Here is a 57,671-nt window from a genome sequence, read left to right as displayed (position 1 = left end):
TTGAGACGGTCATGCGCGGTGCCGAAGCGATGCGTCACTTCCAACCAGATATGATTATCGCCCTCGGCGGTGGATCACCAATGGATGCTGCGAAAGGCATGTGGCTCTTCTACGAACGCCCAGAAGAGAAGTTCTCGAACCTTCGCCAAAAATTCATGGATATCCGCAAGCGGACGTACAAATTCCCGACGCTCGGTAACAAGTCGATGTTCGTCGCCATCCCGACAACATCAGGTACGGGTTCTGAAGTGACACCGTTCACGGTCATCACGGATAAGAAACGCAACGTCAAATACCCGATCGCTGACTATGCGATTACACCGGACGTCGCCATCGTCGACCCTGAGTTCGTCATGACGGTCCCAGCTTCAATCACGGCGGATACAGGAATGGACGTGTTGACACACGCCATCGAAGCGTACGTTTCGGTCATGGCAAACGACTATACGGATGGACTCGCGCTTCGTTCGATGAAGATGATTTTCGATTACCTCCCGAAAGCGTATGAGAACGGCAGTGACGCCGAAGCACGTCAGAAAGTCCACAACGCATCAACAATGGCTGGTATGGCTTTCGCGAACGCGTTCCTCGGTATCAACCACTCGATCGCACACAAAATCGGTGGCGAGTTCCATGTCCCACACGGACGGACGAACGCGATCCTTATGCCGCACGTCATTCGCTATAACGCGACACGCCCATCGAAACTCGCGGCGTTCCCGAAATATGAGTCATTCATCGCCGACGAGCGTTACGCTGAAATCGCGCGCTACCTCGGACTTCCAGCCAGCACGACGGAAGAAGGCGTCGAGTCGCTCATCCAAGCGATCATCGAGCTCGGTCAGCGCTTGAACATCAAACTCTCGTTCAAAGCCCAAGGCATCAAGAAAGCGGACCTCGACGCGAAAGTCGACAAGATGGCAGTCGACGCGTTCGAAGACCAATGTACGACGGCTAACCCGAAAATGCCGCTCGTTGAAGAATTGAAAGAGATCATGTACGCTGCTTACGAAGGCGTATAAGTCTTGCACCAATCAAACGGTTTCCCTCGTTCGGAGGGAGGCCGTTTTTTTGTGAAAAAGAAATATAAAATTGTCAGATCACTTAATATAATAGGATAATACAACCATTTATTGGTGAGTTTTTTTGATGGAGATACGCAGATGACAATTATGTACAGCTTACTGTCGGCACTATTTACCGTTTTTCTTTATTTCAATCCGCTTTCATCAACAAGTCCATATGAAACGGCTGAATATTTTGCGTCACAAGATCGGGATGCAGATAGTTACGATAGTTTTGAGTTTTTTGACACATTTGGTACAGAGCTAGAAGTGAGTGCGAAGCGTGTCGTTCATTACGTGGAGCGCTCTACTTATTGGACGGACATTTATCTAGGCGACGATTATTTTGAAGGATATTCGAGCATGGCGCTCGAACAGGAGATCAAAGGTGAACTTTTACATATGAACTGGGATGACCCCATCGAACAAGTGGAAGGCAAAGTGATTGTGTTACCGATGACAGACACTTCTCTCGAAAAGTCGCATACGGCCTATACGTCAGATTATTACGGGGTCATCGATAATGATGAAGCGGCCAACCGTTACTTAGGTAAACTCGCTGAAGCAGGGGCAGCCGGTTACGTCATTACACCGCATCCGAATGAACCGGATGAGAGCGGCTTCGTGATTGTTTCCTATACATTACCGATTGGGGGTACCGGAGTCGATGGAGAGGCGGCCAAAGCTTTTCGTGATGGCGAAATGATTGTCATCGAACCGTACTGCGAAGAAATACCGTACATAGAGTATGTTCAACAAGGGGAAGGGGATGAAGAAATTGTCATCATGTCTCGCCTTGACGCTTCGTGGAAAGGGGATCATGTCCTCTCAAGCGTTAGTGGGTCTTCCGTCCTTTATCATTTATTAGAAAAGATGGACGGTGTGAAAACCGATGCCACAATCCGCTACGTTTTTTTAAATGGTAGTGGGTTTGGAGAAGAGGCAAGTGATGACTATCTCGCTCGATTGAAAGAGCGTCAACCATCGGTAAAGACGATTCTGCAGTTAGATGCCATGGGAACGGGCGACGACCCACTTTACATTCGAACGATCGGGATGAAACGCCACTCCTTTTTAGAGACAGAACCGTTCGACGCACTTGATGTGACGATATTAGGCAGTTCAAGTCTGGACAGCTACGGAGAAGCTGACTTACCTCTGGCCGTCCTGAGCGATTCGCGGTTGGCAGTTTATGACTTGCATACTGAATACGATAATCTAGATCGTCTATCCAATGAAGTGATGGAAGAGCAAGTTGAATGGCTGAAGCAGTGGCTGATCACTCAATGAAACGATTTTCCCCGAGACGTTCCTAATAAGAACGTCTTTTCTTTACGGATAAACACTCGTCCTCTCTTAAATACTTCGGTATGATGAAAGGGGAGGCGATACGATGGAACGACAACTGAACGTGACAACGAATTATGGACAACTGGCCGGTACGTGGATGACCCACGGCGAACCCCGTAAGACGGTCGTCCTGCTCAGCGGGAGTGGGCCGAGCGACCGGGACGGCAATTTGGGACCATCCCAATTCGGCACGTATAAAAAACTGGCCGAGGCGCTCTTTAAGATGGGTGTCAACGTCTACCGGTATGACAAACAAGGCATCGGTGAATCGGACGGTGATTTCAATAAAGTCGGGCTGCACGACCTGGTGACAGATGCGATCACCGTCGTCAACGTCATCAAACAGGAGCCGGACGCAGGGGACATGTATGTGCTCGGTCACAGCGAAGGGGCCGTCATCGCCCCGGCGGTCCAGCTAGAGACGAACGCGGCCGGACTGATTCTTCTTGCCGGATTCAACGATTCCTCGAAGAAGATGTTCTTGCTGCAAGCCGACGCACTCGCAACTGAAGTCGGTTCGGTGAAAGGACTCAAGGGCGTGTTCTATCGATTGACCGGCGTCCCGAAGAAGATTCGCCAGCGCCAAGACGATTTGCTTGAACGGTCGTTACGGACGAACGTCGCCGCCTTCAAGTACCGCGGCCAAGTCGTCAACGCCAAATGGATTCGCGAGCATGCATCCTATGACGTCCGGGAGCGGCTCGAACATGTGCGTGTTCCCGTGCTCGCCCTGACCGGCGACCGCGACGTCCAAGTCCCACCGGAGCACGTCCATTCGATTCGGACGAAAGGGGACGTCGACAGCCACATCATCCATGACATGAACCACTTGCTCGTCGAACGGACGAGTCCGCACGCGCTCCTCACGTTGCATAAGGAATATCGGGACGCCATTGAGGCGCCGCTTCATCCCGAACTCATCCGCCGATTGAACGATTGGTTGATGAAACGATAATGAACTGTCAAAAACGGTCACTAAGTGACCGTTTTTTATGTTATAATTGTGACAACGTAAAAAAAGATGAATGTTTTTGAATGTTTATGATTGTTTTTTAAATGAAAACGCTTTATATTAGAGCTACGGAGGGAATATGATGTTAACGAAGCAACGACATCAACTGATTTTGCAACGTCTGTCGGAGCAAAAGATTGTCAAATTGAAAGAATTGGTCGAGTTGACGGCATCGTCGGAGTCGACGATTCGCCGGGATTTGACCGACCTCGAAGCAGAAGGTTATCTCGAACGGGTACACGGCGGCGCAACGCTCGTGGCCCGCTACGAAGAAGAGCCGACGTTCGAGGAGAAACGAGATCAACACGTCGATGAAAAAGTCGCGATCGCACGGAAGGCCGCGACATTCATCGAAGACGGGATGTCCGTCTATCTCGATGCCGGGACGACGACGCAAGCGATGGTTCCTTTTTTAGATGGAAAAGACGTCATCGTCGTGACGAACAGTTTACCGATCGCCAACGACTTGTTCGACCTCGATATCAAGACGTTCGTGATCGGCGGTGAGTTGAAACGGTCGACACAGGCACTCGTCGGCTATAACGCTCGGGAGAGCATGATGAACTATCGGGTCGACCTCGCTTTTCTTGGCATCAATGGCGTCGACCTAGAGGCCGGGTACACGACCCCAGACCCGGAAGAGGCACTCGTCAAAAAAACAGCAATCGAACTGGCTCGCGAGGCGTACATTTTGGCGGACGATTCAAAATTCGGGAAACGTTCGTTCAGTCGGGTGGCTCCGCTCGAAGCGGCTACACTCGTCACATGGAGCGACTCGACAAGCGTCAGTTCAATTCAATCAATTACAAAGGTGGTGAACGCCCAATGATTTACACGTTAACACTGAACCCCTCAATCGATTATTACGTGACGCTCCCTGAAGTCGTCCTCGGTGAAGTCAACCGGATTCAAGAGACGACGCAGCGGGCCGGAGGAAAAGGCATCAACGTCGCGTTCGTCTTACGTGAATATGACGTCGAAACAGTCGCGTTAGGATTCGTCGGCGGCACGACGGGAGACTTCATCAAGAAGGCGCTGACCGACAAAGGCGTCCAAACGGATTTCGTCGAAGTCGATGGTCAGACGCGCATCAACGTCAAAATTCGAGCGCAAGAAGAGACGGAATTGAACGCGAGCGGCCCGGTCATCTCGGACACGGAACTTGAACGGTTGACGCGTCAGTTCGATCACGTTCAACCGGGCGACATCGTTGTCCTCGCCGGAAGCATTCCGGGCAATCTGCCGGATACACTCTACCGCACGCTCGCTGAGACGGTGCGGGCAAACGGTGCCGAGTTCGTCGTCGATACGACGAAGGAAGCGATGCTCGAAGTCCTCTCACTCAAACCGCTCATGATTAAACCGAACCACCATGAACTCGGTGAACTGTTCGATACAGACATCGAGACGTTCGAACAGGCGCTCCCATATGCGGAGCAGTTGGTCAAACGCGGTGCCCAAAACGTCATCGTTTCATTCGCCGGTGACGGTGCGATGCTCGTCAACAGTTCAGGCGCCTATACGGCGAACACACCGAGCGGCAAACTTGTCAACTCGGTCGGCGCAGGCGATTCACTCGTCGCAGGATTCGTCGCCAACATTCTCGACCACGACGCAACCGAAGCGTTCCGCTATGCGGTCACGACCGGCAGCGCGTCTGCATATACGTTCGGGCTGTGCACAAAAGAAGACGTGGACCGCTTGGTCGGCGAAGTCAGCGTCACCCCACTATCTCGATTGGAGGAAACAACATGAATATCACGGACCTTCTTAAAAAGGACACGATTCAACTGAATCTCCGCAGCCGTTCGAAAGCCGAAGTCATCGAAGAACTCGTCGACGTGCTCGACCGCGCTGGCAAACTATCGGACCGTAACGGCTACCGCGACGCCATTCTCGCACGTGAAGCACAAAGTACGACCGGACTCGGTGAAGGGATCGCCATCCCGCACGCGAAGACGAAAGCCGTCAAACAACCGGCCATCGCCTTCGGGCGCTCGGAAGGCATCGATTACGAAGCACTCGACGGCCAAGACAGCCGCTTGTTCTTCATGATCGCCGCCGGAGAGCACGCCAATAACGAACACTTGGAAACACTCTCGAAATTATCTGTCTTCCTTATGGATCCAGCGTTCCAAGAACGTCTCTATGCGGCCACATCAGAAGATGATGTCATCCGGGCCATCGAAGAAAAAGAAGCGGCTGAGGCGGCTCCTGTTGCTTCGAAACCGGTTCAAGCGGATGCACCTTACATCCTTGCTGTCACGGCTTGTCCAACGGGTATCGCGCACACGTACATGGCTGCCGATAGCTTGAAGCAAAAAGCAGAGGCGATGGGAGTTGACATCAAAGTCGAGACGAACGGTTCGACCGGTGTCAAAAACGAATTGACAGCGACCGATATCGCGAAAGCAACTGCCATCATCGTCGCGGCCGATAAAGCCGTCGAGATGGACCGGTTCGCCGGAAAACATGTCATCGAAGTCCCGGTCGCCCAAGGCATCCGGAAGCCGGAAGAGTTGATCAACCGGGCCGTCAAACAAGACGCACCGGTGTATCGAGGAACTGGTTCGTCAGGTGGGACGAAAGAACAGCGCACAGGCATCTATAAGCACTTGATGAGCGGTGTATCCGCGATGCTCCCACTCGTCGTCGCTGGTGGTCTCTTGATCGCCATCAGCTTCTTCTGGGGCATCAACTCGGCAAACCCGGATGACCCGTCATTCAATGAATTTGCGGCACAACTCAACACAATCGGTGGGGCAGCCTTTAGCTTCCTCGTCCCGATTCTTGCCGGTTTCATCGCGATGTCAATCGCCGATCGTCCAGGTCTCGCACCAGGTCTTGTCGCTGGTTTATTAGCCAGTCAAGGTGGCGCCGGATTCCTCGGCGGACTCATCGCTGGTTTCCTTGCCGGATATGTCGTCCTCTTCTTGGTTAAAGCACTTTCTAAACTACCGGCCTCGCTTGAAGGAATTAAACCGGTATTACTCTATCCGTTACTTGGGTCATTTATTTCCGGTATGATCATGTTACTCGTTGTCAATAAACCGATCGCAGCCTTCATGACATGGTTGATGGATGTCATGAACAGCCTGAGCGGCGCCAACGCCATCTTGCTCGGTGTTATCGTCGGTGGAATGATGGCCGTCGATATGGGTGGTCCGATCAACAAAACAGCCTACGTCTTTGGTACAGCTGCACTCACTGCCGGTAACCAAGAAATCATGGCAGCTGTCATGGCCGGTGGGATGGTACCACCGCTTCTCGTCGCATTCGCTTCGACTGTGTTCGCCCGTCAAAAGTTCTCGAAACAAGAACGTGAAGCCGGGAAGACAGCGTATATCATGGGTGCCTCGTTCATCACGGAAGCGGCCATCCCTTTTGCAGCGGCCGACCCGATTCGGGTATTGCCGTCAGCGATTCTCGGATCTGCGATTGCAGGTGGATTGTCCGCCTTCTTCGCGATCCAATTGCCAGCGCCACACGGTGGGATCTTCGTCTTCCCACTCCTTGAAGGAGCTGGAAACGTCGTCATGAGCATGGGACTTTACGCCCTCGCGATTCTCGCCGGAGCCTTGATTGGAGCACTCCTCCTCTCGTTCTTGAAAAAACCATTGACGGAGACGCAAGCTACAACAACGCGTAACGTCGCTTGACCAGTACGACCGTAGGATTTCCTACGGTCGTTTTTTGTCAAATGATTGTCAGTCAAATCTGGAAGAAGTCTGATTTCGATTGGGTGATTTGTGGTAAAATACTTGTAAAACTTACGCTAAGGAGGGGGTACGGATGCTCATACGGAAAGCCGAGCCAAAAGACGCTTACGGGATTGCGCGGGTGAGGGTGAACGGATGGCGCACAACCTATCGGGGAATTGTGCCGGCCGACTTTCTCTTGAAGCTCGGTTCGAACGCAATCGAGTGGTCTGAAAAGGTCCGCAGCGCCCTCGCGAAACGAGAAGTCGAAGGGTTTGTCGCCATCGTCGAAGAGGAAATCGTCGGGTTCGTTCTTTACGGGGAAGAACGGACGGGCGAATATCCGGACCATCCGAATGAGATTTATGCGATTTACATTCTAGAGGACCATCAGCGTAACGGGATTGGTTCGCTATTGCTGGAGCAAGCGATTCAAGCGATGTCGAATCACGGGCTCATCATTTGGGCGCTCGAATTGAACCCTTACCGCACGTTCTATGAGCAACGTGACGGGCAAGTCATCGATGCGAAAGAGCGCTTGTTCGGGGAACTTGCCCTCCGTGAAGTCGCCTACGGATGGACGAAAGGGAATCACGACGCGATTGTCGGAGCATGAACGGACGCGGCCTGAGCGGGTCGCGTCCGTTTTTATGGATAAGGGGGATGACCATGCAAGAACAGACAAGTAAGCTGCCTGGGTTTGACGGGATGGAAATCTCGTATACATTGCTGACGCAAGAGAGGCCTTCGCGACAACTCGCGATTCTACTACCAGGATATCGGTATTCGACCGCTGCCCCGATGTTCCATTTTACGACGAGCTTGCTCTTAGAACGTTCAAGCGATGTTTTGGAAATCAACTACCAGTATTACCGTGACGACTATGCGCACATCGATGACATCGACGCGGTCGTCCGTCACGATGTGAGGACGGTCATCGATCATGTCTTGTCGACACATAAATACGAAGCGTTCATCTTCGTCGGGAAGTCGCTCGGTACCGTCGCGTTAGCCCATGAGTTGACTCGTCCCATATTCCACGAGGCACATGTCATTTGGTTGACGCCGCTCCTTGGACGCGAGGATGTGACAGAGACGATGAGGACGACTCGGGCATCTCAACTCGTCGTCATCGGTGACAAGGACCATTGTTATACGGCGAATCGGGTAGACGCGTTAGCGGCCATCACATCGCTCAAGACGCACCTGCTCATGGGAGTGAACCATGGGCTAGAGCGGGATGCCGGTACGTTCGGTACGATTGAGGTTCTACAGGAAGTCATAGAAGCAATTGATGCGTTTTTGCCGTCTAAGCTGACGACAGTGAGGTCTCCGTTTTTCAAGACGGAGTGATCCGTGATGAAGCGGCGTATCGACACGGGTCTGTTTACATGATAGAAAACCATCAACGCAACGGGGTTGGCCCAATCTGCGCGAAGTCGCCTACGGGTGGACGAAAGGGAATCACAACGCCGTCGTCGGCGCATGCTCGGACACGACTCAACCGTTGTGTCCGTTTTTTAGAGTACCAATATCAAAAGAACAGGCCAGGTGACTAGATGAACATCTATAGCGTAACCAAATATCATCCTGGAACGAGAGGTGAGATTGACGAATGGACAGAAATCTCTGACATCAATCGAACGTTTGACGGAGTCGTCTTCACATTGGAGGAATATCTCCGCATGGAATCGAATTACGTCAAAGCGATTGAGCAAATCATGTTCTATTTAGGCGTAAAGACGTTGACCGTCTCCTATCTAGAGCGACGCGACTATGACTATCGACCTTCTTCGAAACACGCGTTCAATACGCTTTATCCGATCCGGATGAGAGAACTTCGTAAAAAAGTGAAGCCAGGAAAGGTCTTGTCCCGAGACCAAGTCCCGAACATGCTTCGCCTTATGTTCCGTAATACGCTTTACGCCGAGTTAGAGTATAAAGAAAATGAGTCAGATAAACAATACACGTTCAAGGTGTTCTTCGGATACGACTATATGATGGGGGTCCATTCGGTAAAAGATTTGTCGCCGCTTCGAGACGAGCTGTTGCATTTAGATATGTATCTCGAACATTAAGTCAACAGTGATTCCTGATTCAATCACAATATTTTATAAAAAGGTGTTGGCTATATGCATAACTACACGCTGTTGGAGAGGTTTCTATTTTTTTCGCCTTCCTTTCATTTCGAAAAAATGAAACAAGAAGTGGATGGGAAGACGGTCTTGATCACTGGAGCGAGTTCAGGAATCGGCAAGGCGTTCGCCTATCTGTTAGCGGATACGACTGCGCACCTGATTCTAGTGGCCCGCAGCGAAGCAAGCATGAACGCTATGAAAGACGACATTGAACAGGTTTCAGCCCGTGTGACGGTATTCCCGGCAGATTTGAGAAACGAAGAGGAACGAATCGAATTGCTGACATTTCTGCATCAATTGACGAACGGATTAGATGTTGTCGTCAGCAATGCCGGCATCTCCATAAACCGTCCAATTGCCCAGTCGCTGGATCGTTACCATGACTTCACACGTACAATGGCACTTAATTATTTTGCCCCGGTCCAGTTATTGCTATCGCTCATTCCGATGCTTGCCAAGAATAATGGGCAAATCATCAATGTTTCCTCTATCAACGTCTTGTTATTCCCCATACCTTATTGGGCTGCCTACCAGGCGTCTAAAACCGCGTTTGATACGTGGTTGCGCTCGGCGGAGCCGGAACTGAAAGTCAAAAACATATACACCACTTCTATTTACCTACCGCTCGTGAGAACACCCATGATTAAACCGACCATTGCTTATCAGAGTACTTCTGCCATGTCACCGGTTCACGTGGCGGAAATGATTGGACACGCCTTGTATACGAAACGAAAAGTTTATAAACCGTGGTGGCTGATTCTAGGTCAATGGGCTTCAGTTGTGTTCAGATCACCGTTATCATTTCTCGTTCTCAAGTTAGTAAAGAAAAAGGAGCGTGACAGAGACCATGTTTAATTTATTGAACATATTGTCGCAGCTCAATTTTCTTTCCCCATCGAACTTAGGACGTCTTTGCTTGGCAATCCGTCAAAACGGTGTAAACCTGATGCTTCTTTTTTCATTGACGGAAAAGACAGGAGGGCAAAAGATTGCTTTGGTGGATCATCGGGGAACACTCAATTATGAGGAGCTCCAAAAACATTGTGAAAATCTCGCTCACCAATTAGTGGAGAGGTACGGGATTTGTAAAGGCCATAAAGTAGCGTTCTTCTGTAAAAACCACGCGTCGTTCGTGCAAGGCATCTTTGCTGTCTCACGGCTCGGCGCAGATATATATTTGCTCAATTGTTCGATGAGTCAACTACAGTTCGATCGCCTCGTGCAAGAACATCGTTTCGACTTCCTAATTTACGACGAAGAATTTAGTGGATTGATTGAAAAATCTTCATATCAACATGCGAAACTCGTCAGTTATCATGAAACACATGAATCCATCAACAGGTTGTCAACGTCGGTTCCACATCGAAAAGACAAACTGACGGCCTCTTCAAGCGGAAAGGTTGTCTTGTTGACCGGTGGTACAACTGGAAAGCCCAAACAAGTGGTTCACCGCCCATCCTTGTTTAATTTTCTAAATCCGTTTGCGGCTTTACTGAACCGATTGCAGCTGCCAACATACAACACGGCCTATATAGCCACGCCGATTTATCATGGCTACGGGATCGCTGTCCTGTTATCATTTCTGGCTTTAGGAAAGAAAGTTGTCATTCAAGAGAACTTTGATGCGAAAAGCGCATGCGCCCTCATTCGGCAACACCAAGTAGAAGTGGTCACGGTCGTTCCGTTGATGGTCCATAAAATGTTGAAGCACGATCAAGAAGCGCTCGGATCCCTGGCTTGCATTGCGTCTGGAGGTGCAAAACTAAATCCGGTTTTAGTGAGTGAAGTAACCCATCATCTGGGGAACGTCTTATACAACCTATATGGAACGTCGGAAGCCGGCTTGAACATCATTGCGACACCAGAAGATTTAAATGATCATCCAGATACGCTCGGAAAAGCAATTCCGGGAAGCCACTTGCAGGTCTTAATGGATGGAAAAGAAGTTGAACCCGGCAGGATTGGGCAATTTTGTATTCGGAATAAATGGTCCATGAAAAACAGCCAAAACCTTTGGATTCAAACTGGCGATATGGGTTACCGGGACGAGAACGGTAATTATTTTCTATGTGGACGAACAGACGATTTGATCATTTCAGCCGGCAACAATATCTATCCGTCGGAAATCGAAGCTGCTTTGTGCAATCATCCGAGTGTCGAAGACGTCGCTGTCATCGGTGTGGACGATGTCTACGCTGGCAACATTCTGAAGGCATTCGTACAGCTATATGCTGATAATAAAATGACGGAGGAAGCACTTTTGAGCTGGTTACGCACGCGAGTGGCTGCATACCAAATCCCCCGAGAAATCACTTTTGTTGAGAAGTTGCCGTATACACCTGTAGGCAAGTTGGATAGAAGACGAGTTCAAACAATGACTCGTACTGAGGGCAAAGTAATTGAGGATTCGAGTGATAAAAATTGAGTGTCAAATCAAGATACGTTTAGAACGCTCACCGTTTTGACAGAAGTGATGGTAACACTACATCAATTCCTAGAAAACAGGATACAGTCGGATAATTCTCAGCATTCGATGAAGGAGTGATCCGAAATGAATCGACGTATCGATACAGCCACGACACGGATTGAGGCAACACCTTTACGGGTCTATCAAGCATTTCTCAACCCTGATGAGCTCGTCGAGTGGCTACCGCCGGAAGGCATGTCGGCTCGCGCCACCGTGTTCGAGCCTTGGATTGGAGGCACGTACCAGCTCGTTCTTAAGTATGAAGAAACTGATTTCGCCTCCGGCAAAACGACGGACCGGACCGACGTGTCGAACGGCCGTTTTTTGGACCTCGTTCCCGGCCTCAAAATCGTTCAAATCGGAACGTTCGAGTCATCCGACCCGGCCTTTGCTGGTGAGATGATTCAGACGTGGTATTTGGAGGCGCTCGATGGAGGGACGCGCATCACGATCGTCTGTGAGAACGTGCCGCCGGGCATTCAGAAACAAGACCATGATGCCGGACTTCGCTCCACACTCGACAATCTGGCCCGCTATTTGACCAACGACTGAGTCCGTTTGTTCGCTTCCTGCGAACAGACGGTCTTTTTGTGTATGAAAAGGGTTTCAATAATGAAAAATAGAAAAAGGTGATGTTTTTTTGTCTAGGGTGTCAACATCCTCCTCCATCTGACCGATACAAAGGTTAACATAACGAGTTTTTCTCGAGAATGGGAGTTGTTTTATGAGACGAATGAACGACCGAACCATCACCATCAAACAAAAATTGATTACGATGTCGTTGGTGCTATTATTGATTCCTTCTTTATTGATTGGGTTTGTCGCCTACAATCAGGCGAAACAGAAAATCACCGAACAAATTATGCAGTCGGCCCACGCGGGAGTGGAGCGGATGAATGATGAAATCACCAACCTGATTGAACCGATTCAACGCGATGTCGCGTTCTTTGCGGGACGGATTGATTCGTCCCTTTACGAGTCGGGGGCAGAGAACCTCGACTTGGAAGAGAAGTTTCTCGAGTATTTGGAGACGCATCCGAACGTGACGAATATTTACTACGCCTCGACTGGTGGCGAGATGACGATTTATCCGGCGCAAGAGTTACCGGATGATTACGACCCGCGCACGCGTCCTTGGTATGAAGCGGCCGAAGCGGCCGGTGGGAACGTCGTCGTGACGGACCCATATGTCGATGCAGCCTCGAACAAGATGATGATCACGCTGTCGCAGACAGGGACGGATGGTCGCGGGGTGATCGCGGTGGACGTCGACGTTGACGATATCGCAGCCGTCGCGGCGAGCATTCAAATCGGGAAAGAAGGCTACGTGACAATTCTTGATGCGTTACAACAGTTCGTCACCCATCCGACGATGGCGCCTGGGGAAAAAGGGGAAGGCGAATGGATTGAACCGCTCTATGCGGAAAATGCGGGCCGCTTTGCCTATGAGTTCGAGAATGAAGGCAAGCAGATAGATTTCATGACGAACGAGTTGACCGGGTGGAAAATTGCCGGGACGCTGTATGATGAAGAAATCACGGATGAGACGTCTGGAATCTTATGGACGACCGTCGGTGTGATCGGATTGATGCTCGTCTTGGCAGCGGGACTGCTCTACGTCATCTTACGCTCGATTTTGCGCCCGTTGAACCGCTTGACGGTCGGGGCCGAACGAATTCAAGCCGGTGACTTGACCGAAGACATCGTCGTCGAGTCGAATGACGAGGTCGGTCGTGTCGCCGCAAGTTTCAACGAGATGACGCGTTCCTTGCGCGCCATCATCCAAAATCTCGATCAATCAATCGGACAAGTCGCCGCCTCGTCACAGGAACTGATGGCCAACTCGGCGCAGAACACGGCCGCCTCGGAACAAATCGCCGGAGCGGTCCAACAGATGGCCGCCGGAGCGGATGACTCGAAACGTCAACTTGACGATAACGCCGTATCGCTCCAAGCCATCACCGGTGGTATCATGCGCATCGCGGAAAGCTCGACCGACGTGTCAGAGCTGTCACGGGAGACGGCGCTCGAGGCCGAGAACGGAACGACTGCTGTCACGGAAAACGTGGCCCAGATGCAAGCGATCGACTCATCGGTCGAGACGTTCGGGAAAGTCATCTACTCGCTTGCCGAACGGTCAAACGAGATCGGCAATATCGTTGATGTCATCAACGGCATCGCGACCCAGACGAACTTGCTCGCTTTGAACGCTGCGATTGAAGCGGCACGGGCTGGTGAGAACGGGAAAGGCTTCGCCGTCGTGGCGAGCGAAGTACGGAAACTCGCCGAACAATCGCAACAGTCGACGAAACAGATTTCCGAGTTGATTGACAATATCAAACAAGAGACGGAACGTTCGGTCCAGTTGATGAAAGAAGTGTCGGCTCATACGAAAGCCGGGCTCGAGACGACGGAAAACACGGCCAAGCGTTTCCAAACGATTATGACCCAGACGCAGGCGATCACGCCGCGAATCGAGGACGTGACGGCGACGGTTGAAGAGATTGCCGCCAACGTCGAAGAAGTCTCGGCCGCAGCGACGCAAATCGCCCATATCGCCGATGAGAACTCGGTCGCCTCGAAGCAAGTGGCGGCGACGACGGAGGACCAACTCGGTTCGATGGAAGAGATTGCGCAATCCGCGAAGTCACTTGCGGATATGGCAGAAGAGTTGCAGGAGCTTGTATCACGCTTCAACGTATAATGAAAAAAGGGATGATGATCTGTTCGAGGCAGATCATCATCCCTTTTTTGTTATTTATACATATGCTTCACTAACGTTTGCTCGACACTTGATTGCGGCCCCGGTTCTTGGCGACGTAAAGTGCCTCGTCCGCGTCTTGGAGCGCCTGTTCGACCGTCTTTCCGCCCTCGAGCGAACTGACGCCGAACGAGCACGTGACGCGCGGGACGGGACCGAACGGCTCGGCGTTAATCTTTTGCCGGAGCTTGTCGGCGAGCTGGACGCCGTCGGCGAGTGTCGACCGGGGGGCGACGATTAAAAACTCTTCACCGCCCCAACGTCCGATAGAGTCCGACTTGCGGATGTTGCGCCTGAGCAATTGGGCGATCGAGCGCAAGACGAGGTCACCGGTCGGGTGCCCGAACGTGTCGTTGACGAGTTTGAAATAGTCGATGTCGAGCATGATGACGGCGGCGGGTGCCCGTTTGTCGACCGTCTCTTGGGCCGTCGTCGAGAGGACGTCTCCGACTTTCTTCCGGTTATACAGCTCTGTCAACGGGTCGAGCGACGACAAGTGCTCCATCCGCTCTTCATAGCGACGTTGTTCCGTCGCGTCTTCTAAAATACCGACACCGCCGTCGAGTTTTCCATCTGCTGAAAAACTCGGGGACATCGTCGTCCGGATGAAGCGAGGTTGCCGCTCCGGCGCCTTATACCAGCCAGCCATGCGAATTGTCTCCCCGTTTAAGACGTTCCGGATGGCGCCCAAGAAGTCGAACGAGGAAGAGCTACATCGCTCGAATATTAGATTCGAGGTTGGAAGTATCCCAAGTAAATGGACAAATGATTCATTGTAGCTCACGATTTGGCCGTGCCGATCGAAGGCGAACAGGCCGATTGGAAGCTGGTCCCATGAGGAAGGATCGGGTTTCGTGGTGTGCGTGTCATGATGAGTCCGTTCTTGATCAGCCATTGTATGACATATGCGTGAACGCATACTTCCTCCTTTCCTAACCGTAGCGGTAGTGTAGGACGTTCGTACTGATACTTTATACCCTAAATTGGGAAAGAACTAGCGATTATTCTTTTAAAAGCTAACAAAATTTAGAATATGACGAGAAACCGTCACAGCTTGTTGTGAGGTAAACGTTCACCTTCGACCCAACAAAATCGCCCCGTCATGTCGATGGCTAATCCGACATAACAGGGCGACTACAATAAATGGAGGTTATAAGATCGGACTGAGCAATCGTGACACGCCTTCGCGCATTCGGACGGTCCATTTCCGGGCTGAATAATCGTCAATCGTGTACTTCCGGCTGACGGCGACGTCTGACTCGAACAATGAGGCGAGTTCGAGCGCGACCCGCTCGTCATAGATGACGGCGTTCACTTCGAAGTTCAAGCGGAAGCTGCGGGCATCCAAGTTCGTCGTCCCGACGGTTGAAATCTCATCATCGACGACGAGCGTCTTGGCGTGCAGGAAACCTTCCCCGTACATATACACGTTCGCCCCATAGTCGAGCAGTTCGCCGAGGAATGACAGTGACGCCCACATGACGAACGGATGGTCGGGCTTGCCGGGAATCATGATGTCCATCTTGACACCGGACAGGAGCGCCATCTTACAGGCGTCCATGAAACTCGTATCCGGGATGAAGTAAGGCGTCTGAATGATGACGCGCTCCTTCGCCGACATAATCATTTTAATCATCATGTTTTTCAAATGTTCCGTGTCTGAGTTCGGACCGCTCGTCACGATTTGCATCGGCGACATATCCTTGATGTCATGGCGGGCGAAACAGAACGAGTTCTCCGGGTCATGATGTTTGCTGCCGGAATAGTTCCAATCGAGGATGAACCGGTGTTGCAAATGGTAGACGACGTCTCCCTCGACTCGAAGGTGCGTATCGCGCCAGTAACCAAACTTCTCGACGAGGCCGAGGTATTCGGTCCCGACGTTGAAGCCGCCGACGTAACCGATTTTACCGTCGATGATGACGACTTTCCGGTGGTTCCGGTTGTTCAACTTAAAGTTGATTAAACCGAGCGTCGGCGGGAAGAAGACACGCACCTCGCCGTTATGGGCAATCAACTCTTTGAAGTCGGAGTTGCGGAGGCTGCGCGAACCGACCGCGTCATAGAGGAGCCGCACTTTGACGCCTGCCTTGGCTCGTTCAATCAGTTCATGGATCAATGCCTTTCCGAGCGCATCCCGTTGGATGATATAGTACTGGATGTTGATTTCCGTCTCGGCGCTCCGAATATCGTCCATGAGCGCTTTGAACTTTTGTTCCCCGTCGTGCATGATGGCAGATTTGTTGTGGACACTAATCAAAGATTTTGAGGAGCGTAAGTTCATCTCGAGCAGTTGCTCGTACTTCTCGAATAACGGTTGAGCAATCATCGTCTCTTTCCGGCGAATCTGCTCGATTTGACTGTCGACTTGAAGGGCGTGGAACGAGCGCTCTTCGACGCTCAAGTTGAAGAAGTTATCTTTCTTTAACTGACGTCCGAGAAACATGTAGACGATGAACCCTAGGATTGGTAAGAAAAATAAAACGAGCAGCCATGCCCACGTCGCCCCGACGTCACGGCGCTCCGCGAATATGACGGCTAATGCGAACAATAAATTCAATCCGAGGACGATATACAGTCCCCAACTAATAATGACCGACCAATCCATGCGACCAACTCCCTAAACGACAATTTCACTGCATAGATTAATAATACCTCATTCAAGGGAATAGTAAGCTATCGAAACATAAGGAGGAGACAGAGATGCATTTACAAGTGAATTGGAAACAAGGGATGGCGTTCCAGACGACGACGCCGTCGGGGCATGATGTGACGCTCGACGCCGGGGAGGAAGTCGGTGGTCTCAACACCGGTCCACGGCCGACCGAGATGCTCCTGCAGGCGACGGCGGCCTGTACAGGCATCGATATCGTCTCGATTCTGCATAAGATGCGTTTGCCGCTCGAGCGGTTCGAGATGAAAATCGACGGCGTCCGGGCGACGGAACATCCGAAGAAGTTCACAGCGATTCATATCTTGTACGTCCTTGACGGGGATATGCCGGAAGAACGGGTCCGCCGTGCCATCGAGTTGTCGGTCGACCGCTATTGTTCCGTATCGCACAGTCTGAACGCGACGATGACGTACAGCTATCAATTGAACGGCGGCGAGGTCGTCCCGTTCACATGATGTGAGCAAGATGGTTGAAAAGAGTCGAAATGGTCCGTTATATTTGTATTTCAAATACTGCAATACAAAGGAGGACGTTATGATTCGACTCGCGACGAAACGCGATGCCAAGCACATCGCGGACCTAATCGAACAACGAGCCGTAGCGCTAAAACAACAAGGTAGCGATCAATGGACGGAATATTTGGAGCAAGACCTCATGGATCGGGTGCAGACGGACATCTCCTCGGGACACGTCTACGTGTACGAGCAAGACGAATCGGTATTGGCCTCGATCGCCTTACTTCCGGCAGATGACTGGGACCACAATTTATGGGAAGATGGCGAACGCGGTCAATACATCCATCGGATCGTCGTCAGCGAACGATTGAAAGGCAGAGGCGTCGGTCAGCAACTGATGGAGCACGTCTTGCGTGAGGCCGACACACATGAACCGATTCGGCTCGACTGTGTGGCTGACAATGCGTTCTTGAATAGTTATTATCCACGGTTTGGCTTCGTCTTCGTGGACTCACGGGACGGATACAACACGTTCGAATACGATATGGATGAGAGTGTCAGTGCATAAGGGGTCAACCAACCCCTTTTTTTGATATACTGAGAAGCGAATTGATGGGAGGAAACAAGATGATCAACACAATACTTGTCGGTTTCGGTTTTTCCGCGACGACATTCCATTTACCATTTTTACAGGAGCTCGATGACTTCCATATTGCCGGTATCGTCTCATCACGCCCGGAAGACGTACGAGCCGTCCTCGGCGACGTAATGGTTTATGCGACGCTAGACGATGCACTTGCGACAGAGGCCTCGTTGTTCGTCATCACGACGCCATCCCATTTACATAAAGACATGGTCGAACGGTGCCTGATAGCAGGGAAAGACGTGCTCGTCGAGAAGCCGGCGTTCGTGACGACAGAGGAAGGGGAGGCGTTGATCGCGCTCGAACAGGCAAGTGAGGGAATCGTCAACGTCTTCCATAATCGGCGGACGGACGGAGACTTCTTGACGGTCAAACGATTGCTCGAAGACCAACGCCTCGGCGATTGGAAAGTGCTTGAGTCCCGGTTCGACCGGTTCCGTCCGATCGTCCGTGACCGTTGGCGCGAGAACGCGGGGCCGGGCGCCGGAATTTTATTCGACCTCGGCAGTCATTTGATCGACCAAGCACTCGTCTTGTTCGGGGCACCGGACAAGGTATCGGCCGATGTCATGGTACAACGTGACGGGGGTCAGTCCGATGATGGTTTCCATGTGACGTTGCATTATGGAGAGAAGCGGGTCTATCTTCGCTCGAACCCGTTCATCGCCATCGAGGCGCCGCGGTTCGAAGTGCACGGGACGGAAGGCAGCTTCCTCAAATTCGGGCTCGATCCACAGGAGGCGTGTCTCCGGAACGGAGAGGTCAGATGCCCCGACCGTGAGACCGGAGCGGTCGTCACGGATTCGGAAACGACGATTGACATCGAACCGGGCGGCTATGTGACATTCTATCAAGCGCTCTCGGATAGCTATACGACGCGACGTCCGCTCGTCCCACTTGATGACGCGCTTTTGACAACACGCGTCATCGAGACGGCCCGTGAGTCGTCCCGTTCCCAACGTGTCCTCGACTTCAACTCATAATTTTGTAGGACGACCTGCCGTGTTCGGCACGGTCGTCTTTTTCCGTAATTTAAAAAGAAATCATGATGATTTTATTGTGAATGAACAAACTCGCTTCATGTTTGTTAACAACAAAAAGCTATCCGTCTTTTTCAAATAGTCAGCGGTGAATGGGAACAAGACATTAGGAAACGACTTTAGACTGTCCTGTCACGCTTCGAACCAATGACGAACTTTAGGAAGAGGGGAACGGATGATGTTCAATCAAATCGTGAAACACCGTTGGGAGTGGGAGAACTGGTTGCGGGAGGTCAACTGTGATTCGTATGACCATTACGACTATGTGTTGGCCAACTGTGAACCCGGCGAGCAGCCTGAGTTGTATATCGCGGCCAAGGATGATGGGATTTTGCTGTACCCGTATATCCGTCGTCCAATCGCACATCGCCATGATGACCTCGTGACGGCGTACGGTTACGGCGGCCCGTTCCGTGAAGGCAACTTCACGAACGAGGACGTCAAGGAGGCGCGCCGACTCTTTCTGCAGCGTCCCGAGAATCAAGCGACCGTCACCGAGACGATTCGTTATCACCCTTGTCGCATCGATCCGGACTTGATGCATGCGTTCGGGCAAGCCGTCCCGATTCGGCAGACGGTCCACGTCCGACTTGATGATTCGTTCGAACAGCTTGAGCAACGTTTCAGCAAGATGACGAAACGGAACGTGAAGCGAGCTGTACGTGAACAGGTGACGGTCGCTCGTGGGCAGTCGAATGAACTGTGTGAGTTCATTCGACTGTATCGGGCCACGATGGACCGGCGTGCTGCGAACGACATCTATTACTTCCCGGACCGATACTTCGAGGACCTATGGAACAGCGATACGTGTGAGACGGAATTATTGTTTGCCGTCCATGAAGGCGTCATCGTGGCGGGCGTGTTCATGTTGTTCGGGGACGACGGGGCCCACTATCATCTCGGCGGATCGGATGCGGATTACTTGGCACTCCGACCGAACCACTTCTTGTTCCGGGAGATGATTCGTCGCGCGATCGAGAAAGAGAAGACATACGTGCATCTTGGTGGCGGTGCGACCGGGGAAGATGCGCTCTTCGATTTCAAGCAGAGCTTCTCCGGTGATGAGCCGCTCACGTATTACATCGGTCAAGCCGTGCTCGACGAGGTGGTCTATCATCGGTTGAACCAAGACCATTTGCTTCGCTACGGGCCATCTGATTTCTTTCCGCTCTATCGGACACCGGTCGCAGAGACGGTCACCGAGGTGCAAGCGGAACGATAACAAAAAGGTTCTCACTCGAGATGGAGTGAGAACCTTTCATATTAAGCGGCATCTTCGTCCGAAGCGGCCATTTTTTCAGTTTGGCGCGTGATTGGGAAGTTACGGAACAGTTTACTGCCGACGAGTCCGGCAACGATTCCGACACCGAACAAGATGAGCGCCGTCACCGTCACGGTCTGCCAATCATTGAAGCCGTACATGACGAGCAAGCCCGGAATCCCGGCAGCGGAACCTGGGGCATCGTTCACCATCCCGGTCATGGCGACGATGAGTCCGGCAATCGCACCGCCGACAAAGTTGACGCTATAGATGGGAATCGGGTTCGCCGAGATGAGGTCGGCTTGCGTGAGCGGTTCGATCGCGACCGATAGTTGGTCTTTCTTCGTTCCTATGTCCAACCGTTTGAACAGCAAAAAGTTCATCGAGATCGACGCCGTCAAGGCGAGGGCAGCGATGGCCATCGGTACGCCTGTCAAACCGAGCATCGCCGTGAGTGCCATCGAGCTAAGTGGCGACGTCGAGACGACCGTGACGATGCCACCAAGGACAAGTCCCATCACGACCGGATTCTGTGTCGCGGCGAGTTCGATGACCGCACCGATTTGTGTCAGCGTGTTCGTGACGAGCGGGTCGACGCCAGTCGCCACGAGACGGGCGAGCGGAGCCATGATGATGACGTAAAAAATCATATCGACACCAGCCGGCAAGTGCCGGTCCAATTTGCGACCGGCGAGTGCGAGGATATAGCCGGCGAAAAAGCCGGGAAGAATCCCGAAGCCCGCGACCGATAGTCCGAGCATGAGCGCGTAGACCGGATTGATGCCGAGGGCGATTGATACGAGCGCGGCTGCGGCAGGGCCTGATAGCGAACCGGCTGCTTGTCCGACTTCTTCATATAAAGGAAGCGGGAGCAGACCGCCGATGGCGTAGGCGTTGAACGCCTCGACCAAGAAACTGGCGATGGCGGCACCAGCGAGGGCACCCATCGCTTTCATCCCGAACGGGGCTTTGTAGCTGAATAATGTGAATAGGGCGAGAATCAACAGTAAAAGTGCGATCCCTTGAATAATGACCATACGGTGTACCTCTTTCTCTCTGTTGTATATTTCCTCTATAGTTAACCATTCGAACGGTTCTGTAAAGCCATTTCATCCATCTGACACGACTTTTTTATATGGTAGCGTTTCCAACTCAAGAATTGGAAAATTGTGAACGGAATCGGCTGTAAAATTTACGAAAAAACAAGCTCAGATGTGTCAGTACGGTCCGGAGTGGGAAGAGAAAGGGGAACGACTTTTCATACTAGGAATGATCAAGGAGGAGTAGAGATGCAGATGGAGACAAAAAATTGGCACGCACTCGAACCGGATGTGGTAAAGAGTTCGCTCGAGACAGACACATCCAGCGGTCTGTCGAAAGGGGAAGTGTCAAGTCGACAGGAACAGTACGGGAAAAACGTGCTGCCCGAGAAAGAGAAGACACCTGAAATTATAAAATTTTTGCGTCAATTCAATGATATTCTTGTCTTTGTCTTGCTTGGTGCCGCTGTCGTCACCGGCTTTTTAGGGGAGTACATCGATACGATCGTCATCGTGCTCGTCGTGACGATTATCGCGGTCGTCGGTTACCTCCAAGAGAACAAGGCCGAGCAAGCGTTAGAAGGCATCAAAAAGTTACTCGAGACGAAAGCGAGCGTCATCCGTGACGGCAAGCAGAGCCAAGTCGACTCGAGCGACCTCGTCGTCGGGGACATCTTGGTCCTTGCCGCCGGGGACAAGGTCCCGGCTGACGCCCGTGTCATCCAAGCGGAGAAGTTCAAAGTCGAGGAATCGGCATTGACGGGCGAAGCGACGACGGTCGAAAAGAAAATTCAAGTCGTCCCGGAAGACGCCGTCCTCGGTGATCGCAAGAACATGATTTATTCGGGTACGAGCGTGGCGACAGGAAGTGCGAAAGCAATCGTCACGTCCATCGGAGAAGGCACGGAGCTCGGCCAAATCAACGCCTCGATTGCTGAAGTCGAGACGGTGAAGACGCCGCTCATTCGCCAGACGACGAAGTTTGGTCAGACGGTATCGATTGCCATCCTCGTCATCTCGGTCGTCATTTACGCGTTCGGTTACTTCGTCCGCGATTTCGACCCGATTGAGTTGATGTTGACGACAATCGGTCTCGCCGTCGCCGCGATTCCAGAAGGGTTACCGGCCGTTATCTCGATCATCCTCGCGCTCGGTGTCCGGAACATGGCTGAGAAAAAAGCCATCGTCCGCAGCCTACCATCGGTCGAGACGCTCGGCGCCGTATCGGTCATCTGTACCGATAAGACCGGGACATTGACGAAAAACGAGATGACCGTCAAACAAGTCGTCACGGCCAAACACGACATCGAAGTGTCAGGGAGCGGTTATGAGCCGGACGGTGATTTGGAATTGAACGGTCAACCGTTCGATTTGGATGATGACGAGTCGATGATCGATTTGTTAACGGTCGGGAAAACGTGTAATGACGCTCAGTTGTACGAAGAAGGCGGCGAATGGGTCGTCAATGGTGACCCGACGGAAGCATGCTTGCTCACGCTCGCCGAAAAGGCGGAGCGGCCGATCGAACGTTTGGACGTCATCTCGAAGATTCCATTCGATTCGGAGTACAAATATATGGCGACGCTCGTCGATTATAAGGGCGAGCGCATGATTTTCATCAAAGGGGCGCCGGACCGCCTGTTCGATATGGCGGAAGACACGGAATTTGACCGCGCCTATTGGGATGAGAAACGAAAAGAGATTGCCGACCGCGGACAACGCGTGCTCGGCGGCGGCTTCAAGCGCGTCGACGTCTCGAAAGAGACGGTCGACCACGAAGACGTCGAGAACGGCATCACGTTCCTCGGCCTATACGGTATCGTCGATCCGCCACGTCAAGAAGCAATCGAAGCGGTCGCGGCTTGTCGTGACGCTGGGATCCGTATCAAGATGATCACCGGCGACCATAAAGACACGGCCGTCGCCATCGCGCGAGAACTCGGCATGGAAGTCGAAGGTGCCCTCGAAGGGAAAGAATTGACGAACATGTCCGACGAAGAAATCAAAGAGGCGTCGGTTCACAATGACGTCTTCGCCCGGACGAGCCCGAACGATAAACTTCGTCTCGTCAAAGGGTTGCAACAGAACGGCTTAATCACGTCGATGACCGGAGACGGCGTCAATGACGCACCGGCCTTGAAACGGGCCGACATCGGGGTCGCGATGGGGATTAAAGGAACGGAAGTCGCGAAAGAGGCCTCGCAGATGGTCCTCGTCGATGACAACTTCAAGACGATTTACAACGCCGTCCGTGAAGGACGCCGTGTCTACGATAACTTGAAGAAGACGATTTTGTTCTTGCTCCCGACAAACGGTGGACAAGCACTTCTCGTCGCCATGAGTATCTTGCTTGGCGCAGCGGCACCACTCAGCCCGGTTCAAATCCTCTGGGTCAACATGGTCGTCGCCATCACGCTCTCACTCGCCATTGCGTTCGAGCCGCTCGAAGAAAGCACGATGAAACGGCCGCCGCGCCCTGCGAACGTACCGTTGTTAAGTCGCTACTACGTCTTCCGCATCACGTTCGTCTCGATTTTAATCGGGGGCGGTAGTTTAATTATCAACTATATGCTCGGTGATTTCGATTACTCGACCGATAAGTTGCAGACGATCACGCTCAATACGATCGTCATGGCGCAACTGTTCCACTTGTTCAACTGTCGGACCGAGCTCGCGCCAGCGTTCAACCGTCACTTCTTCGACAATAAAATCGCCTTTGTCGTCTCGGCACTACTGATCGGGCTCCAGTTGTTCATCACCTACGTCCCGTTCATGCATACGTTGTTCGGTACGGCACCGCTCGAGCTGCAAGACTGGATTTATCCGGTCGCGTTCGGTCTCATCGTCTTTGTCATCGTCGAAATCGAGAAAGCCATCTCACGTCGTGTCATCGGTAACAAAGACATACACTAATGTTTTAGTGAAGACGGAATGTGGAATTAATGCATTATGCAGAGGAGGGATGCTCAATGAAACGTGATGAATCACAACCTGGGGTACACCCAGATCCAGTCCCGGATGAAGAGTCAGATCCGGCCACTAAACCGGCACCGACCCAACATCCAGATCCAGACCCGGAACAGGACAATGACGACTCAAACTAAGGACGCCGATGCTTGATCGGCGATTCATACAAAAAGGGATTTCCGATCAATGTCGGAAATCCCTTTTTGCTGTTATTTCTTCGGTGCCGGGCTGCGATACTCGGTCATCTTGTCGAATTCTTTCTCATTGAAATACTCGACGACGACGAAATCGCCGACCGGGCATTCCCAACGGTCTTTGGCGATTTGACACTCTTTCAGTGTCACTTTCTGGTCGTACATATCAAGCTCGAGCGTGTCCTTCAAAAACTGATCGACTTGTTTGTCGTTAATTTTGAAGTATTCGCTCAAGATGATGTCTTCGCCTCTGTCGTTCGTATGCGTCATCACTTTAAAAAATCTCATTGGTGTACCTTCTTTCGTCTGTAAGCTGAATTCTCAGTATAAAGGAGCTGGCCTGATTTGGGAACCGTCATCCCGGTTTCCATAGAGATGCCCCTTCCGTGTTGAATGTGAAAGGGGCTCGTCTCATTTTAATTTGTGGCGGTTCGGTGGTGCCTCGTTGAACGGTTGTTTATGGCGAATGATTAGCCAGAACAACAAACCGAACAAGGGGATATAAGGCAGAGGCCACAAACTCATCTTGTAGCGCTTGGCATCCCGATTCATCAACGTGATTTGGATGAAGGCGAGCAAGAAGAAATCGACCGTCATCGTCCGGACGAACTGGTTCTGTTCGACGTAAGACCAATACTCGGCCACGTTCCCGGTCGTTGAGGCGGCGATGAACAAGCCGATCGTGACGAGCAAGAGCAGCACCCCGAGCAGTCGCGTCGGGAGCGGCTTAATCGGTGTCGGATAAGGCGACTGCCGCGCGAACGCCAAGTACGGGGCGATGATGAAGCCGCCGACGACGAAACCGGTCGCTGCCGGTAAGAGCGGGTTCGGGCGCAACTGGTTCACCTCGGACCAAAGAAGCGGGAACAAGGCGAGCGGATAGACGCCTAGGATGCTGAAAAGGGAAAGCGAATATCCTTCATAGGCGTCCGTGTTATACGTGATGAAATCGAGCAAAAACCGGCTCGAGAACGGTTCATTCGGGCCGAGGAGCGCGATCGCGATCGCGGCGGCCCACGGAATGAGTAAAAACTTTCTAGTCATGCCCTACACCTCGAGTCTGTCTCTGTTTCCATTAGTATACCCCGGAATCAAGCGAACAAAAAATGAGAAGTGTCAATCGACACGTTCTCATTGGTTTTCACGAGCATACGCTTTAATCATCGTCACGAGTTGCTGGGTCTCGTCTGAGTCTGATTCGAGTCGGATCCCGTAATCATATTGGCTTCCCATTTGTCCGCGGTGGCGGACGTGACCTGTCAGATCGATCGGTTGAATCAACGGGACGAGGTCGAGTTTGACTTGGACTTTCAGCCCTTCTGAAAGTGGGAATAAGTAGTCGCACCGCATCTTCAGACCGTGGGCACTGATATTGAGCAGTTGTGCTTCCCCGTCATGCAGTTCTTTGTCTTCCCAAATGAGGCGATATGGGATGAAGCGGGGATTCGGTAAAATATAGCGAAACGTTTCTTGTCGTCGATAGCGCATCGGTTCACCTCATTTCTCTACCTAGATTATCGGCTATTTGTGGCGATTCGTGAAGGGGGGAGCCACCAAAATTTAGGAAGCGCGGTTTACAGAATTGCAAACGCTTTCTATAATAGAAAGACAGAGTTGGTGAAGGAGGGATCGTATGAATGTCAAGGACTTACTCCGACGCTATTCGATCGACGAACCAATCATCTACGCGAAAAATCTACACGGGCAGTGGGTCAAAATCGAGCAACTGCCGCCCTACACCATACTAGAGGTCGAGGCGACGGACGAGGCCATCGAGGCGCTCGCCATCGACGCGTACGTGGCACTCACCGTTTGTCGGGAGAAATCGTCGCTTGAAGATGCACGCCCTTATGCGGTGCGGCTCCATATCAAAGGAAAGTAAAAACCGCGAGCCGATGGGCTCGCGGTTTTGCTTAGGCTGCTTCTTCTTTTTCGTCGTCCTGTGGGACGGTCCGTTTCGCATAATACATGAACGGCGTCGCCATCCAAGCGATGATGAACTTGGCGACATATGTCGTGATGAAGATGTTCCACCAGATATCCCATTCCATGCCCCAGAAGGCGATCGTACAGAAAGTGAGCGTATCGATGAACTGAGAGACGACGGTCGAACCGGTCGTCCGAAGCCACAGTTTTTTCTCACCCGTCTTGGCGCGAATCTTCGAATAGATGAAGACGTCGAACAGCTGCGAGACGAGGTACGCGGCGAGACTACCGAGCGTGATGAGCGGAAGCATCGAGAACAGCGCTTCGAAGCTCTCATGCATGAACAACGCCTCTTCAAACGGCTCATAGAGCAATGCGAATTGCATGAGCACGGTCGAGACGATCAAGATGAAGAAGCCGAGCCAGACGCCTTTACGGGCGGTGTGACGACCGTATTTTTCATTCAAGATGTCTGTCGCTAAATAAAGGGAACCGTAGACGATATTCCCGAGAGTAAAGATGAAGCCACCGATTACAATCTGCTGCGTCACTTGGATGTTGGCGACGACCGAGGCCATCGCAATCCAGGCGAACAGTCCGACGCGTCCGAACAGCTTGTAGCTGAGGACGAGCAGACCGAGCGTGAGCAAGGCAGAAGGAATCCATAACCATTCATTGTGCATGGGGATCGTACTCCTTCCAAATCATTCATTCTGTCAACTTTACAAGTTTATAGAGGAACGGAAACCGTGTCAAGACAGTTTCCATGACCAAAAGAAAAAGCGACCTGTCCTGATAAGGAAAGGTCGCTTCATTTGATGCCTCCGACGAGAATCGAACTCGTGCTGCAGCATTACCATTGCTGAGGTCTGCCACTAACCTACAGAGGCGGTTACATCTAGTATGTTACACAGTCTGTCATGAAATTTCAAGCTTTTTTAGAATAATAAGACCCCCGTCCTCCTCATGGTGAGAAGGGCGGGGGTGCGTTGAATCAAGCTTACTTCGTCCGGACCCAAACAGCTCCAGCCGAGTTGTCTTTCGCTTCGCCGACGACGTCGACGACGAGTCCGTATTGTGGAAGTTTACGGCCCGCATCTGGGATGAGCGAGTTGATGTACGTGTTGGCGTCGTTGAACTGTTTCACGCCTGGTTGAGCTTTGTAGTCATAGATGCCACGGCTCGGTGAATCGATGTACCATGGGAGCGTCTTATCTAAGCTGAACGCCGCATCTGCGATCTGGTAGCGCGTGCTGCCAGCGACTGTTTCTTGACCGTTCAAGTTGCCGATAAGGGCCTCAGGATGCGAGTCGACGACACCGAGGAAACCTTCACCCGGGTGAATCCCGACCCAGTTGTCTGTGAACGAATCATCCGCATACCAGACGACGAGACCTGTGTTGTACTTGACGCCACGGCCGTTCAAGAGACCTGTGTCTGCACCTTCATGGTTGCGCCATTCAAGGTAGTAGTAGTGAGGTTTCGTGTCATAGCCGTCCGACTTGACGAAACCGTCGAGTGTGACTTTCTCTGCGCCTTCCGCATCGTCTGCGAGAAGCGATTGACCGCCTGACGTAATCGACAAGTTGTCGAGTGCGAATCCTTCAAGGGCAAGTCCACCGTCTGTCACGTATTCGAAGACGATTTGCACGTCTTGACCCGCGAATTGAGACAAGTCGTACGATTTGTTCACCCAAGCACCGTTCGTCGATTCCGCACCGTTTCCAGTGTTGTCATCGCCGTAGACATCAAGGACGACTTCTTTGCCGCCGCTGAGTGCTTTCACGTACAAGTAGTCGTAGTCAAATTCGATATCGAAACGTGTGTCGAAAGCGAGCGTACCGTCCGCGCCGAGTTTGACCGTCGGTGTTGCGAGTTCGGTATGCAAGTTATCGCCTTTTGTCGAGTAGTAGTAATACTCGCCGAATGCTGGCTCGATACCTTTTACTTTCTTGTCTGGAAGGTTTACTTTCAACAATCCAGGGTTCGTCGATTTCGTCACGGATTGATCGAGTTTCGAGACGAAACCTTGTTGTGTGATGTCTTCAAGATCAACTTCCGTGATGTTCGCCCAGTTGCCGCCCATCAATTTTTGGAAGTACTCTTTGTTTTGTGGCGAGAAGCTCGTCGGCTCCGTACCTGCAACTTTACCAGCCCAGCTGCCGCCACTCATGATCGACCATGATTGGACCGGTTCGCCTTGACCTGTGTATTGTGTGTCGTATTCATCTGGAAGACCGAGGTCGTGACCATATTCGTGAGCGAAGACGCCGACTGCGCCGTCTTCCGGTTGAATCGTGTAATCGAATGCCGCCATTTGACCGCCCCAGTACGGGACGTCTGCTGTCGTTCCGGCTACGCGGTAAGGACTGTTGCCGACGACCCAACGGTGTGACCAGACTGCGTCATCACCGAGGACACCGCCCCCAGCTTCTTGGCCAGTACCAGCATGAATGATCATCAAGTGGTCGACCAAGCCGTCCGGCTCATTGAAGTCGCCGTCACCATCGAGGTCATAGAGATCGTATTCATCGTAATCTGCAAGGTTTAATCCTGACGCGACTGCCGCGTTCAACGTGTCTTTAACGAGTTGACGCGGACCTGGTCCGATGTTGTCATTCCCGCCAGCCGGATTGTCACCACCGTAGTCTTTCGCTGTGCCCGGGACAGTCAACCAGTCAGAAACCGTGCCGTCGACCGTGTAGCTGCCGCCCGACTGCTCTTCATAATACTGTTTGAACGTTTGGACTTTTTCACCGTTGAACAGTTCGAACGACTCGTCGCCGAACATATACTGCTCGTAGTGTTCTTTACTGAAGTTGTCGCTATAGAGATAACCTTCTTCTTGGACGACGTTGTTATGTTTGAAGTCGCTATACTCGACGAGAAGGACGAGGACTTTGTCTTCACGGACGGCGCCGTTATAGCCTGCCTGTTGGGCAGGATCGACTTTGACTTGACCGTTCGGCTTGCCTTTCCGATAGTTCGCTTGTCCTTTTTTCGCTTTGTCGAGGAGACGTTTCGATTCTTTCTCGAATTGGTTATGTATCTTCTCTTTTGCTTCAGCGGCTTTATCGTTCAAGCCGTGCTTATGGACGTCTTTCGCATTGCCTTGCTTCTTCTCGATATAGGCATCGACGGCCTTTTGGCGTTCGGTGGCCGAAAGCCCTTTTTTGATGACGCCTCGCTTCTCGAGCGCTTTGGCGAGCCGATCCTCATCAATGATGTTGTGATCGAATGGAGCATTCGTGCTCGGGGTTGGTAGCGGCGAGGCGGCGAGTGGAGCGGCACCGACGGCCGGGATCGCACTGACGCTCATGACCGATGTCAGCGCGACGGCGAGCGTCGTACGACGGATGGAACGTTTTTTCATTTGTACTAACCTCCTGTGAAAATAATGGGAAATTGTGTGAGCTTGAATCCAACATTAAACTTGTGTCAGATTAATGTCAATATTCAGAAAATAAGAATCGAAAAAAGAGACTTTCGTCCCGATTGGTCCTAAAGACCTAAGGGGTCAAGTCTCTACATCAATGATGCCGTAATGAAATTTGGATGTTTTGCGAACAATCCGTGTAAAACCAAACGTTTCGAACGTCTCACTCTCAAAATGAGCCTTTAGGACAATCCGTCTGGCCGCGACACGACGGGCCTCCGTCATGAGTTCAAGAGACAGTGGATTCGTGTTGGCGAGTGAACGTAATGGGTTCAAGTGAACCGATTCTGAAATCGTCTTTTCGAACATCGGATCGAAGTAGACGACGTCGAACGAATCGTCCGGGCATGATTTCAAATAGGTGAGGGCATCCGTCCAGACGACCTCGAGTCGACGCATCGCCTCATTGACCGCGTCGTGTTTCTCTTCCCAGACGGTCAAGCCTTCTTTGACGAGCATCGCGGTGACGAACTCACTCTCGAGACCGACGGCGCGACCGGTCGGACCGACGGCATGACTGAGGACGATGCTGTCCGAGCCGAGCCCGAGTGTGCAGTCGAGGACGCGGTCACCTGGTTTGATTGCGGCAGCATCGACGAGCGGGTCGTTCCCACCGCGCGCAAGTTGCTTCACACGGAAAACCGAGCTCGATGGGTGGAAAAAGAACGGTTCATCTCCGTCGAGTGGGGTATATTCGACACGGCGCTTATCAAAGACGAGGACGCCTGTCTGGTGGCGTTGCTTTAACGTGTCGATGGAGTGTTTGCGTCGGGGGATAAAACGGACGTCGTACGTTGCTGCGTGAGCCGCGGCCCGTTCGATGGTTGCCTCGGTCGGGCGTAAACAAGTCGTAACGATATAGGTCATAGCATCTCCTTACTGAAAAAATGAGACGCGGAGGCGTCTCATTTTTTCTTGCTGAGTAAATCCGACAATTCATCGATGAGCGCCTTATGCGAGGCGAGTTCTTTCTTCTTCTCATCATTCGGGTTGATCGGGCGTTTCGAGCGGCTTTGAAGCGCTTCGAGCGTCTCATCGATTGACGATTTGAGCGTATCACGATCTTCCGGCTTGAGCGTCACTTCATGCGGGTTTTCACCGCTTGCGTCGAGTTCACGCAGACGAGCCATCAACTGTTTTGCTTCTCGGTTCAAATCGGCGAGTAATCTGTCAATTTGTTCCAAGCGAAGCTTGATTCCATCACGTTCTGTAAACATTCGTTTCACCTCTTTTGTTGGGTAACCGTTAGGTATCTTCTCATTTACTTTACCATAATTATCGAAAGACGAAACTACCGGGAATATATTCCATTTTATTTGACTGAGGAAAACACTGTTTCTCTATGCCCACACGACATTCGACTGGTATACTAACTTAGCTAATAAGGAGGTGGTCGGATGCAGTCGACAACTCATCCACCAAAAGCGCTCAAAGGCGCCATTTTATCCATCACGACGTATTTGGTCTTATCTGTCCTAAAAGTCGTATTCGGTTATTTGTATAATTCGGAAGCCGTCCTCGCCGACGGATTCAATAACACGACCGATATCATCGCTTCAATCGCCGTTTATATCGGCATTCGCATCGCCGCACTGCCCCGGGACGCGGAACATAAATACGGGCACGCCAAGATGGAGACACTCGCCGCACTCGTCGCATCACTGATCATGGTCGCCGTTGGGGTGTTCGTTCTATTGAACAGTATCGCCACTCTGATTGGGGGCGAATACGTGGAACCGAACCCGCTCGCGGCCGTCGTCGCGTTCGTGAGTGCGCTCGTCATGTTCGGCGTATATGCGTACAATTCGAGATTGGCCAAGCAGACCCGGTCACTCGCCTTGAAGGCGGCAGCGAAAGACAATCTCGCCGACGCCATGATTTCAATCGGGGCGACGCTCGGCGTCCTGTTTGCCTACTTTAAATTGCCGTGGATGGATACGGTGCTCGCCGTCCTCATCGCGGGGATGATTATCCGGACGGCGATTCAAATCTTTCTCGACGCGACCCATCAGCTCTCGGACGGGTTCCCACCGGACCTTGTCGATTCGTATGAAGAGACGATCCAACACTTTGATGCCGTCAAGGAAGTCCGTGAAATCAAAGGACGCCACCTCGGCAATCACGTGATGCTCGATGTGACGATTGCCGTCGAAGGAAGCCTCACCGTCGAGGAGGCGCACGATTTATGTGATGACATCGAGCGCGAACTCGACGAACACCATGCCGTCGATACAGTCCACATTCACATCGAACCGGTCTGATTTCGGTTATCTTTTGCGCTTCACGGCGCCGTTCGTATATAATGAGTGTGGAAAGACAATGAGATAACTGTTAAGGAGGGCACGGGATGGAAATCGTGCGTCAACCTATTCGTCAGATTGATGAGATCGAATATGAGCATTTTAAAAAATACGGTCAAAGTTCCTACGGCATGTCAGCCGAAGAGTTAAAAGGCATCTTTGTCGAGATGGGCGAAGAGCAGGTGTACTCAGCCGACGCCCATAGCTATGGGGAGGACTTCTATTACGACCTCCGTGTCGATGGTCAAGTCGTCGGAAAAGTGTTGCTCTTGAAACTGGCTCGCGTCTATCAGCTTGATTTGATGGTGTTCGACCCATTCAAAGACAAGGGTTATGCGACTGAAGGGCTTCGCCTCGCGCTCGAGCAGTCCGATTTGAAAGAAGGGCATACGGTCCGCGCCGGCATCCCGCCGACGAGTCCGCATCAGGAAGCGGTACGCCATGTCCTCGAGAAGAACGGCTTCGAGAAACGGAACGGCCTTTATTATTTAAACTTTAAAAAACGATATGTAATCAACCATTGAACTGACGGCGTCTAACGCGTCAGTTTTTTCGTATGGAGGTTTTTGAGATGAAACAAGTGACAATCAACGACATCGCCAAACTGGCCGGGGTCGCGAAAAGCACCGTCTCCCGTTACTTGAACGGGGGCTCGGTCGGACAGGCGACCCGCGACAAGATTGAGCGCGTCATCCAAGAGACGAACTATGAGCCGAACCAGTTCGCGCAAAGCTTGAAGTCGAAACAGACAAAAATGATTGGTGTCATCGTACCGCGGCTCGATTCCTATGCTGCTTCGCGGACCATGATGGGCATCGATGAACGACTGACCGAACGCGGGTATCAAATGCTTGTCGTCAACACGGCCCAACAGACCGAACGGGAAATCGAGCAACTGTATAACTTGGCGAAACAGAAAGTGGCCGGCATCATCTGGCTCGGGACGACCGTGACGGAGCGACACTTGCAGGCAATACAAGACATTCAAATCCCGGTCCTATTGATCGGTCAGGAACATGGACACGTTCATAGCCTCGTATATCCCGACTTTGACGCGGCGTACGCCCTCGGAAAGCAGTTCATGGATTGGGGACATCGCGACATCATCTATGTGGGCGTCGAGGAGTACGACATCGCCGTCGGTCAAACGAGACGTGATGGTTTCTTACGCGCCTTCAACGAGGCAGGGGCGGATGTGAAGACGTACACGACGTCATTTAAAATCGATGACGCGATTCCGATTGGGGCTCAGGTAGGGCATGAACTGTCGGCGTCACTCGTCGTCTGTGCGACCGACAACATCGCACTCGGCGTGTTGAAGGGACTTGCCAACGCCGGCAAAACGGTCCCGGGCGACATCTCGGTGAGTGGATTTGGAGGCTATGATTTCACCGAAGTGCTCCATCCGTCGATCACGACGGTCCACCTCCCATACCGTCGGACCGGCTCTCACGCGGCTGACATGATTCTCCAGTTGTTAACAGGTGACACCATCCCGATGAAAACGTTCACAACTTTTGAATTAAAACTGCGCGAAAGCGTTGACATTTTAAATTAAATCGTTTACATTTGTGTTGCGGAACCGGTTCCGCAACATTTTTTATTTATTTTTGGAACCGGTTCGACAGATGCTACGAAGCAATACATTCAGACATGGAGGTGGACGGATGAATACCGTACATTGCATTGGTGAACTATTGATTGATTGGGTTTGTGAGGACGCGTCGAGCGACCTCGTCAACGGGACGACATTCGTGAAGAAAGCAGGAGGCGCACCGGCAAACGTCGCGGCCGTCGTCAGCAAACACGGTGGAAGCTCGAGCTTCCTCGGTCAAGTCGGGGCTGACCCGTTCGGCCGATTTTTAAAACAGACGCTCGTTGATAACGGTGTCGGCGTCGAGAACCTCGTTGAGGAAGGTGACACGACGTTCGCGTTCGTCTCGATTCAAGAAGACGGAGAACGGGACTTCACGTTCCGCCGCGGCAGCGACGGTGACTACGCGTTCGAGTCGATTGACTTGTCGGCATTCAAGCCTGGAGACATCGTCCATTTCGGGTCGGCGACGGCGCTCCTCGACGGCGAGTTAAAGAACGCCTACTTCAAACTTCTTCAGTTCGCCAAACGTGACGGCCTGTTCGTCTCGTTCGATCCGAACTACCGTGACGCGCTTGTGACCGACCTCGAGGCGTTCAAACAAGATTCGCTCCATTTCATCGCTGAATCCGACTTCGTCAAATTGAGCGAAGAAGAGGCGCACTTGTTGACGGGGCTTGAAGATTTGAATCAAGCGGTCGCGTCACTGCTTGAAGCGGGTGCGAAACGAATCGCCATCACGCTCGGCTCGCGCGGGACGCTGATTGCGACGAAAGATGTCAAAGATGTCATCGCTTCAGTGAAAATCGACAGCGTCGATTCGACGGGAGCGGGCGACGCCTTCGTCGGAGCCTATCTATATCGGTTGTCGACACTCGGGATGGATGACGACCGACTCTTGCAGGACATCGAATATGCGAACGTGACCGGTGCATTGACATGCACGGCATACGGCGCGATTCCAGCCATACCATCACAACAACGCGTGCTTGAAGCGCTAGGAGGGAAACCAGCATGAACTACAGACAAGAAGCAGAAGCGATTTTAGAGGCAATCGGCGGAAAAGACAACGTCGCCGCCGCGGCCCACTGTGCGACCCGGCTCCGCCTCGTCTTGAACGACGAATCGAAAGTCGATGAGAAGAAGTTGGACGCCTTAGACGTCGTCAAAGGGACGTTCTCGACGGGTGGCCAATATCAAATCATCATCGGTACAGGTACGGTCAACAAGGTATACGCCGAATTCGCTCAACTGACAGGCCTCGGCGATATGTCGACAAGCGACGTCAAGTCGGCCGGTGCGAAGAAAGGCAACCCACTCCAACAGTTCGTTAAGATGTTGTCTGATATTTTCGTCCCGATCATCCCGGCCATCGTCGCCGGTGGTCTCTTGATGGGGATCAACAACTTGCTCACGGCACCTGATTTGTTCTTCGAAGGCAGCTCATTGATTGACCAGTACCCTGGCATCGCCGACCTCGCCGCGATGATCAACACGTTCGCCAACGCCGCCTTCGTCTTCTTACCTGTCCTGATAGGTTTCTCCGCCGCCAAGCGGTTTGGGGGTAACCCGTACCTTGGCGCCGCGCTCGGGATGATCATGGTTCACCCGGATCTCGTCAACGCCTACGCGCAAGCAACGGTTGGCGATATCCCGGTTTGGAATATTCTCGGCTTTGAAATCGAGAAGCTCGGTTACCAAGGACAAGTGTTACCGGTCCTCGTATCCGCTTATATCTTGTCGAAACTTGAAATCAATATCCGTAAATTCATGCCAGCTTCACTCGATATCTTGCTCACACCGCTCCTCTCGCTCCTCATCACAGCGTTCGTCACGTTCGCTTTCGTCGGACCGATCACGCGTGAAGCGGGTAACTTGATGATCGACGGTCTCGTTTGGACGTACGACTCACTCGGCTTCTTCGGCGGTCTCGTCATGGGTCTCTTGTACGCACCAATCGTCATCACAGGGATGCACCACAGCTTTATCGCCATCGAGACACAACTTCTCGCGGATATCGCCCGCACAGGCGGGTCGTTCATCTTCCCGATCGCAGCGATGTCGAACGTCGCGCAAGGTGCGGCCACACTCGCCGTCTTCTTCTTGACACGTGATCAAAAGATGAAAGGTGTCGCTTCGGCATCTGGTATCTCGGCACTCCTCGGAATCACGGAGCCGGCCATGTTCGGGGTCAACTTGAAACTACGCTATCCGTTCATCGCGGCCATCATCGGCTCAGGAATTGCCTCGGCGTTCATCGTCGGACGTGAAGTCCTCGCCGTCGCCCTCGGTGCGGCAGGTCTTCCAGGGATTATCTCGATTGCACCAGCGTCAATCGTCTCGTATATCATCGGGATGGCCATTGCCTTCGCGGTCGCCTTCGGATTGACGTTCGTGCTCGCAAAACGCCAAGCGAAAAAAGAAGCAGTAAAAGAAGCAGCTTAACAAAAAGGAAGTGATGTTATGAGTTGGACGAAGGCAGAGCGTTATCGCTCGTTACGTGACGTGAGTGCCCTCGAGATGGAGACGCTCCGCACAAAGACGGCGGCTTCCCCGTGGCGGTTCGGATACCATATCCAACCGCCGACGGGACTCCTGAACGACCCGAACGGATTCACGTATTACAACGGGGAATATCACATGTTTTATCAGTGGTTCCCGCTTGGACCGGTACACGGTCTCAAGCATTGGTATCATGTCACATCGCCCGACCTCGTCACGTGGACGGACCGCGGGGTGGCGTTAGTCCCGGAGACGAAAGAAGATTCACACGGTGCCTATTCAGGTAGCGGGTTCGTGAAAGACGGGGAACTCCACGTCATGTACACGGGCAATCACCGGACGGATGACTGGACGCGTCACGCCTCGCAGGTCATCGGTGTATTACGAGACGGCAAAATCGAACGTCGGAACGTCGCGATCCCGGACGTGCCGGCCGGGTACACGGAACACTTCCGTGACCCGAAAGTATGGCTCGAGGACGGCATCTATTACGCCGTCGTCGGCGCACAACGCACGGACGAGACAGGATGCGTCGTGTTGTACCGCTCGATCGACTTGGATGAGTGGACGTTTCTCGGTGAGATTAAGACGGGACTCGATTCGTTCGGCTACATGTGGGAATGTCCCGACGTGTTCGAACTGAACGGACAGCATGTCCTCGTCTTCTCGCCGCAAGGGATTGAACCGGACGGGCATCGCTATCACAACATCTATCAGTCCGGATTCTTGATCGGCAAGCTCGACCTTAAAACGTTGACGTTCACCCACGGCGCGTTCGAGGAACTCGACTTCGGTTTCGATTTCTATGCGCCGCAGACGACCGAACAAGACGGACGTCGCGTCCTCGTCGGATGGATGGGCTTGCCTGAGATCGAGTATCCGACGGACCGCTTCGGCTGGGCACACGCCTTGACGCTACCGCGAGTGCTCACAATTGAGGACGGGATGCTCAAGCAGCGTCCGGTAACGGAGATGACAACGCTTCGCCAAGACACATTCCTCGATGCGTCTGGAACGTCAATCAGCGTCGCGACACCGGAACGGTACGAGCTGGAGCTGAAAACGGACGGCTTAGACTTCAGCCTCGACTTGCTTCAAGTCGGCGACGAGTCGCTCGTCATCCGTTACGACGCGTCGGCGGGCGAATTGACAATCGACCGGACGAATGCCGGCGAGCCGTTCGCGACCGAGTATGGCACGACACGGACGAAAGCGATTCATGTGACGTCGCTTCACGTGTTCGTCGACTCTTCAAGTGTCGAATGCTTCGTCAATGACGGTGAGGCGGTCGCCACACTCCGCGTCTTCCCTAGTGAGCTTGAGAAACAGTTGCGCTACGAAGGCGCGACTGCGAGCCTGACCGGTTGGACGTACCAATAAGAACAAGCTGAGCTTCGGCTCGGCTTTTTTTTGTTTGTCTATAAATGAAGTGGCTTGTGTTACTCTGAGAATATGTAATAACTTACATATTAGATAGGGGACGGTTTAGACATGTGGATGATTTTAGGATTGCTCGCGATTGGCGCGACACTGGTCAATTTGTATACGTTTAGCGTCGGGAAAGATTATAAACTGCCGATGGCGCTTGCGTTATCGCTGACCGCGTTGACGGTGTGTGCAGATTACAGTTATTTGTCGGTCTGGGTCGAAGCGGAGGATTGGGGTGCATTGGCGGATGTCATCCCCGGCATGGGACGGGCATTATGGGTGCTCACCAGCATCTCTATTATCTTGAACCTGTTGCCGATTTTCTTGGAGCGAACGCGGAAACAGGCATGAATGATATGATGTCAAAAATTGTGAAACCTTTCGTCAAGATTTTCGTAAAAGATGACTATCAACGTGAATGGGGTGGAGGACATGAAATTAAATCGAGCCATGTTGACAGGGGCTTCGGCGATAATCAAAGCGTTGATGGAACCGGACTGGAATGAATTGAACAACGAAGAAATGACTCAAGCGCGAGTCGCTGAGTCATCAGGGATCGGTTCGTTCAATGAGACGGATTTCATCATGTTCAACGGAATCGAAAAAGTGAGACCGTTCGCGGACATGTTGCGCAATGCAGATGAAGCGCTCGAAGATTCCATTCACGGGGAACCGGACTTTGACCTGGAACTTCATTGGAAAGGCGGAGTGATGGCGCAGTATCATCTTTGGCTCGGTCAGAAGCAGCACCCGAGCTATTTGATGGACGTGACCCATCCGCACCTCATCTACCGCGTGTCGGCAGACATGACGAATCAGTTGATTCAAGTGCTCGGGGTGGATGAGTGATCGATAGACATGTGATGGGAACTTTACTAGCTTTCATCGCGTATATCAACCATACACAAACAAAGGGAGTCTATTCATGAAACAACGTCATATGTCAGTTCTTGGTTATATAATATTAGCCCTTACTTTGACTGGCTGCGGCTCGAACGATTTTCGGACGGATGGGATTGAAGAAGTCCGCGTCTCGAAATCGGACGGTTTTTCAAGTTTCCAAGAGCGCGATGTCGTCACGTTCGACGAACCGGAAGCGATACGAGTATTCGAAGACATGCTGCGTGAAGCGGACGAACTTCCCGGTGTCGCCAATGTGGTCGGCCCTGAATACGATATTGAAATCCACTTCGAGGACGGGGAGATGGACCGCTATTACATCTGGCTGAACGATGATCCGAAATCCGTCAGTAGCCTGTACGACGCGGACGATACGAACATCGGGTACCGCCTCCCGGCGGACGTGACGGAGGAATTGATCAACCTGCTCGAAGCGGGCGACTAAAAAAGACGCCCGGAATGGCGTCTTACGAGTTGAAGCGGATAAAGCGTTCAATCTGTTGCTCGCTCTTCCGCGCTTGACGACCGATCCAAATCAGATGACCCGGGCTGTTCAAGATGGTGAGCTGGGCATGCGGGATGAGTCGCTTCGCATGATGCGCGTGGCGGACCGGGACGGCCTTGTCATTTTTGGAGTGGACGATATACGTCGGACACGTCACCCCGAGCAGCGCTTCATCGGTCACTTGTTGCCGCAAGTCGAACTGGGCACCGAGACCGAACGCCATTTGGTTCGCGACCCGTTTTAATAGGAAGATATCGTACGGGGTCACTTCGTCACGAATGACATCGAGTGCGAGCAGGCTCGTCGATTGAATCATGCGGGCTGTCGCTTCGAACGGTTGTTTTTGAATCGCCCGGAGCACGAACTGTCTCATGGCGAACTGTAGCGCGATGAACGCTGGTTGGGCGACGTTACGGCTGATGTAGTGCCGATACGGAAAGTCGACGACACTCGTCACCGCGGCTGCGAGCGTCAGACTGAGCGCATGCTCATTCTGCGACGCGAGCTCGATGGCGGTCGGTCCCCCGGCCGAGATGCCGTACACGTGATACTGATCGATGGCCATGACTTCCATCATGCGACGTAAATTGGCGGCGAACGCTTGTGGTGAGGCTGAAAATGAGTACGGAGTCTCACCGTAACCGGGACGGGATGGGACAATGACCCGGAAACCGGACACGACGAGCCGGTCCACATGGTACGGTTCGAGGCTTGACGACTGGGTCCCATGAATCAGGATGATGATCGGACCGTGACCTCGGTCCATATATTCGATTTTTGTGCCGTTGACGTGCGCGTAATGTTTCAAAGCGGAATGGCCTCCTTAAACGCATTGTAATGGAAAATAACTTTATTTCATGGAAATAACATGCTACTGTCTGTTTATACATATTTTACATAGAGAAATGAAAGGGGATTAAACCGTGAACAACCGAGAACGGTTACTCGAGGTGAGACGGTTTTTCGAACGCCATACAGATGACAACCATCCGAAGACGTTAGAAGACTTGCTCGAATATTTATCTACTATCGGAGATACTTCTAAGTTAGCAAAAAAATCAGTGAAAGACGACATCCAAGCATTGACCGATTCGGGGTTCGAGGTGCAGGATGAGCTCGAGAAGAACGGCCTCGCCAAAAAATATTGGCATTCGGCCCGCTTGTTTGAAATCCATGAGCTCCGGATGATGGTCGATGCCATCGTCGCGGCGAAGTTCATCTCGGAAGACGTGACAGAGCGGATCGTCGAGAAACTTCAAAAACTGACGAGCATCCCGGAAGCGGAGACGCTCCAGTCGATTATTAAAACACCGAAGAAGAAACATGGACAGATCCCGTACCATATCGACCGCATCCAGCGTGCGATTCAGGAACAAAAGGCGATCTCGTTCCAATACACGGACGTCGTCGGCTTTGATGCCACGAAGCGGACGTTCCCGCTCCGCCGTGACGGCGAACGTTACGTCGTCAATCCGATTGACTTGCACTGGAACCATGAGCAGTACTATTTGATCGGTATCGATGAGTCGATCGGGGAGATCCGAAACTATCGCGTCGACCGTATCGTCAACTCTGAAATCGTCGAGGATGACACGCCGCGCATGAAGCATCATCTGCCGGACGACTACTTCCAAAAGTCATTCAATATGTACAACGGGCTCGACGAAGAAATCGTCCTCGCCGTCGACGAGCGGGTCCTCCCGGTCATCTTCGACAAGCTCGGCGAAGACGTCTCGATTACGCAAGACGGTGACCGCTTCCTGATCCGTTTTGACGCAGCCGTCTCGGACGGCTTCGTCTTCTGGCTCTTGTCGCTCGGGACGCAAGTCGAAGTGCTTGAACCGGTGACGCTCCGCGACCATATGCGCGATACGATCGAGGCGATGGCCGGACGATATGCGAAGGCGAGCATTCACTAAACGATTGAAATGAAGGTATGATATACTGCTTGCGACACTTGTAGAAAGGGGACAGGCGGATGTTGAATTGGATGCCTTTAATCATTCCGATTGTCGCTGTCATTTTTGTCGCCGTCGTCGCAAGACGCGCCATGAAAATGGACCGAGAAAAATAAGCTAGGACGGACATCCTCCTCGTCATGAGGGGGATGTCTTTTCCGTCCAAAAGGAGGAGACCGTTGGATACGATTACCCATACGCTGTTCGGTCTGACGCTCTACGGGGCGGCCGATAAGCGAGACTTTCAGAAACAAGAAAAACGGGCCTTATTCGTCACGACGCTCGTCGGGAGTCAAATCCCGGACAGTGACGTCATCTCGCGACTATGGGACACGGAAGGGATGTATCAGATGTGGCACCGCGGCATCACCCATTCGATTTTTCTCGTCCCGTTGTTCGCGCTACTCATTTACCTACTTGTACGCGTCTTGTTCAAGGTGACCGATATCCGTTATTTCTGGTGGGCGCTCTTGTCGGTGTTCATCCATAACACGGCGGACTTATTCAACGCCTGGGGAACGGGTTACTTCGAACCGTTATCGGCTGTCCGGATCACGTTCGGCGTCATCCCGATCGTTGACTTCGTCTATTGGGGCATCTTCCTCGTTGCCTGGCTGATCGCACGTCGAACGGACGTCAGGCACACGGTGTATCGCTACGCCTGGGCAGCGATCGTCGTTCACGTCCTGATTCAAAGTGCGCAAGGGGCATACTTGTATCAGTCGTATGCCGCCGATCACGACGAGGTGGCGCTGTCGGCCTCGTTCATCCCGACCCAGTTCACCGTCATCACGAAGACCGACGAGTCGGTGTCGATTTACAGCGACTCGGTCTATCAAGAACCCGAAGTCCAATACGAGTTGACGAGTGCCGACGATGCAGATCTTGCACCGCTCTTCGCCGAGAACAAAGAAGCAATCACGCTCAAACAGTGGTCCCCGTTCGTGGTCGTCGTCGAGGATGACGAGCGACTCGGTCTATATGACCCGCGCTTCTTTGACGGCGAGTCGTCGTTCTTATACGAATACATCGAATTGTAGGTGAGAGGATGCGACGTCTCCGTTATTTGTTCATCTTTGGTTACGAACAAGCACTCAGCTGTATCTTCCCGGTCGCCATCTTCGGTGCGCTCGCGCTGACGAAATGGTTCGACTTTCCGCTCCCACGCTATGACGTGCTACTCATCTGGTGTCTGTTCGTCCAAGTCGTGCTCGTCAAGACCGGGCTCGAGACGATGGAAGAAGTGAAAGTCATCAGCTGGTTCCATGTCATCGGGCTCGGCCTCGAGCTGTTCAAAGTCCAGATGGGGTCGTGGAGCTATCCGGACGAGGCGCTGACAAAAGTGTTCGGCGTGCCGCTCTATGCAGGCTTCATGTATGCGAGCGTCGGCAGCTACGTCGTCCAATCGTGGCGCCGGCTCGATTTGGAGTTTCTCAAGATGCCACCGCCGCTCATCGCGTTCGGCCTTGGGATCGCCATCTACTTCAACTTCTTTTGGCACCACATCTGGCTCGATTTGCGCTGGGTGTTGATCGGGCTCGTCTTTCTCGTCTTCGGCCGTACCATCGTCACGTACCGGCTCGACGACCGCCGTTTCACGATGCCCGTCGTCGTCGCCTTCTTTTTGATTGCCTGCTTCATCTGGTTCGCGGAAAATATCGTCACGTTCTACAACGGTTGGGCATATCCGAACCAGTTGAGCGGTTGGGCGCTCGTTGACCTCGGCAAGCTGTCGTCGTGGTTCCTGCTCGTCATCATCAGCATCTTGCTGGTGGCGTGGCAGAAACGAAGACAGGGGCTCTCATGAAAAAACGTGTGCACCCGCTTCGGGTTGCACACGTTTTTTGGTTACGTCGTTCGTTGTTTGGAGCAGGCGACCATATGGACGATGAACACATAGAGCGGGAACGTGAATGTGAGCGCGATAATCAATAGCCCGACGGCCGGACCTGGCCATGCCGCTTCACCAGGGGTGGGGACGATTTGTGTCCAGACATAGGTGAACAGCGCCAAATAAGGGAGCCATAACACGTACAGGGATAGGTTCCATGGTGAAGGTGCGAGTTGCCTGACACGTTTGATGATGAGCCGCGTGAACAAGATGAGTGAAACAAGACCGAACATAGTGATGGCTAGCATATAAGCATCACCCATCAACAAATAAAGCCGTCCGCTGTTGGCGAGCAGTTGAATGTTCACTAATAGCAGGACCGCGAGCAAAATGGAGATAGATTGTAACTTGAGGAAGTGGGCCATATAGGACTCCTTAATCTGATAGGATGATGAAACATTATTCAGTAACGCTCGTATAATATGAAAGAGGTGATCAGGTTGGCACAATTAATTGCGTTTTGGTTTGTCGGATTCATCTGTGTGCTTTCGACATTTGTATATATGTCACAATGGCGGAGCGAGCGCAAATTGATGAAAATGCTGGGAGCCATATTTAGTGTCTTCATAGCTATCGTTTGTTTTATGATTGCCGTACCTGATACATATGATCGCGCGCTTGGCCGTTATGAGACGGAAACTGGGAGTTGCTACGTCGTTGACAATCAGTCGAAACAAGGGGGCGTGACGCTCTGGTTTGAAGAGGTATCTTACGATTTTCCAGACATACCGGAGGACGTCACATATGGACCGGGCACGTCGTTTGATTGCACCGTCACGTTGACGAAAGTGAATTCGACTGGAGTTGACTATGTGTTGAAGTCCAAAGACGGCGATACGCTCTTTTCAACATACTAAAGTATTCTTCTAATTAGAAGGATACTTTTTTAATGATTTTTCTGCCATTCATCCTCGGAATTCAATTATCATTTGAAATCTACTTTTTCGATAAAGCAATAGGGTGAATGCAATGGATATGTTGAGTTGTAAAGAACGCCGATTTCCATGTGGAAACTGTCGAAGCAAATGACTATTTAAATTTCTGAAATTTTCGGAATATTGTTTTTATTCATAAATGATTATGATAAAATCATAACAGTGTAAATGGGGAAATTTTACTTTGGGATGAGGGAAATGCTTTATTTTGGAATCGGCTTTTTGGATTCTATAGTTTATGGTCTATAAGCAAGCTCGAAACGGTTATAAGAATGTATTTGTTTTTTGAAAGGGGGAGAACTTAATGAACTTGATTGCTCAAAAATCGGCTCAGTTTTTCATCACCGTTTTTGTATTGATTGCAATCAGTGCTTTGCCGTCGCTCGTCGTGCAACTCGAGTTCGTGCCTTCGAACTACTGGTACGGGATTCAACAACAATTCAGTCAGTTGGCGAAACTCGATGAGATTACATACTTCAACGTCACAGCGCAACGCGAGTTACCGTTATTGCCAGATCTCGGTCCGCTCATGAAAGAGACGCTTATTATCTTTACGACATCACTTGTTGTCTCAGTTGTGTTCGCCCTTATGTACGCCTATTTCTTTTATCGGAGCGGGAAGCGTGTGCGCACGGTGCTCCAACAAACGAGCCAGACGCTCGAGATGATTCCAGATTTATTTTGGCTCATCTTTTCACAATATCTTGCGATCACGATTCATAAGACGACCGGATTTGATCGAATTGAAGTCGCTGGCGGATTTGCCGAATACATACGTTTTCTACCGATTTTGACGTTGACGCTAACCATTCTATTCTTCTTCCTAAAATGGTTGACGAAACATATCCTCGAGGAGGAAGCGACACCGTTTCTCGAGCTGGCGCGGGCCAAAGGCGTCCGGCCGGCAGGGTTGTTCTGGAAACACTTGCTTCCGAATTTGGTGTATCGCTTCTATCTCTTTTTCCGCTCGAATTTGATCACGGTGCTATCGAGTCTCCTGATCATCGAATATTTGTTCAACGTACAAGGGATTTTCCGTTTTGTCGTCTATAATCCTGTGATGCCAATCCTACTCGTGATCTTGCTGGTCGTCTATATCCCGATCTTCATATTGGATTTACTGGCGGAGTGGCTTATCCCGAAATCATGGAAAGGGGAGATTTGATGCGTCGTACGCTGCTACGTGACCCAGTTTTCTTAATCGTCTTTACGATTTTGATGGGCTTGCTATTGTTAAGCATCGGAAATACGATTTTTCGAGATGGTCAAGTCGATCAATTCCTGAACCGTTACTCCGATGAGGGACGGTTGATTGGCATTCCACCGCTCGAACCGTCCAAAGATCAGTGGCTCGGAACCGACCGCGCTGGGAATGATTTGTTTCAAATGATGATCGAAGGGTTCAAATGGACGGTCGGTATTTGTGCGACCGTGGCGCTCGGACGGATGGCGCTTGGATTAGTAGTCGGGATTCCGCTCGCCTTTCGCGGGGCACGGGTGAACCGAATTTTCAAAATGCTGTTAGATGGGTTTTTGATTCTACCGATTTCCCTTCTTGCCATGATGATGCTGTTTTCGTCCCTGTTGTTCGCAGACTCGACGATGGTGCCACCGCTAGTTGATCGCGTGACGCTTCAATTGACGGTCTTCGTGTTGCTCGGTCTACCTGCCGTCACGCTGTACCTGATTACAGAAATCCGGCAGTTGCTCCAACAAGAGTTTATGATTGTCGCCGAGACGTTAGGCGGCAGCGTCTGGCATCGAGTGAGGCGACACCTGTGGCCGCACCTCGTCCCGACGATGGTGATCGTCTTCATGCAACAGTTTGTGCAAACATTGATGTTACTCATTCATCTGTCCTTGTTCGGCGTCTTTTTCGGAGGGACCATTTACTTATTCGAAGGTGTGATGCCGACACTGTTTGAATGGTCGTCGATGTTCGGCTATTATTTCAAGCAGTTCACGGCGACGACCTGGATGACGAGTCACATGTTCCTCGTCCCTGCGATTGGATTGTCGATGCTCGTCTTCCTCAGTAACTTGCTGACGAGTCGCCTCGAGCGGGCGTTTCGGTTACGGCGACAAGAAGCGGTCATCACGGAAGAGACGATGTCTCAAGCCGAGGCAGCGGCCGCGTCGCTCGCCGAGCCGTTCACACTTGTGCATGCGGATGGCTCATTTCAAAAGATGAATCAAAAGAAAGCGGACGGCATCACACACTGATGTCATCCGCTTTCTTTTAGTACTTGATTATCGTAAAACTAAGGAGGTAAAGATGGTGAACACGAAGTCGTTTATGCTCGTTTTTGTCTCGGTGTACTTGTTAATGAGTCTTCCTTCAATGTTAGGAATCGGTTATGTGATTGATTGGATTCCGGAAGCCGCTTTATTGCAAAAGCTGAAGGGATATGTGATTGATGGTTTTACTCACAACTCTCTTTTTAAAATTGTGTTCTCAGCCATCGCGAGTGGGATTTTTACTTTCTTTTCATCAAGACGGATAGCCAGTCATAGTGATTGAATTCGCTCAGTATTATGAGAAACCTATGATAAATTAATCTTCAGATTGTGATTTGACTCGATTAATCCATGCATTAAGCTTGTTATAATCGATTTCTCCAGAATATCAGCGCTTCCTGTACGATTTATTCAAGGTGTATCTACTTCGTGTCAGTCTTCAATCATATCTTCTCCAGCGTGTCGCAGTTTCTCAAGTGAGTCGCGCATATGCGCGATCACATCGTCAAGGTGGCGTTCCCAAGCCCCGAGTTCGGCTACGACTTTGAGCGGGGCGTTCGACCGGTACGACCGGGTCGGATTTCCGGGGAAGCGCTTGTCCGTCAAGTTCGGATCGTTCTCGAAGTCGCCCGTCGGTTCGACGACGTAGATTCGTTCACGCGCATTTCCGCTCGCCAGTTCGGCTCCCCACTTGGCGGCGTCGAGAGTGGCCGTGAAATAGATGTAGTTCGACTGCTTGTCTTGATAGTTCGAGCGTCGCTTCGGTTCAAGCAAGTCTCCAAGTTTCAGTTCGGCTTTCGTTCCGTGGAAAAACGGGCCGGGGTCGAGCGGTTTCATGTCATCGGTCATGCTTTATCTCTCCTTCAGTCAGGCTGTCTTCACAGTATAGTGGATGGATTTAGGAGAACACAGTCTGTTTTTGGTTCGAGAATCGCGATATAATAAAGACAGGAAGAGCGTTCGGCTCTTCCTTTTTTGTTACATAGAATTCAAAGCTGTTTTCGGAACGAATAGCTCGTGATGGCGTAGTCCATCTTGTCTTTATAAAAGCGATGCGCCTCGGTCCTTGCCAGTCCGGACTCGAGGGCGACATATTTGGCACCACTGTCGCGTGCGTATTCATGAATGAAGTGAAGCAACATCTCGCCATATCCCTTCGAGCGATGGTTCACGCACGTCACGAGGTCGTAAATGAAGACGTGTTTCTCGAGATATAGATTGACGCGGAGCTCAATCCCCGCAAGCGAGACGATGACATCGTCGGCGTATAACGCATATAGTTCATACCCTTGTGGTCGCATGGCGGCGACGAGATCGCGATAGGCGTCGAGCGTCAAGTCGGTGCGCAGTTGATTCATGACTGGGAACGATTCATCGAGTTCGTGTGGCGACTCGATTGGTTTGATGGAATAGATGGTCGATGGAATGGGAATCATGCCTCCTTGAGGGGGGTGTTATATGTAGATTTCGCTTTCGTAAGTCAGGATTCCTTTCCTTACTTATAAACGGACAGAAGGGACAGATATATCGTGAAACATGCGTTAGTGATCGGCGGCAGCGGGATGCTGGCGGGGACGGTCCTTTGGTTGGAAGAGGTTGGCTATCACGTGTCCATCATCGGACGGGATGCCGAGAAAATGAGCCGATTGACCGAACAAACACCCGACCGACTGTCTGCCGTATTGGTCGACTATCGGGACGACTTGCGTCTCAAGGAAGCGCTGCGAAGTTCGATTGCGGATCACGGAGATTTCGACTTGGTCGTTGCCTGGGTTCATTCGGACGCAGCTGACGCCTTAACGTGTGTGTTGTCAGCACTACGAGGGGGAACGGACGTGTTCCATGTTCTCGGTAGTCGCGCCAACTCGAGCGGTGTGAGAAACGGGCTGACGATCACTGAAGACGTCCGTTATCACCAAGTGCAACTCGGTTTTCAAGTCGTGAAGGGGGAGAGCCGCTGGTTGACGCATAAAGAGATTGCCGGAGGCGTGATCGAGGCGATTCAAGGGAAGGAACCTCTCCATTTAGTCGGAAATGTAACGAGATGAAACGATTAACAATAATAAACTGAAGTGATAAAAGGTCGAACGATACATATGAAAATGCTCTTCGGGCAACCTAGATAGAGTATCATCTAGAGCGATTTAGATAAGAAATTGAATTGGGTTAACTCTGTGAAGGACTTGATGCTGTATCCAAATGGAAATTCTGAGTTTGCGTATAATGGGCTTGGATAGACGTTACAGACAGCAGTCGTGATGGAGAATCGAAACGGCTAAATGTGGGGTAAAATCGATATGATGACACAAAAACCTTGAATGCGCACTTTTATTAAGTGTCGATCATTCAAGGTTTTATTATCAGGTATTTCTCAACTAGTCGACGATGCCTTCGCAACGATTTTATCAACGACCGTGTTACAATTTTCTTGATTCACCTCATAAAACGTATCCTCATACGTCAATGACACGTGTTTACCGCTTTGAAGCTCATACTGTTCTAGTAGCGGACGAATCCGGTCATGGACGACTTGTGCGGCTTTTTGTGACGTGTAGGGGAAGATGATGGCGAACGTATCGACTGCGATCCGATACTTGTGATCGGTTCGTCTTGTTGCCATATGGAGCTCGTCACTGAAATAATTCAAGAACCATTCATATTCAGTTCGTCCGTAATGTTCCTTGAAACGAGCGAAGTCATTCAAGTGAATGAACGAGACTGAGAATGAGCCACCGTGGCGAATGAGACGGTCTCGTTCCGCACTCAAGTCCATCCGAAATCGCTCGGTATTATCAAGCCACGTCTCTGGATCGACCGCAATCAATTGTCGCGCTTGTTCCTCTAACTCGTGCCGGGACAGTTGAACGGTGTTCACGAGTTGATGAACGAGACCAGACAGAATGGACATGACGAGAAGCAGAATCGTAAAACTGATGCCTCTGGCGTTAAAAAACTGAACGTTTCCTGTTTCGTAAATGGACGCGAGCCATCGGAAATAGATGAATAAAAAGAGGAGGAGCGTGACAGACAGAGTCAGCCCAGCTCGCATCCCGAAGATGAGAGAAGAGAGTATGATGGTGGGTAAAATCAAGTAGCCGAGAAGACCGGTGTTACTTTCAGACAAAAGGACGATATAAGCCATCGTACCGACAATCATACAAGCGATGAGACCGAACAAATAAATCGATTCATTAGTCCATTGCTTCATGTTCACCCCTCCATCTGTCTTGAATCGGCTCACGATGAGCCACCTCTTCAATTACCCGCTATATATGCGGAATAACCAATCAAAGATGTCCGTCACCTTCATTATAAAACATTAGACTGGAACGACGAGATCGTTTTTCGAATCGGAGCGAGTGCGTTCTTCGGGATTAAGTAAACGACACCACCGACACAGATGCCGGTGGTGTCGTCAGTTATGTGGCAAGGGTGGTCTGGCCATCGTGAATCAACGTGTCGATCGATTCGCTTCATCGCGCCCGTCACTTCAAAGTCGAACACATGGATCGGAAGATGATTGTCTCTGGCGAGGAGGAGTGACGAGTGATCCATCGCCTATGCGATGCCGTTATATGTGATCGGACGCGACGCCGATTATGAAGTCGCACAAGGCATGTTAAACGGTTTGCCTGAATCTGAGTTAAGGTTATTAGAAGCAACGTGGCATCAACTCATTCGTGAACAAACGATGCTCGCAACGACTAGCAAGCTGGTGATTGCGGAACAGGCATCGCATGCCATTCAATTAGATCGTCCGGATGTCATTGTTGCTGTGGTAGAAGAACACATTGATCAGATGACTCAAGCGATACAATAAGCCGATTGAGAGGATGGTCTCAATCGGCTCTTTCTGTTGTTTCGCCAACACTATAACCGCATTAGGATGCTTCCTCCTCGTGTAGAGCTGACGTATACAAAGCTTGTCTTGATTGCTCTAGTACAACCCGTACTGTGACCAAGCCGACGAGCAAGAAAGCGAGTGAAAAGGCGACATACGTCGAGCGAATCCCGACATATTCAGCGAGGAGACCGATGCCGAACGTCAACCCGATAATCAAGACGGACTCCGCTACGTTGATCACCCCGGAGAAGCGGCCCATCAGGTCGGTCGGGACATTGTTTTGATAGAACGACAAGAAGCCGGTGTTCGCGAACGACAAGGCGAACGTGAGCAGGAAGAATCCGACCGCTGCGACCACGAATGACTCGGAGAAGGCGAAGACGAGATAGCCGACAGGTGTTAGGATGGCACCGAAACTGATTAGGAACGGTAACGTCAGCCGGGCACTGAACGTCGCGTTGATGATGGAACCAGCGATAATCCCGGCTCCGGCAACACTGACGAGAAAACCGTAGCGACTCTCAGAAAAGTTGAGCACTTGCGTCGCGAACGACGCCTCGAGCGAGTCGAGCCTCGACATGAAAATCGTCATGACGCAGAATAGGCCATAGACGAGTGTCACGTAACGCATGGTCGATGCGAATCGGACGACCGTTTTCCAATCATCGAGAATCATGCGCAGGTTGAACACTTCGACTTCGTCGCGGGCCGTGAACAACTTCGGTAGTAGGGAGAGGATTCCGACAGACACGAGCAACGCCAGCGCGTTCAATTGTATCGCGAGCGCGGGTGTACCGATCATGAACAACAATCCCGCGATGGCCGGGCCTAAGATGAATCCGGCCGATTGGACGAAATTTTTCATGGCGTTGAACCGTTGACGGTCACCGCTTGGGACGAGCTTGGTCATGTAGACGAGGGAGGCCGATTCGAAGACGGAACTCGCGATGTTCAATAGAAACACGAGCAAGTAGATGAGCGCGAGTGAGTCGATGAAAGCGAGACTGAAGACGACGACGGCGCGGAGCGCATCAAGCCACATCATCAAGCGGCGTGTATCGGTACGGTCGATGACCGAGCCTGACCAAACGTTCGCGCATAGTGCCGCGAGCGGGACCAGAATGTAGTGGACCGAGACGGCGAACGGCGATTGCGTCATCTCGAGAACAATCAAGTTGAGGGCGATGAAATACACCCAGGCGCCGAGGTTCGAGATGCAGACGCCAGTTAGTAAGAGTAAAGTGTGTTTCCAAGTATTCATCGCAATCGTCCCCGTTCAAAGTAGATTTTGAACAGTATGTCACAAAAAGGCTCATCACCATAAGGTGTGGTTGACGCATAAAATCCATCAGATTTTGAATTGAACATAGAAAAAAAGCGAAAACCCCGGTATCGTAATTGTTGCTTAGACAAACCACGATTGGAGTTTTCGCTTTGTCCCAACAGTTTATCAAATTACTTCTTCCACTTCCAGACCTTTTTCAGATTCAGATGTCTTCAGACGAAGAACCAAACGTTTTTCCGGTCATCCCGGATCGACATGACATCCCTTGTCCGCTGTGCCAGAGAAAGACCATCCTGCATTCGAAAAAGCGGCGTCGCTTTCGACACGGTCATGCGTGGAACGTCGGTGTACTCTGGATCGAACTGGATGTCCCACGTCAAAGATGCACCTCTTGTGATTTGACGTTCGTGTATGACTACGGTCTCGGGCTCGTCAGCACTTCCACCGAGGTGTTCCGGAAAGGCATCGCAAAACGTTGCCACGGACTGACAATCTCAGATGTCGCACGCGAGTACAGCCTCCCTTATACGACGGTGGAGCGCTGGTTCTATCAGTACGCTTCGGTGGAGACGATGGAGCGTGCAACGCATGTCCTGGTCGACGAGTTCGCCACGAGAAAGGGGCACCACTATGCGACGATTGTCCTCGATGCCAAGAGTGGCCAGCTTCTGTCCATTGTCCCGGGCCGGGACGTGGCAGCCATCTCGGCAGCACTTCAAGGCGTATCCGGGGATGTCCGTTCTGTCGTCAGTGATTTTGCACCGGCGATGGCGAAGGCCATCAACCATGTCTTCCCGGAGGCAGAACATGTGCTGGACCGGTTCCACCTCGTCCAGTTCGTCACGGACGCCCTTCGCCGACGGCGTCGTTTTTGAACGAGGCAAGACGCCATCACCACGTTCGCGTGATCGATCGTTCGCTCGCGCGTCGCCCGGAAACGCTGACTGGGGAAGACCGGGAGGTCGCCCGTTCCTGTATGCAGGAAGATCCATTCATTCGGAACCTCTATCAAGGGCTCCAGCATATCCGGTATGTGCTGAAGGCGACGTGCGAGATACAGTCGCAACGGCGGCTCACAGACTGGTTGGACCGTTATCAGTTCCATCCGTGCGGGCCCCTGGCGAAGATCGCGAAAGCAATCCGGGTCCGGGAGCAAGCGATGCGCCAGACAATCGTGTCAAGGCTGTCGAACGGGAAGATGGAAGGGACGAACAACAAGATCAAGCTCATCAAACGCCGTGGCTATGGCTATCGAAACCTCGAGCGATTCTTTTTAAGATTGCGCCTCGAGATCGGTCGTCAAAATAGCAACCACGAGTTATGGTGATGAGCCAGAAAAAGAGGATGAATTTATCGAAGTTTTCTCAAACAGGGGGTAAAATTACAAAGAATTTTTTCTTTTGTTCTTTGCCCAGATCACTAGAAACGATAGAAAGATCAAAATAAATAAGCCGTACTGATAACCGGGATGTATGGATTCTACAAGGCCATAAACAACAGCCACTTCAAGAGAAACGGCCGGAATTTTACCGATGGTGCTGGCAATAATGAATAAGCCACCTGGAATGGGCGTCAAGGCCGCCCCTGCTGTTACCAGACCTGATGGGACAAAAGGAATTAAGCGCAGCAAGATGATTGCCCAGAAGACGCGGCTTATTGAAGAACTCTGGATGTACCTCCAGAACGGCCGCTTTAACCACTTTGGATTAACTTTTGAAAACCCATATCGATATAGGTAAAATCCGACGATAGCGCCAAAAATCTCCCCCGACAAAGAAAGGATGACGCCAATGGTTAACCCTAAAGAACTGATATTGAGAGACGTGAGCAAAAAGCTTGGGAAAAAGCCAACTGCACCCATACTTATGTTGAAAATGAGAAGCAGCAGAAATTCTAAAACGGGGAACTGAGTGTTTATGGTATAATCCGCCTCCTGCGCTGTTTAAAAAATTGATGGTATATAAAAGTTCAGTTGAATGAAATTTTAAGATAGAGAAGTGCGTTCTATATCCGTTTTTTTCGAATTCGGTAATACACTAATCCTGAAAAGCCAACGACGAGGAGGAACAAATAGATTGAACTTAAAATCCCAGGTGGGAAAAATGTGCGAACGTCTTCAGAATTAGAAGGAAGGTTTGTCTCAGAAGCACTGACAACGGGAAACTGATAAGAAGACAAAAGAGTGCCATCCTGATCAGTAATCCTTAATAGTCCATCTTCTTTTACAGCGATTGTCACTTGCTCATCTGTTTGGTGTGTATAAAAGAAATCGCCTGGCGTAATGTATTCCACATCACCGGCAAAAAAGCTGCTTTCTTTCGGAATGCTCACTGTTTTAAAATTTTCAAATCCAAAATCCAAAAGTTGAATAGTGTCAGCATAAGCTTCTGCCTCTGTGTCGCTTTTTAAGGTGACGACAATTAAATTCAGGTTTTCTCTTTTGGCTGTCGTGGCCAGCGTGACGCCTGCTTCTGGCACAAACCCGGTTTTACCACCCGTAACGCCTTCATAAGGTTTTTCCCTTAATAGTTTGTGGTGGGTATAAAGCGTGGTATCCCAGGATTCACCGTTCCAGGGCAGTTCTTTTGTTCCAAATATTTTCATGAATTCATCGTTCTTCATCGCATATCGGGTTAACTTCGCTAAATCTTCGGCTGTCGTAACATGCTCGGGATCAAAAAGACCGTGGGGATTTTCGAAGTTCGTATTCCGCAGGCCAATTACATCTTCTAAATATAAATTCATATCAGCAGAAAATAACTCAACGCTGCCGCTGATGTGTTCAGCAATGGCGACGCCGGCATCATTTCCAGAGTTGACTAAGAGGCCCAGCAACAGTTTTTCTAAAGTCACTTGTTCTCCCTCTTCCAAATAAACACGGGTGCCTTCCGTATTGCGTGCTTTTTTACTGATGGTTACAACATCATTTAATTTTCTGTTTTCAATTGCATAAATGGCTGTGGCAATTTTTGTTAGGCTGGCAGGATACATCTGCGACTGTGCATTTTTTTCATAGAGGATTTCTCCAGTCGTTGCTTCCATGACAATAGCTGCTTCACTGGATACGTTTGGCAGGGAAGGGTCATCAGTTTTACTGAAAACGGACGAAACGATTAAAGTGTTGATCATGATTAAAATGGTTGAAACAACACTTAGTTTTTTCATAACTACTCCCTCCTGAGTGATTATTTTAGTTCTGCTTTATTATATAATTGACGGTTTCCCGGTCCGAATCAGTCGGTAAATGAAAGGTTTGCTGGTATTTCTCGTGTCCTTTACCGGTAATCACAATCCAGTCGCCTTCCTTGCTTTCATGGATTGCTTGCTGAATGGCGAGTGTACGGTCTGGAACGATGCTGCCTTTTGAGTTGCCGTATGTTTCATTTAGTTGGTTTAAAACTTCCAGCATATCTCCTGGAGAAACATTGTTCAGGTCGTCCAACGTTAAAATGTAGCGGTCACTCATTTCAGCAGATATGGATAGCATGTGCTTTCTCTTGCTGGCATCTCGATTTCCACGAAAGCCGAAAATATGGGTTATTCGTTGGGCCCCTTGTGATTTTGCAGTTTCCAGGCAGTAAGAGATGGCATCCGGAGTATGGGCATAATCCACAATAACGATCGAGCCCTTGGCCAGTTTCGTGACCTCAAAGCGTCCATCGACTCCCTTGAAATGGTGAATGGAGTTTAAGAGCTTTTCTTTGGGGATACCCAGCAACAATGATGTTCCGTAGGCCATTAAGGTGTTATACATATTGTGCATTCCGGTCATGGCAGCGACCATTTGATACGTTTCGTTACTTTCAATCACCCGCATAGTGGAGGACAGTGAATGAAATTTTGCAACACGCAGGTTGCATTCAGTGGATGTGCCAATTGCATAAATCGGTTTTCCCTTTGTTTGCAGGATTCCACAGAGCTTTCGTCCCCACTCATTATCTGTATTCACTACAGCAATCCCATGTTCTTTCATCTGATTGAACATTGTAAGCTTCGCCTGAAAATATTCTTCCATGGAACTGTGATAATCCAGGTGTTCATGGTGAAGATTGAGGAACAAGCCGTAATCAAATTCAATGCCTTCTAACCGATACTGGGCCAGTCCATGAGAAGAAACTTCCATAATGACGACCTCATCCTGACTGAGGGTCAACAGTTTATGGAGAGCGAGTGAATTTGGTGTGGTGTTCGAGCTTTTCATTTTTTCGCCATTGATAATATTTTGGTTGGTACCGATGACAGAACAACTCATACCGTTGCTTTCCAGAAAGTGCTGGAGCATATAGCTCGTCGTCGTTTTTCCGTTGGTGCCCGTAATTCCAATCATTATTTTCTGGTCAGATGGACGGCCATAAAAATTCCTGGCCAGGATGCCAAGCGCTTTCCGGCTATTTTCCACCTGTAAATAAGGGACACCTAACCGGGTAATTCCTTGTTCTCCGATGACAAGGGCTGCCCCTTTTTCAATTGCCTGGTCAATAAACCCGTGACCATCAATTTCAAATCCTTTAATAGCAACAAACACAAAACCTTTTGCCACATCGCTTGAGTTATCGGCAATCCCCTTGATGTCTAATTCTAATATTCTGGAATCTAATCGGGAGATCAGACCGGATTCGTTCAAAAGCTGATTTGTTTTCATAGATTTGGTGACCTCTCTAAAACTATTTAAATTTGATTTATTCTATTATAAAAATGTTGAAAAAATGTGCAGAATTTATACGGGAAGCCTAACTACTAAAACTTAATGTTTTTGTAATACAAACGAAATCGAATCCTTTATGAACCATTACAGATAAAAACCCGGGATCTTGTTGACAAGATCCCGGGTTTTGGCGCTTTTATTCGGGTGACAGTTCGCTTTCAGTCACCCATTTATGATTGGTGACTTCCTCGCCTCCGGTGGTCGGGACGAAATCAACCATATAGACGGTCGTTTCTTCGGTAGAATCAACCGTAGCCGTTGCGCCGTCCATTCCCTCCATATGGTCAGCGGCAATGGCCGCTTCATCGCCCGTTTCCAATGGTTCATCACCTGGATTTTCCAATTCTGCGTGAATCACCCATTTGTGATTTTCAACCGGCTCGCCTCCGTCCGTCGGCGTATAGGTCACTGCATAGGCGGTTGTATCATAAGCCCCGACAATTGTGGCTTCAGCACCTTTCATGCCTTCCATATGATCGGTTTCAATAATCGCCTGGCTTCCAACTTCAAAGGTTGGATTTTCGGCTTCCTGCAAATCTTCCGGGACTTCACCTGAACCGGAATAGAAGAAACTGCACAGAAAATCAAGAATTAATCGGTAAACTGGATTGGTTGACGTCTTCTGGAACGGTTAAGCAAGCACGGGGAAGTAGAAGTTAAGAGAGGGGCTGTATTTAATTTTACATACCTTGAAATTCCCCGAGTCTTATATAGAAAATTTCATTTGATTCCTTAAGGGATACAAAAATGATAAAGAAGAGGATTCAACTTACTGTAATAGGAGGTGTACAAGTGGCGGAAATTAGTTTGTATCTTGCGTTTGGCGCAGGGCTTTTATCATTTATCTCTCCATGCTCCCTTCCTTTGTATCCGGCTTTTTTATCCTACCTTACTGGAGTTTCAGTCAATGAGTTAAAGACGGGCAAGGGAATGATGAGGAGCACGGCTTTGATTCATACGGTTCTATTTTTGATAGGTTTCTCCATCATTTTTTTAGCGTTGGGCTTGTCGACTTCGCTTATCGGAAACTTCTTCTTGGAATATCAAGTTCTTCTACGTCAATTGGGCGCTATTTTGATGGTGTTTTTTGGCTTGGTCCTAACCGGTATTCTGAAATTCGACTTCCTGCTGTCGGATAAGAAATTACAGTTCCAGAAAAGGCCCTCCGGATACGCGGGTTCTGTTCTGATCGGCATTGGTTTTGCAGCTGGATGGACCCCGTGTACCGGTCCCATACTTGCAGGAGTTATTGCACTCGGAGTAGCGGATCCGGACAGTGGCTTACTCTATATGCTGTTTTACGTTCTGGGATTTTCCATTCCTTTTCTCTTGATGTCGTTTTTTATTGAGAAAATGACTTTCTTGAAGAAGTGAACTGAACCCTGAATGATAGACACTTGATAAAAAGTGCTCATTCAGGGTTTTTTGCGTGCGATCGAATCGATATAATGAACCTATTC

General features: G+C 50.9%; 59 protein-coding genes, 1 tRNA gene and 2 pseudogenes (1 of these 62 running past the window's edge). 41 read left to right on the top strand and 21 right to left on the bottom strand.

From position 1 onward, the window contains the following. The 13 genes from adhE to KNP82_RS11475 form a co-directional block, all read left to right on the top strand. A protein-coding gene (gene adhE, locus KNP82_RS11535; RefSeq protein ID WP_214799720.1) for a bifunctional acetaldehyde-CoA/alcohol dehydrogenase crosses the window boundary here: on the top strand, positions 1-1,022 show its 3' portion. It extends 1,570 nt beyond the left edge of the window; 1,022 of the gene's 2,592 nt are visible here — the last part of the coding sequence; the start codon falls outside the window, past its left edge; the stop codon is at positions 1,020-1,022. Positions 1,023-1,163: 141 nt separating this feature from the next. Beyond that, a complete protein-coding gene (locus KNP82_RS11530; protein ID WP_214755908.1) occupies positions 1,164-2,354 on the top strand; it encodes a zinc-binding metallopeptidase family protein in 1,191 nt (396 codons plus the stop codon). Positions 2,355-2,457: 103 nt separating this feature from the next. Continuing rightward, positions 2,458-3,369: an alpha/beta hydrolase gene (locus KNP82_RS11525; protein WP_214755909.1), complete on the top strand. Its 912-nt coding sequence runs from the start codon at positions 2,458-2,460 to the stop codon at positions 3,367-3,369. 139 nt (positions 3,370-3,508) lie between these two features. After that, positions 3,509-4,255: a DeoR/GlpR family DNA-binding transcription regulator gene (locus tag KNP82_RS11520; RefSeq protein ID WP_029595570.1), complete on the top strand. Its 747-nt coding sequence runs from the start codon at positions 3,509-3,511 to the stop codon at positions 4,253-4,255. Next, a complete protein-coding gene (pfkB, locus tag KNP82_RS11515) occupies positions 4,252-5,181 on the top strand; it encodes a 1-phosphofructokinase (protein ID WP_214755910.1) in 930 nt (309 codons plus the stop codon). Before KNP82_RS11520 ends, pfkB begins: the two co-directional genes overlap by 4 nt. Further along, complete coding sequence (locus KNP82_RS11510) at positions 5,178-7,085, top strand: PTS fructose transporter subunit IIABC (RefSeq protein WP_214755911.1); 1,908 nt, start codon at positions 5,178-5,180, stop codon at positions 7,083-7,085. The genes pfkB and KNP82_RS11510 overlap by 4 nt, the downstream gene beginning before the upstream one ends. Positions 7,086-7,218: 133 nt before the next feature. Further along, a complete protein-coding gene (locus KNP82_RS11505; protein WP_138859476.1) occupies positions 7,219-7,740 on the top strand; it encodes a GNAT family N-acetyltransferase in 522 nt (173 codons plus the stop codon). A 53-nt stretch (positions 7,741-7,793) separates the two neighbouring features. Beyond that, positions 7,794-8,477, top strand: a complete 684-nt coding sequence (locus KNP82_RS11500) for an alpha/beta fold hydrolase (RefSeq protein WP_051627731.1) — start codon at positions 7,794-7,796, stop codon at positions 8,475-8,477. Positions 8,478-8,683: 206 nt separating this feature from the next. Further along, a complete protein-coding gene (locus KNP82_RS11495; protein ID WP_029595565.1) occupies positions 8,684-9,202 on the top strand; it encodes a hypothetical protein in 519 nt (172 codons plus the stop codon). A gap of 54 nt (positions 9,203-9,256) precedes the next feature. Next, positions 9,257-10,117, top strand: a complete 861-nt coding sequence (locus tag KNP82_RS11490; protein WP_214828075.1) for an SDR family NAD(P)-dependent oxidoreductase — start codon at positions 9,257-9,259, stop codon at positions 10,115-10,117. Positions 10,118-10,178: 61 nt separating this feature from the next. Next, positions 10,179-11,687, top strand: a complete 1,509-nt coding sequence (locus tag KNP82_RS11485) for an AMP-binding protein (protein WP_251128731.1) — start codon at positions 10,179-10,181, stop codon at positions 11,685-11,687. 126 nt (positions 11,688-11,813) lie between these two features. Further along, complete coding sequence (locus tag KNP82_RS11480) at positions 11,814-12,281, top strand: SRPBCC domain-containing protein (RefSeq protein ID WP_214828069.1); 468 nt, start codon at positions 11,814-11,816, stop codon at positions 12,279-12,281. Between the two features lie 172 nt (positions 12,282-12,453). Further along, the gene (locus KNP82_RS11475) at positions 12,454-14,433 is read left to right on the top strand and encodes a methyl-accepting chemotaxis protein (RefSeq protein ID WP_251128730.1); all 1,980 of its coding nucleotides are present in this window, start codon (positions 12,454-12,456) and stop codon (positions 14,431-14,433) included. 70 nt (positions 14,434-14,503) lie between these two features. Here KNP82_RS11475 and KNP82_RS11470 read toward each other — a convergent pair whose 3' ends face one another. Beyond that, positions 14,504-15,409, bottom strand: coding sequence for a GGDEF domain-containing protein (locus KNP82_RS11470; protein ID WP_214828066.1), 906 nt, complete (start codon positions 15,407-15,409; stop codon positions 14,504-14,506). Positions 15,410-15,640: 231 nt separating this feature from the next. Further along, positions 15,641-17,098, bottom strand: a complete 1,458-nt coding sequence (gene cls, locus KNP82_RS11465; protein ID WP_214755916.1) for a cardiolipin synthase — start codon at positions 17,096-17,098, stop codon at positions 15,641-15,643. Between the two features lie 95 nt (positions 17,099-17,193). Here cls and KNP82_RS11460 point away from each other — a divergent pair, with 95 nt between their 5' ends. The 4 genes from KNP82_RS11460 to KNP82_RS11445 all read left to right on the top strand — a co-directional run bounded on the left by KNP82_RS11460 (position 17,194) and on the right by KNP82_RS11445 (position 20,524). Then, positions 17,194-17,619, top strand: a complete 426-nt coding sequence (locus tag KNP82_RS11460; protein ID WP_214755917.1) for an OsmC family protein — start codon at positions 17,194-17,196, stop codon at positions 17,617-17,619. A gap of 79 nt (positions 17,620-17,698) precedes the next feature. Continuing rightward, positions 17,699-18,187 carry a GNAT family N-acetyltransferase gene (locus KNP82_RS11455; RefSeq protein ID WP_131471164.1) on the top strand — a complete coding sequence of 163 codons (489 nt, stop codon included), beginning with the start codon at positions 17,699-17,701 and terminating at the stop codon, positions 18,185-18,187. Positions 18,188-18,246: 59 nt separating this feature from the next. After that, entirely contained in the window at positions 18,247-19,245 is a 999-nt protein-coding gene (locus KNP82_RS11450) for a Gfo/Idh/MocA family oxidoreductase (protein WP_214828062.1), read from the top strand. Positions 19,246-19,477: 232 nt separating this feature from the next. Beyond that, positions 19,478-20,524, top strand: a complete 1,047-nt coding sequence (locus KNP82_RS11445; protein ID WP_214755920.1) for a lipid II:glycine glycyltransferase FemX — start codon at positions 19,478-19,480, stop codon at positions 20,522-20,524. 41 nt (positions 20,525-20,565) lie between these two features. On the opposite strand, the gene KNP82_RS11440 is transcribed toward KNP82_RS11445, so the two are convergent. Next, positions 20,566-21,600 (bottom strand): PTS sugar transporter subunit IIC, encoded by a 1,035-nt coding sequence (locus KNP82_RS11440; protein WP_214755921.1) that lies wholly within the window; start codon positions 21,598-21,600, stop codon positions 20,566-20,568. A gap of 252 nt (positions 21,601-21,852) precedes the next feature. On the opposite strand from KNP82_RS11440, the gene KNP82_RS11435 reads away from it, so the two are divergent. After that, complete coding sequence (locus KNP82_RS11435; RefSeq protein ID WP_214828059.1) at positions 21,853-24,516, top strand: cation-transporting P-type ATPase; 2,664 nt, start codon at positions 21,853-21,855, stop codon at positions 24,514-24,516. A gap of 56 nt (positions 24,517-24,572) precedes the next feature. After that, positions 24,573-24,707, top strand: coding sequence for a hypothetical protein (locus KNP82_RS15625; RefSeq protein WP_021067349.1), 135 nt, complete (start codon positions 24,573-24,575; stop codon positions 24,705-24,707). 72 nt (positions 24,708-24,779) lie between these two features. Here KNP82_RS15625 and KNP82_RS11430 read toward each other — a convergent pair whose 3' ends face one another. The 3 genes from KNP82_RS11430 to KNP82_RS11420 form a co-directional block, all read right to left on the bottom strand. Beyond that, positions 24,780-25,052, bottom strand: coding sequence for a hypothetical protein (locus tag KNP82_RS11430; RefSeq protein ID WP_021067350.1), 273 nt, complete (start codon positions 25,050-25,052; stop codon positions 24,780-24,782). 123 nt (positions 25,053-25,175) lie between these two features. Continuing rightward, on the bottom strand, positions 25,176-25,808 hold the full coding sequence (locus KNP82_RS11425; RefSeq protein ID WP_029595552.1) for a hypothetical protein: 633 nt from the start codon (positions 25,806-25,808) through the stop codon (positions 25,176-25,178). A gap of 87 nt (positions 25,809-25,895) precedes the next feature. Beyond that, positions 25,896-26,252, bottom strand: a complete 357-nt coding sequence (locus KNP82_RS11420) for a PilZ domain-containing protein (protein WP_214755923.1) — start codon at positions 26,250-26,252, stop codon at positions 25,896-25,898. 145 nt (positions 26,253-26,397) lie between these two features. Between KNP82_RS11420 and KNP82_RS11415 the strand changes: the two genes are divergently transcribed. Next, a complete protein-coding gene (locus tag KNP82_RS11415) occupies positions 26,398-26,646 on the top strand; it encodes a hypothetical protein (protein ID WP_029595550.1) in 249 nt (82 codons plus the stop codon). 31 nt (positions 26,647-26,677) lie between these two features. Here KNP82_RS11415 and KNP82_RS11410 read toward each other — a convergent pair whose 3' ends face one another. The 5 genes from KNP82_RS11410 to KNP82_RS11390 all read right to left on the bottom strand — a co-directional run bounded on the left by KNP82_RS11410 (position 26,678) and on the right by KNP82_RS11390 (position 31,343). Then, on the bottom strand, positions 26,678-27,373 hold the full coding sequence (locus KNP82_RS11410) for a queuosine precursor transporter (protein ID WP_021067354.1): 696 nt from the start codon (positions 27,371-27,373) through the stop codon (positions 26,678-26,680). A gap of 136 nt (positions 27,374-27,509) precedes the next feature. Continuing rightward, positions 27,510-27,580, bottom strand: a tRNA-Thr gene (locus KNP82_RS11405). Positions 27,581-27,690: 110 nt separating this feature from the next. Beyond that, on the bottom strand, positions 27,691-30,063 hold the full coding sequence (locus KNP82_RS11400; protein ID WP_214828056.1) for an immune inhibitor A domain-containing protein: 2,373 nt from the start codon (positions 30,061-30,063) through the stop codon (positions 27,691-27,693). Positions 30,064-30,207: 144 nt separating this feature from the next. Next, positions 30,208-30,993 carry a class I SAM-dependent methyltransferase gene (locus KNP82_RS11395; protein ID WP_029595547.1) on the bottom strand — a complete coding sequence of 262 codons (786 nt, stop codon included), beginning with the start codon at positions 30,991-30,993 and terminating at the stop codon, positions 30,208-30,210. A 38-nt stretch (positions 30,994-31,031) separates the two neighbouring features. After that, positions 31,032-31,343, bottom strand: coding sequence for a hypothetical protein (locus KNP82_RS11390; protein WP_021067357.1), 312 nt, complete (start codon positions 31,341-31,343; stop codon positions 31,032-31,034). Positions 31,344-31,523: 180 nt separating this feature from the next. Here KNP82_RS11390 and KNP82_RS11385 point away from each other — a divergent pair, with 180 nt between their 5' ends. The 9 genes from KNP82_RS11385 (at position 31,524) to KNP82_RS11345 (ending at position 39,295) form a co-directional block, all read left to right on the top strand. Then, the gene (locus KNP82_RS11385) at positions 31,524-32,387 is read left to right on the top strand and encodes a cation diffusion facilitator family transporter (RefSeq protein ID WP_021067358.1); all 864 of its coding nucleotides are present in this window, start codon (positions 31,524-31,526) and stop codon (positions 32,385-32,387) included. 86 nt (positions 32,388-32,473) lie between these two features. Further along, on the top strand, positions 32,474-32,950 hold the full coding sequence (locus KNP82_RS11380; RefSeq protein ID WP_021067359.1) for a GNAT family N-acetyltransferase: 477 nt from the start codon (positions 32,474-32,476) through the stop codon (positions 32,948-32,950). Between the two features lie 47 nt (positions 32,951-32,997). Next, positions 32,998-33,984, top strand: a complete 987-nt coding sequence (locus KNP82_RS11375) for a LacI family DNA-binding transcriptional regulator (RefSeq protein ID WP_214828053.1) — start codon at positions 32,998-33,000, stop codon at positions 33,982-33,984. A 109-nt stretch (positions 33,985-34,093) separates the two neighbouring features. Then, positions 34,094-35,038 (top strand): carbohydrate kinase family protein, encoded by a 945-nt coding sequence (locus KNP82_RS11370; RefSeq protein ID WP_029595546.1) that lies wholly within the window; start codon positions 34,094-34,096, stop codon positions 35,036-35,038. After that, positions 35,035-36,465 (top strand): sucrose-specific PTS transporter subunit IIBC, encoded by a 1,431-nt coding sequence (locus KNP82_RS11365; protein WP_214828050.1) that lies wholly within the window; start codon positions 35,035-35,037, stop codon positions 36,463-36,465. The genes KNP82_RS11370 and KNP82_RS11365 overlap by 4 nt, the downstream gene beginning before the upstream one ends. A gap of 18 nt (positions 36,466-36,483) precedes the next feature. After that, positions 36,484-37,902, top strand: coding sequence for a sucrose-6-phosphate hydrolase (locus KNP82_RS11360; RefSeq protein WP_214828047.1), 1,419 nt, complete (start codon positions 36,484-36,486; stop codon positions 37,900-37,902). 111 nt (positions 37,903-38,013) lie between these two features. Then, on the top strand, positions 38,014-38,301 hold the full coding sequence (locus KNP82_RS11355) for a hypothetical protein (protein ID WP_214755928.1): 288 nt from the start codon (positions 38,014-38,016) through the stop codon (positions 38,299-38,301). Positions 38,302-38,382: 81 nt separating this feature from the next. Continuing rightward, positions 38,383-38,799, top strand: a complete 417-nt coding sequence (locus KNP82_RS11350) for a YhfM domain-containing protein (RefSeq protein WP_214828045.1) — start codon at positions 38,383-38,385, stop codon at positions 38,797-38,799. Between the two features lie 76 nt (positions 38,800-38,875). Further along, positions 38,876-39,295, top strand: coding sequence for a YhfM domain-containing protein (locus KNP82_RS11345; protein WP_214828043.1), 420 nt, complete (start codon positions 38,876-38,878; stop codon positions 39,293-39,295). Positions 39,296-39,317: 22 nt separating this feature from the next. Here KNP82_RS11345 and KNP82_RS11340 read toward each other — a convergent pair whose 3' ends face one another. After that, positions 39,318-40,163 (bottom strand): alpha/beta fold hydrolase, encoded by an 846-nt coding sequence (locus KNP82_RS11340; protein ID WP_214828041.1) that lies wholly within the window; start codon positions 40,161-40,163, stop codon positions 39,318-39,320. A gap of 115 nt (positions 40,164-40,278) precedes the next feature. Between KNP82_RS11340 and KNP82_RS11335 the strand changes: the two genes are divergently transcribed. The 3 genes from KNP82_RS11335 to KNP82_RS11325 all read left to right on the top strand — a co-directional run bounded on the left by KNP82_RS11335 (position 40,279) and on the right by KNP82_RS11325 (position 43,120). Then, a complete protein-coding gene (locus tag KNP82_RS11335; RefSeq protein ID WP_214755932.1) occupies positions 40,279-41,274 on the top strand; it encodes a helix-turn-helix transcriptional regulator in 996 nt (331 codons plus the stop codon). Positions 41,275-41,492: 218 nt separating this feature from the next. Next, complete coding sequence (locus KNP82_RS11330) at positions 41,493-42,353, top strand: metal-dependent hydrolase (protein ID WP_214828038.1); 861 nt, start codon at positions 41,493-41,495, stop codon at positions 42,351-42,353. Between the two features lie 8 nt (positions 42,354-42,361). Further along, positions 42,362-43,120 carry a DUF817 domain-containing protein gene (locus KNP82_RS11325; protein ID WP_214755934.1) on the top strand — a complete coding sequence of 253 codons (759 nt, stop codon included), beginning with the start codon at positions 42,362-42,364 and terminating at the stop codon, positions 43,118-43,120. A 41-nt stretch (positions 43,121-43,161) separates the two neighbouring features. Here KNP82_RS11325 and KNP82_RS11320 read toward each other — a convergent pair whose 3' ends face one another. Then, complete coding sequence (locus tag KNP82_RS11320; protein ID WP_214828036.1) at positions 43,162-43,569, bottom strand: hypothetical protein; 408 nt, start codon at positions 43,567-43,569, stop codon at positions 43,162-43,164. 75 nt (positions 43,570-43,644) lie between these two features. Between KNP82_RS11320 and KNP82_RS11315 the strand changes: the two genes are divergently transcribed. From KNP82_RS11315 to KNP82_RS11300, 4 genes are all read left to right on the top strand, one after another. Then, a complete protein-coding gene (locus KNP82_RS11315; protein WP_214828034.1) occupies positions 43,645-44,061 on the top strand; it encodes a hypothetical protein in 417 nt (138 codons plus the stop codon). Positions 44,062-44,443: 382 nt separating this feature from the next. After that, a complete protein-coding gene (locus KNP82_RS11310) occupies positions 44,444-45,304 on the top strand; it encodes an ABC transporter permease subunit (protein WP_214828032.1) in 861 nt (286 codons plus the stop codon). Continuing rightward, positions 45,304-46,362: an ABC transporter permease gene (locus tag KNP82_RS11305; protein WP_214828030.1), complete on the top strand. Its 1,059-nt coding sequence runs from the start codon at positions 45,304-45,306 to the stop codon at positions 46,360-46,362. Before KNP82_RS11310 ends, KNP82_RS11305 begins: the two co-directional genes overlap by 1 nt. A gap of 55 nt (positions 46,363-46,417) precedes the next feature. Then, on the top strand, positions 46,418-46,660 hold the full coding sequence (locus KNP82_RS11300) for a hypothetical protein (protein WP_165569448.1): 243 nt from the start codon (positions 46,418-46,420) through the stop codon (positions 46,658-46,660). Positions 46,661-46,809: 149 nt separating this feature from the next. Here the strand turns inward: KNP82_RS11300 and arr are convergent, their stop codons facing one another. Continuing rightward, positions 46,810-47,226: an NAD(+)--rifampin ADP-ribosyltransferase gene (gene arr / locus KNP82_RS11295; RefSeq protein WP_029595530.1), complete on the bottom strand. Its 417-nt coding sequence runs from the start codon at positions 47,224-47,226 to the stop codon at positions 46,810-46,812. A gap of 140 nt (positions 47,227-47,366) precedes the next feature. Next, positions 47,367-47,813: a GNAT family N-acetyltransferase gene (locus tag KNP82_RS11290; protein WP_029595529.1), complete on the bottom strand. Its 447-nt coding sequence runs from the start codon at positions 47,811-47,813 to the stop codon at positions 47,367-47,369. Between the two features lie 93 nt (positions 47,814-47,906). Between KNP82_RS11290 and KNP82_RS11285 the strand changes: the two genes are divergently transcribed. Beyond that, complete coding sequence (locus tag KNP82_RS11285; protein ID WP_131472540.1) at positions 47,907-48,425, top strand: Rossmann-fold NAD(P)-binding domain-containing protein; 519 nt, start codon at positions 47,907-47,909, stop codon at positions 48,423-48,425. A 323-nt stretch (positions 48,426-48,748) separates the two neighbouring features. On the opposite strand, the gene KNP82_RS11280 is transcribed toward KNP82_RS11285, so the two are convergent. Then, positions 48,749-49,585 carry a GGDEF domain-containing protein gene (locus tag KNP82_RS11280; RefSeq protein WP_029595527.1) on the bottom strand — a complete coding sequence of 279 codons (837 nt, stop codon included), beginning with the start codon at positions 49,583-49,585 and terminating at the stop codon, positions 48,749-48,751. A gap of 369 nt (positions 49,586-49,954) precedes the next feature. On the opposite strand from KNP82_RS11280, the gene KNP82_RS11275 reads away from it, so the two are divergent. Then, positions 49,955-50,197 (top strand): hypothetical protein, encoded by a 243-nt coding sequence (locus KNP82_RS11275; protein ID WP_125318014.1) that lies wholly within the window; start codon positions 49,955-49,957, stop codon positions 50,195-50,197. A 61-nt stretch (positions 50,198-50,258) separates the two neighbouring features. Here the strand turns inward: KNP82_RS11275 and KNP82_RS11270 are convergent, their stop codons facing one another. Further along, positions 50,259-51,482: an MFS transporter gene (locus tag KNP82_RS11270; RefSeq protein ID WP_214828028.1), complete on the bottom strand. Its 1,224-nt coding sequence runs from the start codon at positions 51,480-51,482 to the stop codon at positions 50,259-50,261. 173 nt (positions 51,483-51,655) lie between these two features. Here KNP82_RS11270 and KNP82_RS11265 point away from each other — a divergent pair, with 173 nt between their 5' ends. After that, on the top strand, positions 51,656-52,381 hold the full coding sequence (locus KNP82_RS11265) for a transposase (protein ID WP_131490821.1): 726 nt from the start codon (positions 51,656-51,658) through the stop codon (positions 52,379-52,381). Then, complete coding sequence (locus KNP82_RS11260) at positions 52,378-52,833, top strand: transposase (protein ID WP_084158424.1); 456 nt, start codon at positions 52,378-52,380, stop codon at positions 52,831-52,833. The genes KNP82_RS11265 and KNP82_RS11260 overlap by 4 nt, the downstream gene beginning before the upstream one ends. A 54-nt stretch (positions 52,834-52,887) precedes the next feature. Here the strand turns inward: KNP82_RS11260 and KNP82_RS11255 are convergent, their stop codons facing one another. The 4 genes and pseudogenes from KNP82_RS11255 to KNP82_RS11240 form a co-directional block, all read right to left on the bottom strand. Then, positions 52,888-53,367: a TVP38/TMEM64 family protein gene (locus KNP82_RS11255; RefSeq protein WP_125318013.1), complete on the bottom strand. Its 480-nt coding sequence runs from the start codon at positions 53,365-53,367 to the stop codon at positions 52,888-52,890. A 143-nt stretch (positions 53,368-53,510) separates the two neighbouring features. Continuing rightward, complete coding sequence (locus tag KNP82_RS11250; RefSeq protein ID WP_214720040.1) at positions 53,511-54,671, bottom strand: D-alanyl-D-alanine carboxypeptidase family protein; 1,161 nt, start codon at positions 54,669-54,671, stop codon at positions 53,511-53,513. Positions 54,672-54,696: 25 nt separating this feature from the next. Then, positions 54,697-56,148, bottom strand: coding sequence for a UDP-N-acetylmuramoyl-L-alanyl-D-glutamate--2,6-diaminopimelate ligase (locus KNP82_RS11245; protein ID WP_029595522.1), 1,452 nt, complete (start codon positions 56,146-56,148; stop codon positions 54,697-54,699). A 199-nt stretch (positions 56,149-56,347) separates the two neighbouring features. Next, positions 56,348-56,773 (bottom strand): annotated as a pseudogene (locus KNP82_RS11240) (YdhK family protein); the annotation flags it as partial. A gap of 185 nt (positions 56,774-56,958) precedes the next feature. On the opposite strand from KNP82_RS11240, the pseudogene KNP82_RS11235 reads away from it, so the two are divergent. Then, a pseudogene (locus KNP82_RS11235) lies at positions 56,959-57,582 on the top strand (cytochrome c biogenesis CcdA family protein); the annotation flags it as partial. Positions 57,583-57,671 lie beyond the last annotated feature (89 nt).

The organism is Exiguobacterium sp. s26, from assembly GCF_018618235.1.
Classification (GTDB): Bacteria; Bacillota; Bacilli; order Exiguobacteriales; family Exiguobacteriaceae; genus Exiguobacterium; species Exiguobacterium chiriqhucha.
The sequence above is the reverse complement of the archived record's forward strand: the minus strand, read 5'-3'. Positions and strand labels throughout refer to the sequence as shown.

Coding starts and splice junctions, on each gene's coding strand:
- KNP82_RS11530 (WP_214755908.1), top strand. CDS start 1,164: ATGACAATTATGTACAGCTTACTGTCGGCACTATTTACCGTTTTTCTT.
- KNP82_RS11525 (WP_214755909.1), top strand. CDS start 2,458: ATGGAACGACAACTGAACGTGACAACGAATTATGGACAACTGGCCGGT.
- KNP82_RS11520 (WP_029595570.1), top strand. CDS start 3,509: ATGTTAACGAAGCAACGACATCAACTGATTTTGCAACGTCTGTCGGAG.
- pfkB (WP_214755910.1), top strand. CDS start 4,252: ATGATTTACACGTTAACACTGAACCCCTCAATCGATTATTACGTGACG.
- KNP82_RS11510 (WP_214755911.1), top strand. CDS start 5,178: ATGAATATCACGGACCTTCTTAAAAAGGACACGATTCAACTGAATCTC.
- KNP82_RS11505 (WP_138859476.1), top strand. CDS start 7,219: ATGCTCATACGGAAAGCCGAGCCAAAAGACGCTTACGGGATTGCGCGG.
- KNP82_RS11500 (WP_051627731.1), top strand. CDS start 7,794: ATGCAAGAACAGACAAGTAAGCTGCCTGGGTTTGACGGGATGGAAATC.
- KNP82_RS11495 (WP_029595565.1), top strand. CDS start 8,684: ATGAACATCTATAGCGTAACCAAATATCATCCTGGAACGAGAGGTGAG.
- KNP82_RS11490 (WP_214828075.1), top strand. CDS start 9,257: ATGCATAACTACACGCTGTTGGAGAGGTTTCTATTTTTTTCGCCTTCC.
- KNP82_RS11480 (WP_214828069.1), top strand. CDS start 11,814: ATGAATCGACGTATCGATACAGCCACGACACGGATTGAGGCAACACCT.
- KNP82_RS11475 (WP_251128730.1), top strand. CDS start 12,454: ATGAGACGAATGAACGACCGAACCATCACCATCAAACAAAAATTGATT.
- KNP82_RS11470 (WP_214828066.1), bottom strand. CDS start 15,409: ATGCGTTCACGCATATGTCATACAATGGCTGATCAAGAACGGACTCAT.
- cls (WP_214755916.1), bottom strand. CDS start 17,098: ATGGATTGGTCGGTCATTATTAGTTGGGGACTGTATATCGTCCTCGGA.
- KNP82_RS11460 (WP_214755917.1), top strand. CDS start 17,194: ATGCATTTACAAGTGAATTGGAAACAAGGGATGGCGTTCCAGACGACG.
- KNP82_RS11455 (WP_131471164.1), top strand. CDS start 17,699: ATGATTCGACTCGCGACGAAACGCGATGCCAAGCACATCGCGGACCTA.
- KNP82_RS11450 (WP_214828062.1), top strand. CDS start 18,247: ATGATCAACACAATACTTGTCGGTTTCGGTTTTTCCGCGACGACATTC.
- KNP82_RS11445 (WP_214755920.1), top strand. CDS start 19,478: ATGATGTTCAATCAAATCGTGAAACACCGTTGGGAGTGGGAGAACTGG.
- KNP82_RS11440 (WP_214755921.1), bottom strand. CDS start 21,600: ATGGTCATTATTCAAGGGATCGCACTTTTACTGTTGATTCTCGCCCTA.
- KNP82_RS11435 (WP_214828059.1), top strand. CDS start 21,853: ATGCAGATGGAGACAAAAAATTGGCACGCACTCGAACCGGATGTGGTA.
- KNP82_RS15625 (WP_021067349.1), top strand. CDS start 24,573: ATGAAACGTGATGAATCACAACCTGGGGTACACCCAGATCCAGTCCCG.
- KNP82_RS11430 (WP_021067350.1), bottom strand. CDS start 25,052: ATGAGATTTTTTAAAGTGATGACGCATACGAACGACAGAGGCGAAGAC.
- KNP82_RS11425 (WP_029595552.1), bottom strand. CDS start 25,808: ATGACTAGAAAGTTTTTACTCATTCCGTGGGCCGCCGCGATCGCGATC.
- KNP82_RS11420 (WP_214755923.1), bottom strand. CDS start 26,252: ATGCGCTATCGACGACAAGAAACGTTTCGCTATATTTTACCGAATCCC.
- KNP82_RS11415 (WP_029595550.1), top strand. CDS start 26,398: ATGAATGTCAAGGACTTACTCCGACGCTATTCGATCGACGAACCAATC.
- KNP82_RS11410 (WP_021067354.1), bottom strand. CDS start 27,373: ATGCACAATGAATGGTTATGGATTCCTTCTGCCTTGCTCACGCTCGGT.
- KNP82_RS11400 (WP_214828056.1), bottom strand. CDS start 30,063: ATGAAAAAACGTTCCATCCGTCGTACGACGCTCGCCGTCGCGCTGACA.
- KNP82_RS11395 (WP_029595547.1), bottom strand. CDS start 30,993: ATGACCTATATCGTTACGACTTGTTTACGCCCGACCGAGGCAACCATC.
- KNP82_RS11390 (WP_021067357.1), bottom strand. CDS start 31,343: ATGTTTACAGAACGTGATGGAATCAAGCTTCGCTTGGAACAAATTGAC.
- KNP82_RS11385 (WP_021067358.1), top strand. CDS start 31,524: ATGCAGTCGACAACTCATCCACCAAAAGCGCTCAAAGGCGCCATTTTA.
- KNP82_RS11380 (WP_021067359.1), top strand. CDS start 32,474: ATGGAAATCGTGCGTCAACCTATTCGTCAGATTGATGAGATCGAATAT.
- KNP82_RS11375 (WP_214828053.1), top strand. CDS start 32,998: ATGAAACAAGTGACAATCAACGACATCGCCAAACTGGCCGGGGTCGCG.
- KNP82_RS11370 (WP_029595546.1), top strand. CDS start 34,094: ATGAATACCGTACATTGCATTGGTGAACTATTGATTGATTGGGTTTGT.
- KNP82_RS11365 (WP_214828050.1), top strand. CDS start 35,035: ATGAACTACAGACAAGAAGCAGAAGCGATTTTAGAGGCAATCGGCGGA.
- KNP82_RS11360 (WP_214828047.1), top strand. CDS start 36,484: ATGAGTTGGACGAAGGCAGAGCGTTATCGCTCGTTACGTGACGTGAGT.
- KNP82_RS11355 (WP_214755928.1), top strand. CDS start 38,014: ATGTGGATGATTTTAGGATTGCTCGCGATTGGCGCGACACTGGTCAAT.
- KNP82_RS11350 (WP_214828045.1), top strand. CDS start 38,383: ATGAAATTAAATCGAGCCATGTTGACAGGGGCTTCGGCGATAATCAAA.
- KNP82_RS11345 (WP_214828043.1), top strand. CDS start 38,876: ATGAAACAACGTCATATGTCAGTTCTTGGTTATATAATATTAGCCCTT.
- KNP82_RS11325 (WP_214755934.1), top strand. CDS start 42,362: ATGCGACGTCTCCGTTATTTGTTCATCTTTGGTTACGAACAAGCACTC.
- KNP82_RS11320 (WP_214828036.1), bottom strand. CDS start 43,569: ATGGCCCACTTCCTCAAGTTACAATCTATCTCCATTTTGCTCGCGGTC.
- KNP82_RS11310 (WP_214828032.1), top strand. CDS start 44,444: ATGAACTTGATTGCTCAAAAATCGGCTCAGTTTTTCATCACCGTTTTT.
- KNP82_RS11305 (WP_214828030.1), top strand. CDS start 45,304: ATGCGTCGTACGCTGCTACGTGACCCAGTTTTCTTAATCGTCTTTACG.
- arr (WP_029595530.1), bottom strand. CDS start 47,226: ATGACCGATGACATGAAACCGCTCGACCCCGGCCCGTTTTTCCACGGA.
- KNP82_RS11290 (WP_029595529.1), bottom strand. CDS start 47,813: ATGATTCCCATTCCATCGACCATCTATTCCATCAAACCAATCGAGTCG.
- KNP82_RS11280 (WP_029595527.1), bottom strand. CDS start 49,585: ATGAAGCAATGGACTAATGAATCGATTTATTTGTTCGGTCTCATCGCT.
- KNP82_RS11270 (WP_214828028.1), bottom strand. CDS start 51,482: ATGAATACTTGGAAACACACTTTACTCTTACTAACTGGCGTCTGCATC.
- KNP82_RS11255 (WP_125318013.1), bottom strand. CDS start 53,367: ATGGGTGCAGTTGGCTTTTTCCCAAGCTTTTTGCTCACGTCTCTCAAT.
- KNP82_RS11250 (WP_214720040.1), bottom strand. CDS start 54,671: ATGAAAAAACTAAGTGTTGTTTCAACCATTTTAATCATGATCAACACT.
- KNP82_RS11245 (WP_029595522.1), bottom strand. CDS start 56,148: ATGAAAACAAATCAGCTTTTGAACGAATCCGGTCTGATCTCCCGATTA.